Annotated in this window: 47 protein-coding genes, 4 tRNA genes and 2 pseudogenes; 32 read left to right on the forward strand and 21 right to left on the reverse strand. The window is 64.3% G+C overall.

Features of this window, described 5'->3' with window-relative positions:
- Together GTP90_RS04445 and GTP90_RS04450 are read right to left on the reverse strand one after the other, a co-directional pair.
- Nucleotides 1-485: ROK family protein (locus GTP90_RS04445; RefSeq protein WP_161082368.1), on the reverse strand; the 485-nt coding region annotated here is incomplete at its 3' end.
- Nucleotides 472-1,602 carry an SIS domain-containing protein gene (locus GTP90_RS04450; protein WP_161082369.1) on the reverse strand — a complete coding sequence of 377 codons (1,131 nt, stop codon included), beginning with the start codon at nt 1,600-1,602 and terminating at the stop codon, nt 472-474. The genes GTP90_RS04450 and GTP90_RS04445, both read right to left, overlap by 14 nt.
- 270 nt (nt 1,603-1,872) lie before the next feature.
- Here GTP90_RS04450 and GTP90_RS04455 point away from each other — a divergent pair, with 270 nt between their 5' ends.
- The 11 genes from GTP90_RS04455 (at nt 1,873) to GTP90_RS04505 (ending at nt 18,849) form a co-directional block, all read left to right on the forward strand.
- The gene (locus tag GTP90_RS04455) at nt 1,873-5,160 is read left to right on the forward strand and encodes a TIM-barrel domain-containing protein (protein WP_161082370.1); all 3,288 of its coding nucleotides are present in this window, start codon (nt 1,873-1,875) and stop codon (nt 5,158-5,160) included.
- A 90-nt stretch (nt 5,161-5,250) separates the two neighbouring features.
- Nucleotides 5,251-8,235, forward strand: a complete 2,985-nt coding sequence (locus GTP90_RS04460; protein ID WP_254451725.1) for a TonB-dependent receptor plug domain-containing protein — start codon at nt 5,251-5,253, stop codon at nt 8,233-8,235.
- 20 nt (nt 8,236-8,255) lie between these two features.
- Nucleotides 8,256-9,590: a DUF3472 domain-containing protein gene (locus GTP90_RS04465; RefSeq protein WP_254451726.1), complete on the forward strand. Its 1,335-nt coding sequence runs from the start codon at nt 8,256-8,258 to the stop codon at nt 9,588-9,590.
- Between the two features lie 16 nt (nt 9,591-9,606).
- Nucleotides 9,607-10,959 (forward strand): Gfo/Idh/MocA family protein, encoded by a 1,353-nt coding sequence (locus GTP90_RS04470; protein WP_161082372.1) that lies wholly within the window; start codon nt 9,607-9,609, stop codon nt 10,957-10,959.
- A 52-nt stretch (nt 10,960-11,011) separates the two neighbouring features.
- Nucleotides 11,012-11,932: a patatin-like phospholipase family protein gene (locus tag GTP90_RS04475; protein WP_161082373.1), complete on the forward strand. Its 921-nt coding sequence runs from the start codon at nt 11,012-11,014 to the stop codon at nt 11,930-11,932.
- 36 nt (nt 11,933-11,968) lie between these two features.
- Nucleotides 11,969-12,379: a heme-binding protein gene (locus GTP90_RS04480; RefSeq protein WP_161082374.1), complete on the forward strand. Its 411-nt coding sequence runs from the start codon at nt 11,969-11,971 to the stop codon at nt 12,377-12,379.
- Nucleotides 12,380-12,712: 333 nt separating this feature from the next.
- Nucleotides 12,713-13,159: a type II toxin-antitoxin system HicB family antitoxin gene (locus GTP90_RS04485; protein ID WP_161082375.1), complete on the forward strand. Its 447-nt coding sequence runs from the start codon at nt 12,713-12,715 to the stop codon at nt 13,157-13,159.
- Between the two features lie 223 nt (nt 13,160-13,382).
- Nucleotides 13,383-14,546 (forward strand): glutamine-hydrolyzing carbamoyl-phosphate synthase small subunit, encoded by a 1,164-nt coding sequence (gene carA / locus GTP90_RS04490; protein ID WP_117009898.1) that lies wholly within the window; start codon nt 13,383-13,385, stop codon nt 14,544-14,546.
- A gap of 1 nt (nt 14,547) precedes the next feature.
- Complete coding sequence (gene carB, locus GTP90_RS04495) at nt 14,548-17,778, forward strand: carbamoyl-phosphate synthase large subunit (protein WP_161082376.1); 3,231 nt, start codon at nt 14,548-14,550, stop codon at nt 17,776-17,778.
- Between the two features lie 112 nt (nt 17,779-17,890).
- Nucleotides 17,891-18,367 carry a transcription elongation factor GreA gene (gene greA, locus GTP90_RS04500; protein ID WP_161082377.1) on the forward strand — a complete coding sequence of 159 codons (477 nt, stop codon included), beginning with the start codon at nt 17,891-17,893 and terminating at the stop codon, nt 18,365-18,367.
- Nucleotides 18,367-18,849, forward strand: coding sequence for a DUF4149 domain-containing protein (locus GTP90_RS04505; RefSeq protein ID WP_117009901.1), 483 nt, complete (start codon nt 18,367-18,369; stop codon nt 18,847-18,849). The genes greA and GTP90_RS04505 overlap by 1 nt, the downstream gene beginning before the upstream one ends.
- A 63-nt stretch (nt 18,850-18,912) precedes the next feature.
- On the opposite strand, the gene GTP90_RS04510 is transcribed toward GTP90_RS04505, so the two are convergent.
- Nucleotides 18,913-19,383 (reverse strand): YhbY family RNA-binding protein, encoded by a 471-nt coding sequence (locus GTP90_RS04510; RefSeq protein ID WP_117009902.1) that lies wholly within the window; start codon nt 19,381-19,383, stop codon nt 18,913-18,915.
- Between the two features lie 43 nt (nt 19,384-19,426).
- Here GTP90_RS04510 and GTP90_RS04515 point away from each other — a divergent pair, with 43 nt between their 5' ends.
- The 9 genes and pseudogenes from GTP90_RS04515 to GTP90_RS37560 form a co-directional block, all read left to right on the forward strand.
- Nucleotides 19,427-20,128, forward strand: coding sequence for an RlmE family RNA methyltransferase (locus GTP90_RS04515; protein WP_161082378.1), 702 nt, complete (start codon nt 19,427-19,429; stop codon nt 20,126-20,128).
- Nucleotides 20,129-20,330: 202 nt separating this feature from the next.
- Nucleotides 20,331-22,214, forward strand: a complete 1,884-nt coding sequence (ftsH, locus tag GTP90_RS04520; protein ID WP_371875019.1) for an ATP-dependent zinc metalloprotease FtsH — start codon at nt 20,331-20,333, stop codon at nt 22,212-22,214.
- A gap of 72 nt (nt 22,215-22,286) precedes the next feature.
- On the forward strand, nt 22,287-23,138 hold the full coding sequence (folP, locus tag GTP90_RS04525; protein ID WP_161082380.1) for a dihydropteroate synthase: 852 nt from the start codon (nt 22,287-22,289) through the stop codon (nt 23,136-23,138).
- A gap of 12 nt (nt 23,139-23,150) precedes the next feature.
- The gene (glmM, locus tag GTP90_RS04530) at nt 23,151-24,500 is read left to right on the forward strand and encodes a phosphoglucosamine mutase (protein WP_161082381.1); all 1,350 of its coding nucleotides are present in this window, start codon (nt 23,151-23,153) and stop codon (nt 24,498-24,500) included.
- A gap of 71 nt (nt 24,501-24,571) precedes the next feature.
- A tRNA-Pro gene (locus GTP90_RS04535) sits at nt 24,572-24,648 on the forward strand.
- A 107-nt stretch (nt 24,649-24,755) separates the two neighbouring features.
- Nucleotides 24,756-24,830: transfer RNA gene (locus GTP90_RS04540), tRNA-Arg, on the forward strand.
- A 145-nt stretch (nt 24,831-24,975) separates the two neighbouring features.
- Nucleotides 24,976-25,680, forward strand: coding sequence for a hypothetical protein (locus tag GTP90_RS04545; RefSeq protein ID WP_161082382.1), 705 nt, complete (start codon nt 24,976-24,978; stop codon nt 25,678-25,680).
- 99 nt (nt 25,681-25,779) lie between these two features.
- A pseudogene (locus GTP90_RS37555) lies at nt 25,780-26,048 on the forward strand (YeeE/YedE family protein); the annotation flags it as partial.
- A gap of 14 nt (nt 26,049-26,062) precedes the next feature.
- Nucleotides 26,063-26,213: pseudogene (locus GTP90_RS37560) on the forward strand (DUF6691 family protein); the annotation flags it as partial.
- Between the two features lie 133 nt (nt 26,214-26,346).
- Here GTP90_RS37560 and GTP90_RS04550 read toward each other — a convergent pair.
- Both GTP90_RS04550 and GTP90_RS04555 read right to left on the reverse strand, forming a co-directional pair.
- Nucleotides 26,347-28,449, reverse strand: a complete 2,103-nt coding sequence (locus GTP90_RS04550) for a TonB-dependent receptor (RefSeq protein WP_161082383.1) — start codon at nt 28,447-28,449, stop codon at nt 26,347-26,349.
- Between the two features lie 102 nt (nt 28,450-28,551).
- Entirely contained in the window at nt 28,552-30,489 is a 1,938-nt protein-coding gene (locus tag GTP90_RS04555; RefSeq protein WP_161082384.1) for a CocE/NonD family hydrolase, read from the reverse strand.
- Between the two features lie 231 nt (nt 30,490-30,720).
- Here GTP90_RS04555 and GTP90_RS04560 point away from each other — a divergent pair, with 231 nt between their 5' ends.
- Both GTP90_RS04560 and GTP90_RS04565 read left to right on the forward strand, forming a co-directional pair.
- Entirely contained in the window at nt 30,721-31,206 is a 486-nt protein-coding gene (locus GTP90_RS04560; RefSeq protein ID WP_254451727.1) for a septal ring lytic transglycosylase RlpA family protein, read from the forward strand.
- 107 nt (nt 31,207-31,313) lie between these two features.
- On the forward strand, nt 31,314-31,937 hold the full coding sequence (locus GTP90_RS04565; RefSeq protein ID WP_161082385.1) for a flavin reductase family protein: 624 nt from the start codon (nt 31,314-31,316) through the stop codon (nt 31,935-31,937).
- A 4-nt stretch (nt 31,938-31,941) separates the two neighbouring features.
- Here the strand turns inward: GTP90_RS04565 and GTP90_RS04570 are convergent, their stop codons facing one another.
- Nucleotides 31,942-33,030 carry a type II asparaginase gene (locus tag GTP90_RS04570; protein WP_161082386.1) on the reverse strand — a complete coding sequence of 363 codons (1,089 nt, stop codon included), beginning with the start codon at nt 33,028-33,030 and terminating at the stop codon, nt 31,942-31,944.
- 149 nt (nt 33,031-33,179) lie between these two features.
- Here GTP90_RS04570 and GTP90_RS04575 point away from each other — a divergent pair, with 149 nt between their 5' ends.
- Nucleotides 33,180-33,527, forward strand: a complete 348-nt coding sequence (locus tag GTP90_RS04575; protein ID WP_117009916.1) for a hypothetical protein — start codon at nt 33,180-33,182, stop codon at nt 33,525-33,527.
- A gap of 65 nt (nt 33,528-33,592) precedes the next feature.
- Nucleotides 33,593-35,284 carry an FAD-dependent oxidoreductase gene (locus GTP90_RS37375; protein ID WP_161082387.1) on the forward strand — a complete coding sequence of 564 codons (1,692 nt, stop codon included), beginning with the start codon at nt 33,593-33,595 and terminating at the stop codon, nt 35,282-35,284.
- Here GTP90_RS37375 and GTP90_RS04585 read toward each other — a convergent pair whose 3' ends face one another.
- The 5 genes from GTP90_RS04585 to GTP90_RS04605 all read right to left on the reverse strand — a co-directional run bounded on the left by GTP90_RS04585 (nt 35,285) and on the right by GTP90_RS04605 (nt 41,832).
- Nucleotides 35,285-36,406 carry a patatin-like phospholipase family protein gene (locus GTP90_RS04585; RefSeq protein ID WP_254451728.1) on the reverse strand — a complete coding sequence of 374 codons (1,122 nt, stop codon included), beginning with the start codon at nt 36,404-36,406 and terminating at the stop codon, nt 35,285-35,287. It abuts the gene before it with no gap.
- 24 nt (nt 36,407-36,430) lie between these two features.
- Entirely contained in the window at nt 36,431-37,531 is a 1,101-nt protein-coding gene (locus GTP90_RS04590) for an acyltransferase family protein (protein ID WP_161082388.1), read from the reverse strand.
- A gap of 11 nt (nt 37,532-37,542) precedes the next feature.
- Entirely contained in the window at nt 37,543-39,681 is a 2,139-nt protein-coding gene (locus GTP90_RS04595; protein WP_254451729.1) for a TonB-dependent receptor plug domain-containing protein, read from the reverse strand.
- Nucleotides 39,682-39,760: 79 nt separating this feature from the next.
- Nucleotides 39,761-41,440 carry a M23/M56 family metallopeptidase gene (locus tag GTP90_RS04600; protein ID WP_161082390.1) on the reverse strand — a complete coding sequence of 560 codons (1,680 nt, stop codon included), beginning with the start codon at nt 41,438-41,440 and terminating at the stop codon, nt 39,761-39,763.
- A complete protein-coding gene (locus GTP90_RS04605; protein ID WP_117009920.1) occupies nt 41,437-41,832 on the reverse strand; it encodes a BlaI/MecI/CopY family transcriptional regulator in 396 nt (131 codons plus the stop codon). The genes GTP90_RS04600 and GTP90_RS04605 overlap by 4 nt, the downstream gene beginning before the upstream one ends.
- Before the next feature lie 255 nt (nt 41,833-42,087).
- Between GTP90_RS04605 and trhA the strand changes: the two genes are divergently transcribed.
- The 7 genes from trhA to GTP90_RS04635 all read left to right on the forward strand — a co-directional run bounded on the left by trhA (nt 42,088) and on the right by GTP90_RS04635 (nt 46,966).
- Nucleotides 42,088-42,705 carry a PAQR family membrane homeostasis protein TrhA gene (gene trhA / locus GTP90_RS04610; protein ID WP_161082391.1) on the forward strand — a complete coding sequence of 206 codons (618 nt, stop codon included), beginning with the start codon at nt 42,088-42,090 and terminating at the stop codon, nt 42,703-42,705.
- Nucleotides 42,706-42,745: 40 nt separating this feature from the next.
- Nucleotides 42,746-43,627, forward strand: a complete 882-nt coding sequence (locus GTP90_RS04615) for a LysR substrate-binding domain-containing protein (protein WP_161082392.1) — start codon at nt 42,746-42,748, stop codon at nt 43,625-43,627.
- A 169-nt stretch (nt 43,628-43,796) separates the two neighbouring features.
- A complete protein-coding gene (locus GTP90_RS36350) occupies nt 43,797-43,955 on the forward strand; it encodes a hypothetical protein (protein WP_175047973.1) in 159 nt (52 codons plus the stop codon).
- Between the two features lie 105 nt (nt 43,956-44,060).
- On the forward strand, nt 44,061-44,438 hold the full coding sequence (locus GTP90_RS04620) for a LiaF transmembrane domain-containing protein (RefSeq protein WP_161082393.1): 378 nt from the start codon (nt 44,061-44,063) through the stop codon (nt 44,436-44,438).
- A complete protein-coding gene (locus tag GTP90_RS04625; protein WP_161082394.1) occupies nt 44,435-45,142 on the forward strand; it encodes a LiaF transmembrane domain-containing protein in 708 nt (235 codons plus the stop codon). The genes GTP90_RS04620 and GTP90_RS04625 overlap by 4 nt, the downstream gene beginning before the upstream one ends.
- A 3-nt stretch (nt 45,143-45,145) precedes the next feature.
- The gene (locus tag GTP90_RS04630; RefSeq protein WP_161082395.1) at nt 45,146-46,225 is read left to right on the forward strand and encodes a sensor histidine kinase; all 1,080 of its coding nucleotides are present in this window, start codon (nt 45,146-45,148) and stop codon (nt 46,223-46,225) included.
- 3 nt (nt 46,226-46,228) lie between these two features.
- The gene (locus GTP90_RS04635; RefSeq protein ID WP_117009926.1) at nt 46,229-46,966 is read left to right on the forward strand and encodes a LytR/AlgR family response regulator transcription factor; all 738 of its coding nucleotides are present in this window, start codon (nt 46,229-46,231) and stop codon (nt 46,964-46,966) included.
- Here the strand turns inward: GTP90_RS04635 and GTP90_RS04640 are convergent.
- The 8 genes from GTP90_RS04640 to GTP90_RS04675 all read right to left on the reverse strand — a co-directional run bounded on the left by GTP90_RS04640 (nt 46,956) and on the right by GTP90_RS04675 (nt 56,194).
- Entirely contained in the window at nt 46,956-47,156 is a 201-nt protein-coding gene (locus tag GTP90_RS04640; RefSeq protein ID WP_161082396.1) for a hypothetical protein, read from the reverse strand. The two genes, GTP90_RS04635 and GTP90_RS04640, sit on opposite strands and share 11 nt — an antisense overlap.
- Nucleotides 47,157-47,316: 160 nt before the next feature.
- The gene (locus GTP90_RS04645) at nt 47,317-49,653 is read right to left on the reverse strand and encodes an ATP-dependent DNA helicase (RefSeq protein WP_161082397.1); all 2,337 of its coding nucleotides are present in this window, start codon (nt 49,651-49,653) and stop codon (nt 47,317-47,319) included.
- Nucleotides 49,641-51,281, reverse strand: coding sequence for a VRR-NUC domain-containing protein (locus GTP90_RS04650; RefSeq protein ID WP_161082398.1), 1,641 nt, complete (start codon nt 51,279-51,281; stop codon nt 49,641-49,643). The genes GTP90_RS04645 and GTP90_RS04650 overlap by 13 nt, the downstream gene beginning before the upstream one ends.
- Nucleotides 51,282-51,402: 121 nt before the next feature.
- Nucleotides 51,403-51,966 (reverse strand): phasin family protein, encoded by a 564-nt coding sequence (locus GTP90_RS04655; protein ID WP_161082399.1) that lies wholly within the window; start codon nt 51,964-51,966, stop codon nt 51,403-51,405.
- Nucleotides 51,967-52,034: 68 nt separating this feature from the next.
- Complete coding sequence (locus GTP90_RS04660; protein WP_161082400.1) at nt 52,035-52,238, reverse strand: hypothetical protein; 204 nt, start codon at nt 52,236-52,238, stop codon at nt 52,035-52,037.
- 3 nt (nt 52,239-52,241) lie between these two features.
- Nucleotides 52,242-53,363 (reverse strand): GGDEF domain-containing protein, encoded by a 1,122-nt coding sequence (locus GTP90_RS04665; RefSeq protein ID WP_308937296.1) that lies wholly within the window; start codon nt 53,361-53,363, stop codon nt 52,242-52,244.
- Between the two features lie 133 nt (nt 53,364-53,496).
- Nucleotides 53,497-55,695: an ATP-binding protein gene (locus GTP90_RS04670; protein WP_161082401.1), complete on the reverse strand. Its 2,199-nt coding sequence runs from the start codon at nt 55,693-55,695 to the stop codon at nt 53,497-53,499.
- A 79-nt stretch (nt 55,696-55,774) separates the two neighbouring features.
- Entirely contained in the window at nt 55,775-56,194 is a 420-nt protein-coding gene (locus tag GTP90_RS04675; RefSeq protein WP_175047974.1) for a winged helix-turn-helix transcriptional regulator, read from the reverse strand.
- Between the two features lie 128 nt (nt 56,195-56,322).
- On the opposite strand from GTP90_RS04675, the gene GTP90_RS04680 reads away from it, so the two are divergent.
- Nucleotides 56,323-57,171 carry an NAD(P)H-binding protein gene (locus GTP90_RS04680; protein ID WP_161082402.1) on the forward strand — a complete coding sequence of 283 codons (849 nt, stop codon included), beginning with the start codon at nt 56,323-56,325 and terminating at the stop codon, nt 57,169-57,171.
- Nucleotides 57,172-57,227: 56 nt separating this feature from the next.
- Here GTP90_RS04680 and GTP90_RS04685 read toward each other — a convergent pair.
- A tRNA-Leu gene (locus tag GTP90_RS04685) sits at nt 57,228-57,312 on the reverse strand.
- Between the two features lie 172 nt (nt 57,313-57,484).
- Nucleotides 57,485-57,569 (reverse strand) — tRNA-Leu (locus GTP90_RS04690).
- Nucleotides 57,570-57,671: the final 102 nt, after the last annotated feature.

Below are 57,671 nucleotides of genomic sequence, written 5' to 3' on the forward strand. Positions count from 1 at the left end.
GCCACGCCGTTGGCGCCGCGCAGCAGGCGGCCGTCGACGCAGTAGCCGCCGCCGGCGCCGGTGCCGATGATGGCGCCGAACATGGTCGGCTGGCCGTGCGCGGCGCCGCCTTGCGCTTCAGACAGCGCGAAGCACTGGCAATCGTTGCCGACGGCGACCCGCCGCTCCAGCGCATCCTTGAGCGCATGCGCCACGGCGCGGCCGTTCAATGCCGGCACGTTGGAGCTGAGCTGGCGCCCGGTAGCGCTGTCGATCACGCCGGGCAGGCCGATGCCAACCGGCGCGCGCAGGCCGAGCGCCTTGTCGGCGCGGCCCACCAGGCCCTGGATCGCCAGCAGGAACTCGGCGAAATCGGTGCCCGGCGTGGCGATGCGCTCGCGGTGGACTTCCTTCAATTCATGGCCGGCTTCGGCAAACGCCACCAGCTCTATCTTGGTGCCGCCGATGTCGATGCCGTGATAGCCGCGTGGTTCAGAATTCGTCATGACGGTAAATGGTGACGCCCTGTACGACACGATTGACAGTGCCGCCAGCAAAAGGATTATCGGGACGCAGCTGCAGCAACGCCGACTGGTGCAGCGCATACTGCTGCGCCATCAGCAGCCACAAAGGCGCCAGCCATGCGTCCGGCCAGGCCGGCGCATCGATGCCGATGTCGGCGCCCGCGCCCACGGTCAGGCAGCGGCCCGCCACCTGGTCGCGCTGAAGCTCCAGCAGCAGGTCGTGCTCATAGCGGCGCGACAGCGGATCGGAACTGCGGAACAGCACCACCAGCGTCTCGGCGTTGAGCGCGGCCTTCGGGCCGTGGCGGAAACCGAGCGCGCTGTTGGCCATCGCCAGCACACTGCCGGCGGTCAGTTCGAGGATCTTCAGCGCAGCCTCCTTGGCCAGCGCTTCCAGCGGACCGCTGCCCAGGTAGACTACGCGCGACACGCGCTGCGCGGCCAGCTCCGCCACCGGCGCCGACCACGCGGCCAGCGCCTTGTCGCCCAAGTCGGCCAGCGTGTTGAGGCGCTCGGGCTGGAAATCGGGATCGAGCACACACAGCGCCGCCAGCAGCATGCAGGTGAAGCTGGAAGTCATGGCGAAGCCGCGGTCGCAACTTGCTGCCGGCATCATCAGGTTGAAGGCATCGCCATCGGCCTGCGTGGCCAGCGCGCCGTCGGCGTTGCAGGTGATGTTGAGGAAGCGCGCGGTCGGCACCATGTCGCGCACCAGTTGAACCGCCGCCGTACTTTCCGGGCTGTTGCCGCTGCGGGCGAAGGACACCACCAGCGTCGGCGCGCTGCGCTCAAGGTACAGCGCCGGATGCGTCAACAGGCTGGTAGTGGAGATGGCGCGCACCTGGCACGGCCAGGCCGCGTTGATTTCGTCGGCGATGATCTCGCCCACATAAGCCGAGCTGCCGGCGCCGGTCAGGATCACGCGCTGCTGCGGATTGCCCAGGGTGTCGCCGAGGAAGGCGGCGATGCTGTCTTTTTCGGCGGCGAGATGCGCCGCCAGCTCGCGCCAGAGGGCTGGCTGATGGACGATTTCTTCGGCGGTATCGAGGCCGCCGATATCGCGCCAGGCTTGGGGGGCACGCTGGAGTAGGTTGGTCATCGAAAGAATTGGTCTGGTTAAGTCATCGAAAGAATAAGGTCTTATTTTCGAAATGTCAAATTCGAAAGCAAAAAGAAAGTTACGAAACTAAGGTGCTAGCGCTGGTTGTACCACTTTCGCCACGTAAACGAAAGTTTGTTATTCGATCAACTATCAATACGAAAGATTTGCCGCATATTTTTAAAATTTTCTCTTTCTTTTTGTTGACCTGCTTTGCTTTTATTCCTAGAGTAATTGCATCGCAACGGTTTTTCTTTCGAGAAGCAAACTATGAAACATATTTTCGCCACCGCCGCCTTGCTGGCCAGCGCACCCCTGCTGGCCGCTCCGATCGGCAATTTGCGCACCGTCACCGCCGGCGCCGGCCAGCAGTGGGACCTGGTCACCGACACCGGCGCCCACATACAGGTTAGCTTGCCGCGCGCCGACGTGCTGCATATTTGGGCCGGCCCCAAATCCGGCCTGACCGGCGCCGGCGACAAGGCCGCGCCCATCGTCGTCGGCACGCCCGCCGCCACGGTGGAGCACAGCGTCAGCGAGCAGGCCGACCATATCCTGATCCGCACGCCGGCCCTGAGCCTGCGCATCGACCGCAAGCCGCTGCGTTTCAGCTTGTTCCGCGCCGGCGACGCCCAGCCGCTGTGGCGCGAGATCCAGCCGCTGGAACTGGGCGACAAGCAAAGCGTGCAGACGCTGAGCAGCGACAAGGCCGAACGCTTCTTCGGCGGCGGCCAGCAGAACGGCCGCTATGAGTTCAAGGGCAAGCAGTTGCAGGTGTCGTACTCCGGCGGTTGGGAAGAGGGCGACCGTCCCAGCCCCGCACCGTTTTTGATGAGCTCACGCGGCTGGGGCATGCTGCGCAACACCTGGTCCGACGGCAGCTACGACCTGCGCCAGAACGACCAGATCTCGCTGGAGCACAATGAGGCGCGCTTCGACGCCTACTACTTCGTCGGCAAGGACCTGCGCGATGTGCTGGCCCGCTACACCGAATGGACCGGCCGCGCGCGCATGCTGCCACGCTGGGCGCTGGAATACGGCGACGCCGATTGCTACAACGACGGCGACAACGTCAAGAAGCCCGGCACCGTGCCCAAAGGCTGGACCGACGGCCCGACCGGCAAGACGCCGGATGTGATCGAGACCGTCGCGCGCCAGTACCGCGAGCATGACATGCCGGGCGGCTGGATCCTGCCGAACGACGGCTATGGCTGCGGCTATTCGGCGCTGCCGGAGACGGTGCAAGGCCTGGCCAAGTACGGCTTCCGCACAGGCCTGTGGACCGAGAACGGCGTCGAGAAAATGGCGTGGGAGGTCGGCACCGCCGGCACCCGCGTGCAGAAGCTGGACGTGGCCTGGACCGGCAAGGGCTACCAGTTCTCGCTGGACGCGAACAAGTCGGCCTACGACGGCATCCTGAATAACTCCGACGGCCGTCCGTTCATCTGGACCGTGATGGGTTGGGCCGGCACGCAGCGCTACGCGGTCACCTGGACCGGCGACCAGAGCGCCAGCTGGGACTACATCCGCTGGCACGTGCCGACGCTGATCGGCTCCGGCCTGTCCGGCCAGGCCTACGCCACCGGCGATGTCGACGCGATTTTCGGCGGCAGCCCGGAGACCTATACCCGCGACCTGCAATGGAAAAGCTTCACGCCGGTGCTGATGGGGATGTCCGGCTGGGCGGCGGCGGAGCGCAAGCATCCATGGTGGTTCGCCGAACCTTACGTCAGCATCAACCGCCGCTACCTGAAGCTGAAGATGCGCCTGACGCCTTATATGTACACGCTGATGCGCGAGACGGAGCAGAACGGCGCGCCGCTGGTGCGTGGCCTGATGTGGGATAACCCGGACGATCCGGCGGCCTACACCGAAGCCTACAAATACCAGTACCTGCTGGGCCGCGACCTGCTGGTGGCGCCGGTGTACCGCAGCCAGGCGGTCAGCCAGGGCTGGCGCCGCGGCATCCACCTGCCGCAGGGCCGCTGGTTCGACTACTGGGACGGCCGCCAGGCCACGGCAGGCAAGGGCGGACGCGATATCGACCTCGCCGTCACGCTGGACAAGCTGCCGGTGTTCGTGCGCGCCGGCGCCATCCTGCCGATGTATCCGGAGATGCTGTACGACGGCGAGAAGCCGAAGGACGTGTTGACGCTGGACCTGTATCCACAAGGCGCCTCCGAATTCACGCTGTACGAAGACGACGGCAACACCCGCAAGTACCAGGACGGCGCCTTCAGCCAGCAGCTGATCCGCATGAACGCCGCCGACGATGGCGTGACGGTCGACGTGGAACCGGTGGTGGGCAGCTACGCCGGCCAGCCCGTGCGCCGCGCCTACGCCTTGCGTGTTCTGGCCCGCCAGCGTCCGTTCGCCGTCAGCACCGGCAGCGCCGTGCTGCCGCCATTGGCCGACCGCGCCGCTTTCGATGTCGCCGCCGAAGGCTGGTACTTCGACGCCGCCGAGCGACTGGGCACCTTGCACGTCAAGACGGCCAGCCAGGACATCCGCCAGCCGTTGCGCTTCACCGTGCAGGCCAGTGCCGCGCGGACGGTGGCCGACGACGCCTTCCCATCCGCCCCGGTGCTGGGCCGCGCCATCCCGGCCGACGCCATGATGGTGATGAACCGTCCGGCCGAGGAAACCGGCTACCCGCTGGAAAACGCCTTCGACAACAACCCCGCCACCTGGTTCCGCACCACGCGCAGTCCGGCGGTCCAGGGCGGCCCACACGAATGGGTGATCGGCTTCACCGAGCGCCGGTTGGTCGACGGCATCGAGATCGCGCCGCGCAACGACCAGCACTGGCAGCACGGCCAGATCCGCGACTACGAGATCTACATGGGCGATAACAACGGCGACTGGGGCCAGCCGGTCAAACGCGGCCAGCTGAAACTCCAGAAGGAAGCGCAGACGATCAGCTTCCCGCCAGCCGCCGGCCGCCTGCTGCGCTTCCGCGTCATGAGCACGCAGAACCCCGAAGGCGATGGTGCCTCCGCCACCGACCCAATGGTGACGGCCGTCGGCACGCCAGCCGCCCGCGCCTACAACGCCGCAGTGCCAAGCGAAGTCCAGCCGGTCACGCTGTCCGAGTTCCGCGTGATGGCCTACCAGCCGAAGGAAGGCCCGGAAGTACAGCAGTTCCTGTCCGACCTGGCCTTGCCGAAGAACGTCAGCCGCGACCAGCCGGTCCACGGTAAAGAGATGCGCATGAACGGCCTGTGGTTCCGCAAGGGCCTCGGCGTCGGCCCATCCAGCCGCGTGGACCTGCAACTGTCCGGTAACTGGAACCTGCTGCGCGCCGACCTGGGTGTGGACGACAGCTGCCGCAGCGCGGGCGGTTTGCAGTTCCAGGTCTGGAGCGGCGAGCGGCTGCTGTACGACAGTGGCCTGATCGCCGCGCCGGCCGTCGTCAAGCCGGAAATCGATGTGCGCGGACTGAGTCAACTCAGCCTGCGCACCCTGGGCGCGCGCGGCGGCAAGCCGGCCCAGGTCTGTGGCAACTGGGCCAACGCGGTCCTGATAGGCACCGAGGGCAGCACCGTCCGGCCACGCTGACCTCACCTCCGTTTTCACAAGTAAGAGCCCCTCTTCGGACCGGGGAGGGGCGGTTGCAGCCGTAAATAAACCACTAATAACAGGGAGACTATGATGCACATGAAAAAACTGGTGGCCGCGATGATGGCGGTGGGCCTGGCCTCGACTGCGCTGGCAGCCGATGAACTGGACGAGCAGGGACAAAAGAGCGCCAGGGACGAGAAGACGATCCCGCGAGTCGAGGTAACCGGATCGAGCCTGAAACGCATCAATGCCGAAACCGCGTCGCCGGTGCAGGTGGTCGACGCCAAGCAGATCGAAAACATGGGCGCCCGCACGCTGCTGCAGGTGCTCGACAACCTGCCGGCCGCGCGCCCATCGCAGCAGGACTTCCGCTCGATGTTCACCGGCTCCGATGGCGCCTCGCAGGCCAACCTGCGCGGCATGGGCGCACAGGGCACGCTGGTGCTGCTGAATGGCCGCCGCCTGTCGTTCTACGGCGCGCCGGCCGGCTTCCAGACCATGTTCGTCAACATCGACGCCATCCCCGCTGCCGCCATCGAGCGCATGGAGATACTGACCGACGGCGCGTCGGCCGTCTACGGTTCGGACGCGGTGGCGGGTGTCATCAACGTCATCACGAAGAAGAGCTACCAGGGCCTGGAAGCGCGCGCCACCGCCGACACCTCGACCAACGTCAAGGCCTACGGCGAGCGCCAGGCCAACGTCATTTACGGCCTTGGTGACTTGAACACCGACGGCTACAACGTCTACGGCTCGGTCAACGTCTACCAGCGCGACCGCATCGCGCTGGCCGACACCTACCTGAAACGCCCCGACTACTTCTACGTCAACAACCCGACCTTCGTCTCCGGCATGCGCATCGGCACCGGCAGCGAACCGGGCGTGGTGAATCCGGGCACGCTGTTCGTCTTCGACAAATCCAGGAACAACGCCCGCACCCAGCGCGCCGTCAACGGCTGCGGCACCTCGATCACCGAAGCCGCCGGCACCCGCTGCGTATGGAACTCGCTGCCATACCAGCTTGACACCGGTCCGACGTCGGACCGTTTGACCGGCTACCTCAGTGGCCGCATGAAGCTGGGCGGCGACCTGGAAGGCTTCGCCGAAGCGGCCTACACGCACATCAAGCTGCGCGGCGAGAACGGCCCGCGCAGCTTCAACAGCGGCAGCACCAACAACTGGTTCGCGCGTAACACCGGCACCACGCTCAACACCTTCGTCACGCCATATCTCGGCCCTAACAACGTCTACCTGAAGGGCAAGCTCGATGCCGACATGGCGGCCAAGATGGGCGGCGCGGCGGGGCTGAACTACATCATGCTCGACGCGCCGGGCCACTTCGGCCAGACCAACGAGGACGACAACTACCGCGGGCTGGTTGGCCTGCGCGGCAGCATCGGCGGCGACTGGGACTTCGAGACGGCGCTCAGCGTGGCGGGCAGCCACTCGACGCTGTACCAGACGATCAACATCAACACCCAGGGCTTCGCCAAGGCCTTCGGCCCGTTCACCACCGACGCGGCCACCGGCCGCACCTACATCGCCGACAACCCGGCCTACAAGTTCGGCGAAATCAGCGACGCAAACGGCGCACTGCTGCGCGCCGCCTATCCGACCTTCGACATCCAGTCCTGGACCAAGTTGATCACCTGGGACGGCAAGATCGAAGGCACCATCGCCAAGCTGGGCGAGCGCGAAGTACGCGCCGCATTCGGCGTGAACCTGATGCGCGAGAGCTTCTACACGCCGGGCAACCAGGACGCGGCCAACGGCTACATCACGCAGCAGGGCGGTTCGTGGTTCGACGGCCAGCGCAACGTGGCCGCCGTGTTTGGCGAAGTGGTGATACCGGTCACCGACACGCTGGAAGTGAACGCCGCCGCGCGCCTGGACAAATACCCGAACTTCGCCGCCAACCTGGCGCCGAAGATCGGCGTGCTGTGGCGCGCCCGTCCCGAGGTGATGGTGCGTGGCACCTACTCGGAAGGCTTCCGTGCGCCCAACCTGGCCGAATCGGGCAGCGGCGGCGTGTTCGCACAGGTGGGCGGCATCCGCGACACCGTGCGCTGCGACGAGACCAACGCGATGGCCAAGCTGCTGATGAAGTCCGTCACGCCGGCCGAAGCGGAGCTGGGCAAGAACCTGCTCAATTCGAACTGCTCGACCACGGTCGGCGGCCTGACGCCGCCCAACCCGCAACTGCGTCCGGAGAAGGCCAAGATCTCCACCGCCGGCCTGGTGCTGCAGCCGGCCAAGGATGTCAGCATCTCGGTCGATTACTGGTTCGTCTATCGCCGCAACGAGATCGTGCGCCAGGACTTCAATGAACTGTTCACGCAACTGGTGGACAAATACGGCCCGGCGCTGGCCGGCACCACCGCCGCGATCCGCAACCCGATCACCGACGCGGATCGTGGCAACATGGCCGCCGTCGCCGCGATGTGCAACAACCCGGCCAACACCGCGGCCTGCGCAGGCGGCGTGCCGAAGTACTCGGTCGGCAACCTGGGCGGCTTGATCAACTCCTACTCGAACCGTGGCCGCACGCTGCTCGACGGGATCGACGTCGACGCCCGCACCCGCGTATCGCTGGGCGAGTACGGCAAGTTGAACACCGGCGTCTCGGCCACGATCCGCCGGCGCGAGACCTACAACTCCGAGGACGGCACCGGCTTCACCGGCAACGCGGTCGGCTTCTACGACTCGCCGCGCGTGCGCGCCACCTTCAATGCCGACTGGGCGTACCGTAACTTCGTCACCAGCATGTTCGTCAACTACACCGGCAAGACCAAGTGGGCATACGGCCCATGGGACAAGGACAACACGCCGGAAAAATGCACTGCAGCCTCGGTCGCGCTGCCGGAGAACCTGTGCGGCGGCGCGCCGTCGTACTACACGGTCAACCTGGGCCTGAACTGGAAACCGATGAAGAACCTGGATCTGGGCCTGAACATCAAGAACCTGCTGAACAAGCAGCCGACGTACGATCCGAACGGCTGGGAAGGTTATAACCACAGCCAGAACCTGTTCGGCCGCATGTATTCGTTCTCGGCCAACTACAAGTTCTTCTGACCCTTCCCGAGGAGCGCATCATGAAACAACGACCTTTGAGCCAAAGACGATTGTTCCTGTATTCCGCAGCATTGATGTTGAGCGCCTGCGGCGGTGAAAGCACCGGCGGCCAGACAGGGCAAACCGCCGCGCAGGTGACGACGAGCGAGTCGCAGGCCAGTTTGGCCGCCGTCAATGCGAAGACGGTGGCGCTGGCAGGCAATGCCTTCATCACCAGCGCTCCGCCTGGCGCGGAGGAGGAAATCAACGGCAACGGCCTGGCCAACTGGAGCAACCCCGCCACGGTCACCAGCGCCTACTTCCGCATGGCGTCCGCAGGTTCGGTCACGCTGGGCCTGGACGCCCGGCTGGCCGGCAGTACTCGCAGCACGATACGCGTCACCGTCAACGGCAAGCCGTTCCTGGTGAAGCTGTCCGCCAACGGCGGCGGGACCTACCAGGTCGGCTCCGTCCACGTTACTGAGCCGGGTTACGTCAAGGTCGACCTGCAGGGTGTCAGCAAGGACGGCGGCTACTTCGGCGACGTCTCCGCGCTGCGCGTGACCACCAGCGCCGTCATCAACTACGCCAACGACGCGGCCAACTACTACTGGTCGCGGCGCGGGCCGTCGGTCCACTTGGGCTACACCACGCCGGCCAACACCGAGTACTTCTACAACGAGGTGACGGTGCCGGCGGGCCAGGATCCGGAAGGCTCCTACTACATGGCCAACGGTTTCGGCCAGGGCTACTTCGGTATCCAGGTGAAGTCGCCGAGCGAACGCTGGGTGCTGTTCTCGGTGTGGGATCCGGACGGCGGCGGCAAGACCACGCTGGTTAAAAAGGGCGCGGGCGTGGTGGACAACAGCTTCGGCGGCGAGGGCACCGGCGGCCAGTCCCACCTCAGCTACAACTGGATCAGCGGGAACACCTACCGTTTCATCACGCGCGCACGGCCGGACGGCGCCGGCGCCACCGACTACTCGGCGTGGTTCTACGCGCCGGAGCTGGGCGTGTGGCGCTTTATCGCCACCTGGAAGCGTCCCGCCACCACGACCTATCTGACGGGATCCTACTCCTTCCTGGAGAATTTCATCGATACCAAGGGCTACACCGGCCGGCGTGCATCGTTTGGAAACCAGTGGGCCCGCGATGTGTCGGGCGCGTGGTCCGAGGTGACCAAGGCGCGCTTCACCGGCGATGCCACCGTGACCAACGTCCAGCGTATGGATTACGCCGGCGGCCTGGATAACGGTCAGTTCTATTTGCGGAACGGCGGCTTCTTCGCCGGCTATGTTCCCGTGAACCAGAACTTCACCCGTCCCGCCACCGGCCAGCAGCCGGCCGTGGATGTGACCACGCTGCCGCAGCAATAAAATAAAAAGGAGCACCATGAATTCAGCTTTTAATCGACGAGACTTCCTGGCCGCCGGCGCGGCCCTGGCGGGCAGCCTGATGATGCCCAAGGCATTTGGCGCCACCCGCGAGCGGGTACGCATCGGCATGATAGGCACCGGCATGCGCGGCCAGGTGCTGCTGCAGGAGCTGCTGCGCCGCGACGACGTCGAAGTCGTCGCGCTGTGCGACATCGAGCCGCAGATGCTGGGCCGCGCGCTCAAGCAGGTGGAAAAATCCGGCAAGGCCAGGCCGAAGACCTTCGGCGAGGACCGCGATCCGCAAGCCTACAAGCGCATGCTGGACGCCGGCGCGCTGGACGGCGTGATCATCGCCACGCCATGGGAATGGCACGCGCCGATGGCCATCGCCGCCATGCAGGCCAAGGTGCCCGTCGGCTGCGAGGTGGTGGCCGGCATCACGCTGCAGGAGCACTGGGATGTGCTGAACACGCAGCTCAAGACCAACACGCCGTATATGCTGCTGGAGAACGTGTGCTTTCGCCGCGACGTGATGGCGGTGCTGCAGATGGTGCGTTCCGGCCTGTTCGGCGAGCTGGTACACCTGCAGGGCGGCTACCAGCACGACCTGCGCGCGGTGAAGTTCAACAGCGGCGATCCGGCCAAGCCGTATGGCGGCGGTGTGGAGTTCGGCGCCGGCGGCTGGTCGGAGGCCAAGTGGCGCACGGCGCATTCGGTGCAGCGCAACGGCGAGCTGTATCCCAGCCACGGCATCGGCCCGTGCGCGATGTACACCAACATCAACCGCGGCAACCGCTTCACGCGCATCAACAGCTTCGCCACCAAGGCGCGCGGTCTGCACGACTACATCGTCAAGCAGCCCGGCGGCGCGGCCAGCCCCAGCGCGAAGGTGCAGTTCAAGCTGGGCGACGTGGTCACCACTACGCTGGCCTGCGAGAACGGCGAGACCATCGTGCTGCAGCACGACACTTCGCTACCGCGCCCGTATTCATTGGGCTTCCGCGTGCAGGGCACGGACGGGCTGTGGATGGACGTGAACAATTCCATCCACATCGAGGGCAAGAGCAAGCCGCATCAGTGGGAGGACTTCCAGGCCTACCAGGACAAGTACGACCATCCGCTGTGGCGCAAGCACGCCAAGGACGCGGAGGGCGCCGGCCATGGCGGCATGGACTTCTTCGTCATCCAGTCATTCATCGAGGCGCTGAAGGCGAGGGCGCCGATGCCGATCGATATCTACGACGCGGTGACGTGGAGTGCCATCTCGCCGCTGTCGGAGCAGTCGATCGCGCAGAACTTCCAGACGCTGGACTTCCCGGACTTCACGGCCGGGGCCTGGAAGACGCGCAAGCCGATCTTCGCACTGTAAGGTAGGTTACAATCTGCTGCGCCTAAACCTAGCAAAGCAGATTGAAACCTACATGCCATCACGCCGCCTTTCCCTTGTCGCTTTAACCATCCTTGCCGCAGCCGCCATCGTCGGCTGCAAGACCAATCCTTCGATTGAAACCCCTTCGGCGCCGCTGGCGGTGCCGGAGCCCCTGCCGCCCAAGAAGATCAAGATCGGCCTGGCGCTGGGTGGCGGCGCGGCGCGCGGCTTCGCCCACATCGGCGTGATCAAGGCGCTCGAGGCGCAAGGTATTTATCCGGACATCGTGGTCGGCACCAGTGCCGGCAGCGTGGTTGGCGCGCTGTACGCGGCCGGTAACACCGGCTTCCAGTTGCAGAAGGTGGCGATGGACATGGACGAAGCTGCGATCTCCGACTGGGCCGTGCCGTTGTTCGGCAAGAGCTCCGGCGTGCTGAAAGGCGAGGCGCTGCAGACCTACGTCAACAAGGCGGTCAACAACCAGCCTATCGAAAAGCTCAAGATCCCGTTCGGCGCGGTGGCGTCTGATTTGAAGACCGGCCAGCCGATCCTCTTCCAGCGCGGGAATACCGGCATGGCGGTGCGGGCGTCGTCGTCGGTGCCGGGGGTGTTCCAGCCGGTGGTGATCAACGGCCGCTCCTACGTGGACGGCGGCCTGGTGGCGCCGGTGCCGGTGCGCTTCGCGCGCGACATGGGCGCGGACTTCGTCATCGCCGTGAACATCTCGACCCAGGCCGACGTGCAGGCCACCGTCAGCTCGCTGGATGTGATCATGCAGACCTTCAGCATCATGGGCCAGCGCATCAACCAGTACGAATTGAAGGATGCGGACGTGGTGATCTCGCCAAGCCTGGGCAAGATGGCGGGCAACGACTTCGCCGGCCGCAACCAGGCGATCCTGGCGGGCGAGCAGGCCGCCGCCCAGGTGATGGGGCAGATCAAACAGAAACTGGAAGCGAAGCGCAAGCCATAGCAGTACAATATCCGGTCCAATAATAAGGAAGAACACATGCAAACCAAACCATACCTGTCGCTCGCCGACATCAAGAAGATCGCCGCCGGCGCCGAAGCCGAGGCAGTGGCCAACAACTGGCCGGTCGTGATCGCCATCGTGGACGACGGCGGCCATCTGCTGTGGCTGCAACGCCAGGACGGCGCCGCGCCGCTGTCGTCGCACATCGCCCCTGCCAAGGCGCGCGTGTCGGCGCTGGGCCGCCGCGAATCGAAGATCTACGAAGACATGATCAACAACGGCCGCACCGCCTTCCTGAGCGCCCCGGCGCCGATGGCCGATGGCCTGCTGGAAGGTGGCGTGCCCATCATCGTTGACGGCCATGTCGTCGGCGCCGTCGGCGTCTCGGGCGTCAAGTCGGCCGAGGATGTACAGGTAGCCAAGGCCGGCATCGCCGCGCTGAACTAAGCAACACCGTCGCACAAGAATGCCGTCTGGCTCAAAACCAGGCGGCATTTTCTATTGGAGAGTCGAGGCAGCATGCAGACCGCATGCCTATAATGTGATGTCACTGCGCTGCCATGACGCCTGAGCTGGAGGGGTTGGCCCGTGCATTGGGCCGACAAAAGGTTAAGCGAGGGAAGGAGCCGGTCTTTGCTCGGCATGCTGATCCTCGGCTGCCTCCGCCGTTGAGTATTCCGCATCACTCGTCGGGGCTGAAAATCGGCACCACCCAAAGCATCGTCGAGGCATTGCTCAAAGACGTTGTTGCGTGGGAGGTCATTTTACGGGAGAGCAAAGATGACTAAAATGGATGACAAAATTCGGGTGATTCTCGCTCGTCCATATGTGCGGCGGTTGTTGCCCGATCCTGAGTGTGGATACACCGTGACCGTTCATGAATTTCCTGGTTGTATAGCAGAAGGAGATACCGCCGAGGAAGCCCTGTCGAATTTTGATAGAGCCGCCGAGTCCTGGTTGGCGGTTTGTCTCTCAGGGGGCTACCCAATTATCGAGCCTTTGGAGGCTGCAGAACATCCTGGAAGGATAGCGCTGAGCATACCTCGTGGATTGCATTGCGACGTTGCCGAGTTGGCACAATTGGACGAGTGTACCGTTGAGCAATTGCTTGCGGTCGCAATTTCCGAATACGTCGGACGCAGAATGGGATTGACTCAGGGCGAGGCGGCGAAGTTGCACGGATTGACGGATCTTCCCAAGATGGACGCCACTGTTGCAAGTAAATAAAGCGGCGCCGCCAGTGGACATTTTGCCGGTATTTCGCCGGCGGTCCATTGCCAAGTAGGGGAGATTTGGTTATAATTCAAAGGTTTAGCCAATCTCACCTCTACCGTAGCGACTACCACTCACTCCATCATCAATTGACCTTCCACCCCGGCCTGCGACGGCGGGGGATACACGACGGTCGTCTGACGTGGCGCAGCTACGGTAACTTTATCAGGAGTTGCCCTTGCCGCCATTTTTTTCTGGCCCTGCCGTTCCAGCCATACTGGCCCTCGCTGACGGAACTATTTTCAAAGGTTTTTCGATCGGCGCCGCCGGTCATACAACCGGCGAGGTAGTCTTTAATACGTCCATGACCGGTTATCAGGAAATCCTGACCGATCCTTCCTATAGCCGCCAGATCGTCACCCTGACGTATCCGCATATCGGCAATACCGGCGTCAATCCGGAAGACGTCGAATCCACCAAAGTCCACGCAGCCGGTTTAATCATCCGTGACCTGCCGCTGATGGCCTCCAATTTCCGCTCCACCCAGTCGCTGTCCGATTACCTGAAGGCCGAGAACATCGTCGCCATCGCCGGTATCGACACCCGCAAGCTGACCCGTATCCTGCGCGAGAAGGGCGCCCAATCCGGCGCCATCCTGGTGGGCACCCAAGGCAATGAGCCGTCCGCGTCGCAAGCGCTGGACCTGGCTCGCTCCTTCCCGGGCATCACCGGCATGGACCTGGCCAAGGTCGTCACCGTCAAGTCGCAGTACGAGTACACCGAAACCGAATGGACGCTGGGCGAAGGCTACGGCAAACTGACGGACCCTAAATTCCACGTGGTCGCCTACGACTTCGGCGTCAAGCGCAACATCCTGCGCATGCTGACCGCGCGCGGCTGCAAGGTCACCGTGGTGCCGGCGCAGACTTCCGCCGCCGACGTGCTGGCGCTGAACCCGGACGGCGTGTTCCTGTCGAACGGCCCAGGCGATCCTGAGCCGTGCGACTACGCGATCGCCGCCGCCAAGGTCTTCATGGAGAAGAAGCTGCCGCTGTTCGGCATCTGCCTTGGCCACCAGATCATGGGTCTGGCCTCCGGCGCGAAAACGCTGAAGATGAAGTTCGGCCACCACGGCGCCAACCACCCGGTACAAGACCTGGACAGCAAACAAGTGCTGATCACGTCCCAGAACCACGGCTTCGCTGTGGACCCGGACACCCTGCCGGCCAACTGCCGCGTAACCCACAAATCGCTGTTCGACGGTTCGCTGCAGGGCTTCGCCCGCACCGACACGCCGGCCTTCTGCTTCCAGGGCCACCCTGAAGCGTCGCCCGGCCCGACTGACGTCGCTTACCTGTTTGACCGCTTCATCGGCATGATGGAAGCAACGGAGAAAAAATAAGATGCCTAAACGTACAGACATTAAAAGTATTCTGATTATTGGCGCTGGCCCGATCATCATCGGCCAGGCTTGCGAGTTCGATTATTCCGGCGCACAGGCCTGCAAGGCCCTGCGCGAAGAGGGCTACAAAGTCATCCTGGTCAACAGCAATCCAGCGACCATCATGACCGACCCTGAAATGGCCGACGTCACCTACGTCGAGCCGATCACCTGGCAAGTCGTCGAGAAGATCATCGCCAAGGAAAAGCCGGACGCGATCCTGCCGACCATGGGCGGCCAGACCGCGCTGAACTGCGCGCTGGACCTGCATCGCCACGGTGTGCTCGACAAGTACAAGGTCGAACTGATCGGCGCCACGCCGGAAGCCATCGACAAGGCCGAAGACCGCTCCAAGTTCAAGGACGCGATGACCAAGATCGGCCTCGGTTCGGCCAAGTCGGGCGTCTCGCACACCATGGAAGAATCGTGGGCCGTGCAGCGCACGCTGGGCTTCCCGGTCATCATCCGTCCGTCGTTCACGATGGGCGGCACCGGCGGCGGCATCGCCTACAACGAAGAAGAATTCGAGACCATCTGCAAACGCGGCCTGGAAGCTTCGCCAACCTCCGAACTGCTGATCGAAGAATCGCTGATCGGCTGGAAAGAGTACGAGATGGAAGTGGTGCGCGACAAGGCGGACAACTGCATCATCATCTGCTCGATCGAAAACCTCGATCCGATGGGCGTGCACACCGGCGACTCGATCACCGTCGCTCCTGCGCAAACGCTGACCGACAAGGAATACCAGATCATGCGCAACGCCTCGCTGGCGGTGCTGCGTGAAATCGGCGTCGACACCGGCGGCTCCAACGTGCAGTTCTCGATCAACCCGGCCGACGGCCGCATGATCGTCATCGAAATGAATCCGCGCGTATCGCGTTCGTCGGCACTGGCGTCGAAGGCCACCGGCTTCCCGATCGCCAAGGTCGCGGCCAAGCTGGCCGTGGGCTTCACGCTGGACGAGCTGCGCAACGAGATCACCGGCGGCGCGACCCCGGCCTCGTTCGAACCGTCGATCGACTACGTCGTCACCAAGATCCCGCGCTTCACGTTCGAGAAGTTCCCGACCGCCGACCACCACCTGACCACGCAAATGAAATCGGTCGGCGAAGTGATGGCGATCGGCCGCACCTTCCAGGAATCGTTCCAGAAAGCGCTGCGCGGCCTGGAAGTGGGCGTCGATGGCCTGAACGAGAAGACCAAGGACCGCGAGAAGATCGAAGAGGAACTGGGCGAGCCAGGTCCTGAGCGCATCTGGTACGTGGGCGACGCGTTCGCGCAAGGCTTCACGCTGGAAGAAGTGCACCAGCTGACCAAGATCGACCCATGGTTCCTGATCCAGATTAAGGAGATCGTGGACCTGGAACTGTGGATGGACACGCAGAAGCTGGAGCAGATCGACCGCAACACGCTTTACAAGCTGAAGCAAAAAGGCTTCTCGGACCGCCGCCTGGCCTTCCTGCTGCAGACCGATGCCAAGACCGTGCGCGCCAAGCGCCATGAGCTCAACATCCGTCCCGTGTACAAGCGCGTGGACACCTGCGCCGCGGAGTTCTCGACCAACACCGCCTACATGTACTCGACCTACGATGAAGAGTGCGAGTCCAACCCGACCGACAAGAAGAAGATCATGGTGCTGGGCGGTGGCCCTAACCGTATCGGCCAGGGTATCGAATTCGACTACTGCTGCGTGCACGCGGCGCTGGCGATGCGCGAAGATGGCTACGAGACCATCATGGTCAACTGCAATCCCGAAACCGTGTCGACCGACTACGATACGTCGGACCGCCTGTACTTCGAATCGCTGACGCTGGAAGACGTGCTGGAAATCGTCGAACTGGAAAAACCGGTCGGCGTGATCGTGCAGTACGGCGGCCAGACCCCGTTGAAACTGGCGCTGGACCTGGAAGCGAACGGCGTGCCTATCGTCGGCACCTCGCCGGACATGATCGACGCCGCCGAAGACCGCGAGCGTTTCCAGCAGCTGCTGCACAAGCTGAACCTGCGCCAGCCGCCTAACCGCACCGCGCGCACCGAAGCCGACGCCCTGGCGCTGGCACAGGAAATCGGCTACCCGCTGGTGGTGCGTCCTTCCTACGTGCTGGGTGGCCGCGCGATGGAAATCGTCCACGAGCAGCGCGACCTGGAACGCTACATGCGCGAAGCGGTCAAGGTATCGCACGATTCGCCGGTGCTGCTGGACCGCTTCCTGAACGACGCCATCGAGTGCGACGTCGATTGCATCTCCGACGGCGAAACCACCTTCATCGGCGGCGTGATGGAACACATCGAACAAGCCGGCGTGCACTCGGGCGACTCGGCCTGCTCGCTGCCGCCTTACTCGCTGGCGCAGGAGACCATCGATGAACTGAAGCGCCAGACCGCGCTGATGGCCAAGGGCCTGAACGTGGTCGGCCTGATGAACGTGCAATTCGCGATCCAGAAGCAGGAACGCGACGGCGAACTGCGCGACGTGGTGTATGTGCTGGAAGTGAACCCGCGCGCCTCGCGCACCGTGCCGTTCGTGTCCAAGGCCACCGGCCTGCAGCTGGCGAAGATCGCCGCGCGCTGCATGGTCGGCCAGACCCTGGCGCAGCAAGGCATCACGCACGAAGTCGTGCCGCCTTACTTCAGCGTCAAGGAAGCCGTGTTCCCGTTCGTGAAATTCCCGGGCGTCGACACCATCCTCGGACCTGAGATGAAATCGACCGGTGAAGTCATGGGCGTCGGCAAGACCTTCGGCGAGGCCTTCGTCAAGTCGCAGCTGGGCGCGGGCATCAAGCTGCCGAAGTCGGGCAAGGTGTTCCTGTCGGTGAAATCGTCGGACAAGCCACGCGCCGTGAAAGTGGCGCGCGACCTGGTGGACATCGGCTTCACGCTGGTGGCGACCAAGGGCACGGCCGCCGTTATCGCGGCGGCAGGCATCCCGGTCACGCCGGTGAACAAGGTGGTCGAAGGCCGTCCGCACGTGGTCGACATGATCAAGAACCACGAGATCGTCCTGGTGATCAACACGGTGGAAGAGAAGCGCAGCGCCATCACCGACTCGCGTGCCATCCGCACCTCGTCGCTGGCCTCGCGCGTGACCACGTACACCACCATCGCCGGCGCGGAAGCGGCGGTCGAAGGCATCCGTCATTTGGACGAGTTGCAAGTGTACGATTTACAAGGGCTGCATAAAACCTTACACTAAGGTTCTTTCGTCGCCCCGGTGACGAAAACAGTACCTTTTAACCACAGAGCTCGCGCTGCAGGTTGGCGTGGCCTCTGTGGTTTTCCATTGTAACAACAGAGTAAATATAAACATGACTTCAGTTCCACTTACCAAGTTCGGCGCAGAGCTCCTGAAAGAAGAGCTGCACCAGTTGAAGACCAAAGAACGCCGTATCGTGATCGACGCGATTGCTGAAGCGCGTTCGCATGGCGACCTGTCGGAAAACGCCGAGTACGATGCCGCCAAGGAACGCCAGGCGTTCGTCGAAGGCCGCATCGCCGAACTGGAAGGTAAGCTGAGCGCAGCACAGATCATCGATCCGACCCAGCTGGACGCCGATGGCCGCGTGGTGTTCGCCTCGACCGTGGACCTGGAAGACCTGGAATCGGGCGCGAAAGTGACCTACCAGATCGTCGGCCTGGACGAAGCGGACCTGAAACTGAGCAAGGTCTCGGTGACCTCGCCGATCGCCCGCGCGCTGATCGGCAAGTCGGCCGGCGACGTGGTGGAAGTGCAGGCGCCATCCGGCCCGCGCGAATACGAAATCCTGGAAGTGCGATACATCTGATGCTGCTTGCGCGTACACGTTTGCTGGTCGCGACGCTGTGGGCGGGCAGTTTGTGGGCGGTCGGCTATCTGGCCGCGCCGACGCTGTTCGCCACGCTGAGCGACCGTGTGCTGGCCGGCACCATTGCCGCCAGCCTGTTCAAGAACCAGGCCTGGCTGTCGATCGGCTGCGCGCTGGTGATGCTGGTGCTGCTGTGGGTGAGCAAGGGCGCGGAGACGGGCGGCATCTTTGCCGGTTCGGCCGCCAACTCGGCCGCCAAGACGCGCCGCATGCTGTTGCTGATCGTTTCGACAATGCTGGCGTGCACGCTGGTGTCGCACTTCGGCCTGCAACCAATGATGGCCGCCTTGCGTGCCGCGGCGGGGCCGGGCGGGGTGATGGATGGCGCCGCTCAGAACGAGTTCGGCGTGTTGCACGGCATTTCCAGCAGCATCTACCTGGTGCAGAGCCTGCTGGCCGCGTGGCTGGTGGTGAAACAGTAATACAGTAATAATAGTAATAACAGTTTCGTCCTTTCCCAGGCGGGAAAGGACGATGCAGCTGGCTTATTTCGAGCCCAGTGCGCTCTTCTTGGTCGACTTCTGCAGTGGCTTGGCGCGTTTGATATTGCCGCCTTGGGTCACGCGTTCATTCCCCTTGAGCAGTACCTTGGTCACCGACGGACGCTTGGTGCCGCTTGGGCTAGGCTTGACGATGGTCACTTCGCGCAGGCCCTTGCCGGAAGTCGAACGGGCTTTTTCCGTTTCAACCTTCGGGCGGTACAGTACCAGCAGCTTGCCGATGTGTTGCACCGGGGCCGCATCCAGCTTCTCGCAGATGGTGTCGTACATTTCGGCGCGGGCTTCGCGGTCGTCGCCGAACACGCGGACCTTGATCAGGCCGTGCGAGTCCAGGCCCAGCGAAATTTCCTTGAGGACGTTGGCTGTCAGGCCAGCCTCGCCGATCAGGACGATGGGCTTGAGACCATGCGCTTCGGCGCGCAGAGCGCTGCGCTCAACAGGTGTAAGTTTTTGCATAATATATTTTTAGTGGTTCCCTTAAAGGCAGTATTCTACGCGAATGAAGAAGAAGAAATTAAACAAAAACTGGTTGCACGACCACATTAACGACCCTTACGTGAAATTGGCGCAAAAAGAGGGCTACCGCGCCCGCGCCGCTTTCAAGCTCAAGGAGATCGATGAGGACGAGCACCTGATCAAGCCCGGACAGGTCATCGTCGACCTCGGCTGCACCCCCGGCAGCTGGGGGCAGTACACGCGCCGCAAGCTGGCCGGCAAGGAGGGCGGGGGCATCAACGGCACGCTGATCGGGCTGGACTTGCTGCCGATGGAGCCGATCGCCGACTTCCACTTCATCCAGGGCGATTTCCGCGAGCCCGAGGTGCTGCAGTTGTTGGAAGATCATGTCAAAGGTCAAAAAGTCGACCTGGTGCTGTCGGACATGGCGCCCAACCTGTCCGGCATTCCGGATTCGGACGCCGCGCGCATGGAACATCTGATCGATTTGGCAATTGAATTTTCCCAGGCCCACTTGAAACCGACCGGCGCGCTGCTGGTGAAATGTTTTAAAGACATGGGTTTTAACGATATCGTGCTTAAATTCCGCCGCGAATTCAAAACCGTGATCCAGAAAAAACCGAAAGCCAGCCGCGACAAATCCTCCGAGATTTTCCTGCTGGGGCGCGGCCTGAAAAATCCGACCGAGGGCATGAGCTCTTCGCAACCGCTGGAATTGGACGATTTCCCCCCTGTGCGCCCTTGATATTTGACGCATGGGCCGCACATCGGCACGGTGACGATCAGTTTTGACTTGATCGCACCGCTATTTTGGTCAAATAATGTGTTTTACGGCTGGAATTTTGGCCGCACGCGCAGGCAGGCTTCTGGCACCGCCTGCTTATTGCGAGTAAAATCGGGTTTCTAGCTATCGGTTAAAAGATGCGCCCTGCATCCAAGGAGTTTTCGTGAATAACATGTTTTCCAAATCAGCCATCTGGGTGGTAGTGGTCTTGCTGCTGCTGATGCTGTACAAGCAGTTTGACAGCCACGGCGTCACCGCCGGCGCCAAACCCATCGCTTATTCCGATTTGCTGGATGAGGTCAAGGCCAAGCGCATCAAGGATGTGGTGATTGAAGGCGCCAACATCACGGCTACCCGTAGCGACGACACCAAGGTGCGCGCCACCGCCACCGGCCTCGATCGCGGCCTGGTCGGCGACCTGCGCGACAACGGCGTGCACTTCGACGTGCGTCCGCCTGAAGAGCCATCGTTCCTGCAGCAAGTGTTCGTTTCCTGGTTCCCGATGCTGTTGCTGATCGGCGTGTGGATCTTCTTCATGCGTCAGATGCAGGGCGGCGGCAAGGGCGGGGCGTTCTCCTTCGGCAAGTCGAAGGCGCGCATGATGGACGAAACCAATAACACCGTCACCTTTGCCGACGTCGCCGGTTGCGACGAAGCGAAGGAAGAAGTCAACGAAATCGTCGACTTCCTCAAGGACCCGAGCAAGTTCCAGAAACTGGGCGGCCGCATTCCGCGCGGCGTACTGATGGTCGGTCCTCCTGGCACGGGTAAAACCCTGCTGGCGCGCGCCATCGCCGGCGAAGCCAAGGTGCCGTTCTTCTCGATCTCCGGTTCGGACTTCGTCGAGATGTTTGTCGGCGTCGGCGCCAGCCGCGTGCGCGACATGTTCGAGAACGCCAAGAAGCATTCGCCTTGCATCATCTTCATCGACGAGATCGACGCGGTCGGCCGTCATCGCGGCGCCGGCATGGGCGGCGGTAACGACGAGCGCGAACAGACGCTGAACCAGCTGCTGGTGGAAATGGACGGCTTCGAAGCATCGTCCGGCGTGATCGTGGTGGCCGCCACCAACCGTGCCGACGTGCTGGACAAGGCGCTGCTGCGTCCGGGCCGTTTCGACCGTCAAGTATCGGTCGGCCTGCCGGACATCCGCGGCCGCGAACAGATCCTGAACGTGCACATGCGCAAAGTCCCTATCGGCACCGACGTCAAGGCCGACATCCTGGCCCGCGGCACGCCTGGCTTCTCGGGCGCCGACCTGGCCAACCTGGTCAACGAGGCAGCCCTGTTCGCCGCGCGCCGCAGCAAGCGCCTGGTCGACATGATCGACTTCGAAGATGCCAAGGACAAGATCTTCATGGGTCCGGAACGCAAGTCGATGATCATCCGCGAGGAAGAGCGCCGCAACACCGCGTATCACGAATCCGGCCACGCCGTGGTCGCCAAGCTGCTGCCAAAGGCCGATCCGGTCCACAAAGTGACCATCATGCCGCGCGGCTGGGCCCTGGGCCTGACCTGGCAGCTGCCTGAGCACGACAACATCTCGGGCTACAAGGACAAGATGCTGGAAGAGATTTCCATCCTGTTCGGCGGCCGCATCGCCGAGGAAATCTTCGTCGGCCAGATGTCGACCGGCGCCTCGAACGACTTCTCGCGCGCCACCAAGCTGGCCCGCTCGATGGTGACCCGCTTCGGCATGTCCGACAGCATGGGCGTGATGGTCTACGAAGACAGCCAGAACGACGGCTTCTTCGGCGGCGCCTCGAAGACGATTTCCGAAGCGACCCAGCAAATGGTCGACGCCGAGATCCGCAGCATCCTCGACACGCAATACAAGCTGGCGCGCAAGCTGCTGGAAGAGAACCGCGACAAGGTCGAAGTGATGACCAAGGCGCTGCTGGAATGGGAAACCATCGATGCCGACCAGATCAACGACATCATGTCCGGCCTGGAGCCACGCGCACCAAAAGCCGGCGTGACGATCCGCAAGCATCCGCCCAGCGACGGCGGCTCGGGCGTATCGCCCAGCGTGACTGCACCAGCCTGATACGTGGCTGAGCGCTGAGAGGGAGGGTGGGGAGCGATCCTCGCCCTTTTTTTATTTTTCTTCCGGTTTCACATGCGATCCACTTTACAGTTCGGCCGTTTCAACTTCCCGTGGCGGGGCGAGCGCGTCCGCGCCCGCGTGATGGGCATCCTCAACGTCACCCCCGATTCGTTCTCCGATGGCGGCCAGCACCAGTCGCTGGAGTTCGCCATCTCCCATGCCGAGCAGATGATACTGGACGGGGTCGACATCATCGACGTCGGCGGCGAGTCCAGCCGTCCCGGCGCGCCGCCGCTGCCGCTGGAGCAGGAGTTGCAGCGCGTGATGCCGGTGCTGTACGCGCTGCGCGACATCGGCCCGGCCATCTCGGTCGATACCTACAAGCCAGAGGTGATGCGCGAAGCCATCATCGCCGGTGTCGACATGATCAACGATATCAACGGCTTCCGCGCGCCCGGCGCCATTGCTGCGGTGCGCGATAGCGACTGCGGCTTGTGTATCATGCACATGCAAAATGACCCCCGGCACATGCAATTGGCGCCCAGCTACACCGATGTGGTGGCCGAAGTCACCGCCTTCCTGCGTGAGCGCATCGAAGCGCTGACGGCGGCAGGTATTGATCCGCGTCGACTATGCATCGATCCGGGTTTTGGCTTTGGCAAGACTGTGGAGCATAATTACGCCTTATTGAAAGCCACTGCGCAGCTGATCGCGGAACTGGACGTGCCGCTGCTGGCCGGCCTGTCGCGCAAATCGATGGTCGGCGCGGTGACTGGCAAGCCGGTCGAGCAACGCATGGCCGGCAGCGTCGGCGGCGCGCTGGCGGCGGTGGCGCAGGGCGCGCTGATCGTGCGCGTGCACGATGTGGCGGAAACGGTGGATGCGTTAAAAGTATGGCAGGCAGGAACTAACCTACAACGATAAAGAGAACACACAATGTCACGTAAATATTTTGGAACTGATGGCATCCGCGGCCTGGTGGGCGTGTCGCCGATCACGCCGGACTTCGTCATGCGCCTCGGCTACGCGGCCGGCAAGGTGCTGGCCGGTGGCCGCAGCGGCTCTGTGCGTCCGACCGTTTTGATCGGCAAGGACACCCGTATCTCCGGCTACATGCTGGAAGCGGCGCTGGAGGCCGGCTTCTCGGCCGCCGGCGTGGACGTCATGCTGGCCGGCCCGATGCCGACCCCGGCCATTGCCTACCTGACGCGCGCGCTGCGCCTGTCGGCCGGCGTGGTGATTTCGGCGTCGCACAACCCGTTCCAGGACAACGGCATCAAATTCTTCTCCGACCAGGGCACCAAGCTGCCGGACGCGGTCGAGCTGGAAATCGAAGCCGCGCTGGACATGCCGATGGATTGCGTATCGTCGGAAAAACTGGGCCGCGCCAAGCGCCTGGATGACGCCCACGGCCGCTACATCGAATTCTGCAAGAGCACCTTCCCGAACGAGCTGGACCTGCGCGGCCTGAAGCTGGTGGTCGACTGCGCGCACGGCGCCGCCTACAACATCGCCCCGCACGTGTTCCACGAGCTGGGCGCCGAGGTGATCGCTATCGGTAACAAGCCGGACGGCTTCAACATCAACCTGGGCCACGGCGCCACCGCGCCGGAAGCCATGGCTGCCGCCGTGCGCGCCCACGGGGCCGACCTGGGCATCGCGCTGGACGGCGACGCCGACCGCCTGATCATGTGCGACGCCAACGGCCGCCTGTACAACGGCGACGAGCTGCTGTACCTGATGGTCATGGACCGCCTGGCGACCGGCCCGGTGGCCGGCGCGGTCGGCACCTTGATGACCAATATGGCGGTCGAGGTGGCGCTGAAGGAGAAGGGTATCGGCTTCGCCCGCGCCAAGGTGGGCGACCGCTACGTGCTGGAAGTAATGAAGGACAAGGGCTGGCTGCTGGGCGGCGAGGGCTCGGGTCACCTGCTGTGCCTGGACAAGCACACCACCGGCGACGGCATCATCTCGGCGCTGCAAGTGCTGTCGGCGCTCAAGCGGGCCGGCAAATCGCTGGAGCAGTGCGCCGGCGAGCTGGTGATCTTCCCGCAGACGCTGGTCAACGTGCGCGTCTCGCCAGGCTTCGACTGGACCAAGAACGCGGCCATGGTCGCGGAGAAGGAACTGGTCGAGCGCGAGCTGGGCGACAGCGGCCGCGTGCTGATCCGCGCCTCGGGCACGGAACCTTTGATCCGCGTGATGGTCGAAGCACGTAACGCCAGCGACGCGGAGTCGATGGCGCGTCGTATCGCCGACAAAGTGGAAGTCCAGCTGGCTGCGTAAGATTTCAGCAGTGTAATAATTAGCTGGCCTTGCATTGACGTAGAAGGAGGCAAGCGTTAGAATACTGTCTTCGGAGTGTGGCGCAGCCCGGTAGCGCACCTGGTTTGGGACCAGGGGGTCCAAGGTTCGAATCCTTGTACTCCGACCAAAAACTTTAAAACGGGTTGTCGAAAGACGACCCGTTTTTCATTTGTGCGGCGGATCAAAGCCGTCACAAAACTGCCGCTAGTGGTTAGAATACTGACTACATGAAAACCGCCTGTCGTTCAACGGATAGGACCTCGCTCTTCTAAAGCGATCATGGGGGTTCGATTCCCTCCGGGCGGACCATTCATTCCTCCAGGCCATCACGGCCGCGCGTTGTTATTTCCCCGTTACGCATATGTCTCTTGAGAGACCGTCGATACGCCGAAGGGCAATTGCCGGGGGCGAACTATTGGTACACTGCTGAATCAGAATATTTCGAGAGAAGAAAATGACCTCCGGCACACCTCCCAACAACGCAACTACCGAAGAAACTTGTTCATGGCTCAGCGCACAGACCGGCACACCGTGGAATCTGGCGCGTTTGCTGGAAGCAGGTATAACGCCTTATGTATGGCTGGACTATTCGGAAGACCATGCAGGTTTATTTGCGGAGGGAATTGCCCGGTATCCCGCGCCGATATTCTATATCGAAGACACCAAACGCCTGGCCGCCGGCAGCGGCGATGTATTAATCCGCATGACGCGTGATTCTGACCGGATATCTTTCAAGCTTAAACCACCAGGTATCACCGCGCCATTGGATGCACTGCGCTTCTTTCAACGAGATATAGCCGGTTTATTGGAAAATTTCCTGAACCCAAAAGAAGAGGTGGTCGCTTCGCCGCCCAAGGAGATTCTGAAAGGAATAACCAAGGATGAAGTGCTGCGTATATTCGGCGGCATGGCGAAACTGGACCTGGAGAAATCGCTGGCCGGCGGTATCGGCATATTTGGCGACGATGGGGCCAGAGTCAGAAAGAATTCCCGAGCCGGGAAAAATACCCATCTGTGGAATCCGGTCACATTGGCGCTAGGATTGAACGACGTATATCGCGTGCCAATGTCCCATCTGAAGAAAGCATTCGCCATCCAGCCAGACCTGCGGCCGTGGAAAGCGGCATGGCTGGAGTCGCTCGCCCTGCTGGGTGAGTGAAATTATGCTAATTATTGGCTTGTTCGCGCCGCTTTCTGGCGTGCATCCATAGAAGCCTCGAATGATCATCGATAGTCTGGGCGTCACAACGGGTCCGCGTTGCTGGGCGGCGTCCTGATTGGCGCTGCGGCGGGGCTGGCTGATTTTGTTGAATGGACGCCTAGCCGGCATTAGTGGAATGAGCGGCGGCCTGCTCCGCCCCAATGCACGGCGATATACTATGGCGCATTACTTTTGTTCTTGGCCTGATATTATCGCCCTTGGCGTATGGCATATTCCACGCATGGCCGGAAACCTAAATCGATGCAGATTATGACGTATTGGTCGGTGCCGGTTTGTTGGTTGGTATTGGCACGCGTTACGGATCCTCATTGTTTCGGGAATGGCCAACCCAGCCCAAGTGCTGGGCTTTCTGGATTTGGGGTGAATGGGATCCTTCCTTGATATTCTTTATGGACGGTGCGATTGCTGTAGGATTCTTTGCTTTCTCCTATATTGGCCGCCGCAAAACCATTTTACTGGGCGCTGGAATTGGATAAGTTACAGCTGCGACAAAATTGCGCAATGGATTATTTTTCTTTTGAAACAGCAGCTTAGGGCCGCCCGGTCCGGCTTGTTAACAAGCTTATCCACAGAATTTGTTAACAACCCGGACGTTCGCGCCGCTTAGAACCGGTAGCGCGCCGTCAAGCGCACCGAGCGTGGGGCGCCGGGCAGGTTCAGGTTCTTGCTGCTGCCGTGGCCGGCCACGATGTAGGCCTTGTCCAGCAGATTCATTACGTTGAGCGTCAGGTCGATGCCACGGTCGCGATAATAGGCCATGGCGTCCGCCGTCACAAAACCCGGCAGGACCACGGTATTGCCCGGATTGGCAAAGCGGTCGCTCACATAGTTCAGGCCGCCGCCGACGCCAAAGTGGCCGGCCAGCGCCTTGCTGAACCACAGATTGGCGCTGTGCTTGGGCGTCAGCGTCGGCCGTTTGCCTTGCACCGGCTGGCCGTCGTCCTTGGCGATCGATGCCAGCATGGACGCGTCCAGGTAGGAATAGCCCGACCAGGCCTGCCATCCTCCGCCCAGGTCGCCGCTGAAGGTCAGCTCCAGGCCGCTGGTGCGCTGGGTGCCCAGGGGAATGAGCTTGTTGGTCACCGGATCGGACGATTTCATATTGGTGCGCGTCAACTGGAACAACGAGACGCCCGCCGAGGCGCGGCCGTCAAACAGGTCGTACTTGGCGCCGATTTCCTTGTTTTTGGTGATTTCCGGCGCGATGTCGGCATTGTTGACCGCCAGGGCGAAGCCTTCGCCCGACGGTTGGAACGAACGGCTGAACGAAGCGTAGTAGGACTGGGCGGTATCCGGCTGGTACACCAGGCCGGCGCGCGGGCTCCAGTTGCGGTCGGTACGGGCCACGCTGGCCACGCCGACGCGGCGTTCGACCGTTTCCTGCTCAAATTTATCGTAGCGGACGCCGGCCAGGGCCTTCCATTGCGGCGACATCGTCACCAGATCCTGCACGTAGGCGCTGCTGACCTTGAAAATTCCCAAATTGTTCGCCGTAGGCGCACCACCGGCGGTAAATGGTACAACCGGCGCGACTGGATTGAACAATGACACGGTCGCCACATTCGCTTGAGAGCGCACCAACTGGTCCTTGTTCTGCTTGCCGAACTCCACGCCGTACAGCACCTGATGCTGCATGCCGGCCAGTTCGGCGCGCTGTGTCAGCTCGGTCTGGTTGGTGTAGCCGTCTTCATCGCGCGCCACGTTGCCGCGCGTTAGCGTCGCCGTTTTGGCTGTTTCGTTGACCGAGCCGACCAGCGTATTGTTGCGGTCCAGCGAATAATCGTAGCGGCGGAAGGCGTTGCGGATCGAAAACTGCTGGTTGATGCGGTGATCCAGCGTGAAGCCGAAGGCGTGCACCCGCGATTCGCTGTAGTCGAAGTCCCTGGCATTGGCGGCGCCGTAGTAGGTGCCCGGAGCCACGTCCACGGCCCGGCCCTGATAAGACGGGATGCCGAAGTCGGTCAGGCGCTTGTCGTGCAGGTATTCGGCCTGCAACAGCAACAGCGTATCCGGGCTGAGCTTGAATTGCAGCGACGGCGCCAGCGCCTCGCGCTTCAGGAACTGCTGGTTGCGGTAGCTGCCTGCATCCTCGACCGCCCCGGTGACGCGGAAGGCGACGCCGCGTTCGCCCAGATTGCGCGCCAGGTCGAATTCACCGCGCTTCTGGCCCCAGCTGCCGGCCTGCACGCTCACTTCGCTGCGGTCCATGCCCGGCTTTTTGGTGATGCGATTGATCATGCCGCCGGACGAACCGCGGCCATACAGCACGGAAGCGGGCCCCTTGACCACCTCGACCTGCTCGATATTCGACAAGTCACGGAAATACAGCGCATCGTCGCGCATCCCGTCGACAAACTGGTCGCTGATGGCGCTAAAGCCGCGTATCGTCACCTGGTCGCGTTGGCCGTCGCCGGTCGACAGGCCGATACCCGGCACGGTCTTAAGCACATCCTGGAGCGAATTTGCGCCCTGGTCGTGCAGCAATTCCAGCGGCACAACGTTGACGGTTTGCGGTATATCGCGCAGCGGCGCCTCGATCTTGGTGGCGGTGCTGGCGGCGCTGGGGCGATAGCCGGTGTCGGCCGCGCCGGTGACGGTGACGGTGCTCATCGTTTGTTCCGGCGCCGCGCCGGTGTCCGCCAGCGCGGCGTTGGAAAGGGTGAGGCTGGCCAGCATCAACGCCAGCGGTTTCTTGTTCAGTGCCATGATGTCCTTGAAGTAGTGTGTGGCTGGCTACTTCGTCGGAAAGACACTTTCGCTGGCTAGATGAGAATAATTATCATCTAAATTATGCCCCCAAAGCAAAGATTAATGCAAGCCGGGCAGCACTTGCACATCAATTCCGGAGTACATCGCCGGCGCGTGATACACCCGTTGCGTGGCCTTCTGGAAGTCCTCCGGCCTGGCTTTCGGAATGTCCACGAACGTTTGCGGATTCAAGTCCACCAGCGGGAACCACGAGCTCTGGATCTGCACCATGATGCGGTGGCCGCGCCGGAAGGTGTGGTTGATGTCGCTCATGGCGTAGTTGACCGCCTCCACCTTGCCCGGCGTGAACGGTTCCGGCTTTTCGAAGCTGTTACGGAATTTGCCGCGCAGCGGATCGCCGCGCACCAGCTGCTGGTAGCCGGCCATGGTCAGGGTCGGCTTCGGCACGTCGGGGCCGCGCTCCTCGTCCTCGCCCGCGCCGGGATAGGCGGCCGGATAGACGTCGATCAGCTTGACCACCCAGTCGGCATCGGTGCCGGTGGTGGATACGAACAGCCGGGGCTTGACCGGACCGGCCAGCGTGACATCCTCTTCCAGCACCTCGCTGCGATAGGTCAATACGTCCGGCCGCGACGAGGCGAAGCGCTGGTCGCCGACCATGTATTCCTTCGGCGCGCCCTGCGCCGGGTAGGCCGTGAACGGCACCGGCTTGCGCGGATCGGCCACGTATTCGTCGTAGGCCTCGCCCGCCGCCGGCTGCTTCCAGCCCAGCGTGCCGTTCGGGCCGAGGAACAGCGTTCTTGGCTGCGCCTGCTTTGGCGGCCAGGCGGCATAGTTGCGCCAGACATTGCTGCCGGTCTCGAACGCGTAGACTTCCGACACGTTTTTGTTCGGCACGCCTTTCAGGTGCTGTTCGAAGAAGGGATAGAGCATGGTTTTCCGGAACTGCTCACCGGTCTTGGCGTCGAACTTGATGTAACCGAGGCTTTTGCCGTCGGCGCGGCCCCAGGCGCCGTGCGACCATGGGCCCATCACCAGGCCGTTGTAGATGCCGGGGTTGTTGCGCTTGATCGTGCTGTAGGTGGTCAGCGGGCCCTGCAGGTCCTCGGCGTCGTACCAGCCGCCCACGGTCAGCACGGCGGCCTTGATGTTCTTCAGGTGCGGCGCGATGTTGCGGCTTTTCCAGAAGGTGTCGTAGGTCGAGTGTTCGATGGTCGGCAACAGCAGCGCGCGCTGCTTGGGCGTCATCGTGCCGGTGATGTTGGACAGCGTCAGGTGCGAGAGGAAAAACTCATAGCCGTCGGCCGTGCCGTAGTCGAAATGGTCCCAGGTCTTCGGCAGCGGTGTCGGATTTTCCGCTTCCACGAAGGCCGAGTAGAAATCGAAGTTGGCCGCCAGCATGAAGGCGCCGCCGTGGTAGGAGTCGTCGTTCATGAACAGGTCGGTGACCGGCGCCTGCGGCGAGGCCGCCTTGATCGCCGGATGCGAATCGATGATGCTGGCCGAGGTGTAGAAACCGGGATACGAGGTGCCCAGGATGCCGACCTTGCCGTTGTTGTTGGCGACATTCTTCAGCAGCCACTCGACGGTGTCGTGCATGTCTTCGCTCTCGTTGCCCTGGCCTTTGGCGCGCGCGGGATTGACGTGCGGCGTCATTTCGATCCATTTGCCTTCGGACATGTAGCGGCCGCGCACGTCCTGCTTGACGAAGATGTAGCCGCTGTCCTCGAACTCCTGGGAAGGGCCGATGTGCTCCGGGTAAAAGTCCACGCCATAGTGCAGTTCGCCGCCGGATTGCACCCCCGCGCTGTACGGGGTGCGCTGGATCAGGAACGGATAGCTCTTGCCTGCATCCTTGGGCACGTAGACGGCGGTGAACAGGCGCACGCCATCGCGCATCGGGATGCGGAATTCGTACTTGGTGTAGTGTTCGCGCAGGCTGTATTTCGGTTCGGCGCCGGGGGCGGCCGCGCTGGCGTGGAGGGAGAGGCCGCCCAGCATCAGGGCGAGGAAGAGGGCGCTAAGACGTGGTTTCATGAGTTCCTTGTCAATAAGAAGTCAAACCCGCCTAGTGTAATGCCAGTGGATAACTTTGGTTGCGACAAATTTGCGCAGCAGGTATTTTTCTTTTAAAAACAGCGACTTGTCATCGGCGCTTGATCCTTGTTAACAGCCTTATCCACAGAATTTGTTAACAACCCAGCGAGTGCTCGTTGAATGGGAGCTACCGCGCGTGGCGCGCCACGCGAACCGCCTAAAATGGGGCTGATGAAGATGCTGCGCACATTGTTGTTGGGGCCGGCGTTGTGGCTGCTGCTGGCCGTTCCTGTCCAGGCGGAACGGGCCGAAAAGCGGGCAACGGCGGGAACAGTGCGGCAAGTGGCGCCATCGGACCGTCATCGCGACCGTTCCGGCCAGACCCGCAAGGGCAAGGCCTCGTACTACAGCCGCCGCTTCCACGGCAAGAAAATGGCGAACGGCGAGGCCATGAAGCCCGACAGCAACGCCGCCGCCAGCAAGACGCTGCCGGTGGGCACGGTTGCCAAGGTGACCAACCTGGACAACAACCGGAGCGACGTCGTGGTGGTCAAGGATCGCGGTCCGTATGTGCCGGGCCGCATCATCGACGTCACGCCCAGGACGGCCGACAAGCTGGGCATGAAGGAAGAGGGCGTTGCGCCGGTGGCCGTCACGCCGCTCAAGTTGCCGCCCCAAAATGAGGCCGCATCGGCCCCGTCCGGCAAGTCGCACTGAGCCGGCGTAGCAGTCACGGCAAAAGGAGGGCACGGTAGGCTGTAAACGCCAGTCCAGGGCTTGTGCGAAAATGCCGCACCGGCGCAAACGCGTCATTTGGAGCCAGCATGGAAGACCGCTATTTCTACCAGCCCGCGCTGGGCCACGGCCTGCCGCACGATCCCTTCAACGCCATCGTCGGACCGCGCCCGATCGGCTGGATATCCTCGCGCAGCGCGGAAGGCGCGCTGAACCTGGCGCCCTACAGTTTTTTCAACGCCTTCAACTACACGCCGCCGCTGATCGGTTTTTCCAGCCAGGGCCGCAAGGATACGCTGCGCAACATCGAGCAAACCGGCGAGTTCGTATGGAACCTGGCCACGCGGCCGCTGGCCGAGGCGATGAACGCCACCTGCGCGCCGGCGCCGGCGGACGTGGACGAGTTCGCGCTGGCCGGCTTGACGCCAGCGCCGTCGACCATCGTCGGCGTGCCGCGCGTGGCCGAGAGTCCGGTCGCGTTCGAATGCAAATGCAGCCAGATCATCCGCCTGCAGGACGCGTCCGGCGCGCCGACCGATGGCTGGCTCATCATGGGGGAAGTGGTGGGGGTGCACATCGCGCGTGAGCTGCTGCGCGACGGCGTATATGATACGGCAGGGTCGCGGACGATCTTGCGTGGCGGCGGCCCTGCCGATTACTTCGAGATCAACCGGGACAGCCTGTTCCGCATGCGGCGGCCAGACTATCCGTGATGGATCAGTAGGTGTAGAACATGCGCTGGATTTCCTTGCTGTCGCTGGTCTTGGTCAGCGCCAGCATCAGCAGGATGCGCGCCTTCTGTGCATTGAGCGTATCGGCCACCACGAAGTCCAGCTCGTCGTCGTTGGCTTCGCCGTTGCGGGCCACGATGCCCTGGCCGACGCGCGCGGCGCGCACGATCAGCACGCCTTGCTTGCGGGCCGCGGTCAGCGATGGCACGACCTTGGTGGCCAGGCTGCCGTCGCCGACGCCGGCGTGGATGATGCCCTTGGCGCCGGCGGCCACCAGTGCGTTCAGTGCGACCGGACCGACGTTGGCGTAGCCGTACACGATGTCCACCTGTGGCAGCGCGTCGAGCTTGCTGATGTCGAACTCGGTGTCAACCGTGTGCTTGCGGGTGGAGGCATGGTAGAAGTATGGCTTGTTGCCCTGGATGTAGCCCAGCATGCCCAGTTCGGTGGTCTTGAAGCTGTCCGGGGTCGAGGTGTTGGTCTTGGTGACATCGCGGGCGCCATGGATCTGGTCGTTCATCGCGACCAGCACGCCCTTGCCGACGGCTTCCTGGCTGGCGGCCAGCAGCACGGCGTTGTACAGGTTGATCGGACCGTCGGCCGACAGCGCGGTGCCCGGACGCATGGCGCCGACCAGCACCACCGGCTTCTTGCTCTTGACGACCAGGTCCAGGAAGTAGGCGGTCTCTTCCAGGGTGTCGGTGCCGTGGGTGATGACGATGCCGTCCACGTCAGGCTGGGCCAGCAGCGTGTTGACGCGCTTGGCCAGGGTCAGCCAATGCTCGTTGCTCATGTTTTCGCTGGCGATCTGGAACACTTGCTCACCCTTGACCTGAGCCACCTTGGCCAGTTCCGGCACGGCCTGGATCAGGCGGTCGACACCCACCGTGGCGGCGGTGTAGCCGACCGTGGTGGTGCTGGTGGCGCCGCTGCCGGCGATGGTGCCGCCGGTGGCCAGGATGGTCACGTGGGCGAGCGGCGCGGCGGCTTTTTCTGCTGCCCCGGCATAGGCGCTGAGCAACATTGCACAAGCGAACACTGCCTTGAGAAACCGTGCGGGGATTGGGTGCGTCATGCGATCTCCTGACCGAGCTAGTTATAAAGCTTGAGATAGTAACAAATAGCCCGCATGTCAACAACGCGGACCGTTGCCGCGTTATGGGTGGCGTGAGATCATGTTTACATAGATAATTGCTGCAAGAAAATTATAAAAGAGAAAATATTATGACTTTTGCTAACACCACGCGCAGGGTCGCGGTGCTGGCGCTGATGGCCGTGTTGGCCGCCTGCGGCAAGAGCGCGGCGGAAAAGCGGCAGGAAGAAGCCGCGACGCTGACCAGTTTGGGCGAGAAATATGTGAAGGAAAAGGTCCGCGAACCGGCCTCGGCGATGTTCCGCAACCAGGTGGTCGGCAAGGGCGGCGCCACCTGCGGCGAGTTCAACGCCAAGGACGCGTTCGGCGCCTACATCGGCTACCAGCGCTACATCTCGGTGGCGCGCGACCTGACCTTGCTGGCGCAGGATGTCTCGCCCTCCGAGTTCGAACAAAACTGGAACCAGCTCTGCAGATAGTCCGCCTGCCGCCGGGCGCGTTTGGCGCTATCATGGGCGGACACTGACTGAGGAAAAGCATGGGCATGGAACCAAAAACCGCAGGGGGCCAGGGCGCGCTGCCGGAAGCCGCATCGACCGACATCGGCAACCGCCGCCACCAGATCCTGCCGGCGCTGAACGAGGCGCAATTCGAACTGCTGGGCCGCTACGGCGAACGCCGCCACTTCAAGGCCGGCGACATCCTGTTCCGGCAGGGCGACCGCCACATCTCCATGTACGTCATCATCTCCGGCGCGATCGAGATCGAGCGCGCCTCGGCGCTGGGCGGGGCGGTGCTCCACGGCACCCACGGCGCCGGCATGTTCACCGGCGAGATCGGCACCTTGGCCGGCCGCGCTGCCGTCGCCACCGGGCGCGTGGTGGCCGACGGCGAATTCATCGTCATCAGCGAGGAGTCCTTGCGCACGCTGGTGATCTCGGAAGCCGCGCTGAGCGAAACCATCATGCGCGCGTATATCCTGCGGCGCGTGGCCTACATGCAGGACCAGACCGGCGGCGTGGTGATGTTCGGCGCGCGCCACTCGCAGGCGACGCTGGTGCTGCGCCACTTCCTGACCCGCAACGGCCAGCCCACCGCCTACTTCGACACCGAACTGCACGCCGAAACGGCGCAGATGATGGAGCGCTTCGGCGTCACCGAGGCCGACATCCCGGTCATCGTCACGCCGTCGGGGGAGGTGCTGCGCCATCCCACGCTGCGCCAGGTCGCCGACAGCATCGGCCTCAGTTCCGACAACATCGACGGCCGCACCTTTGACCTGGTGGTGGTCGGCGCAGGGCCGGCCGGACTGGCGGCCGCCGTGTATGCGGCCTCGGAGGGCCTGAGCGTGGCGGTGCTGGACTCGAAGGCGCCCGGCGGCCAGGCCGGCTCCAGCTCCAAGATCGAAAACTATTTCGGCTTCCCGACCGGCGTCTCCGGCCAGGCGCTGGCGGGGCGCGGCTTGTCGCAGGCGCGCAAGTTCGGCGCCGAGGTGGCGGTGCCGGTGCGCGTGAGCGCGGTCGACTGCGAGGGACCGGATTTCGAGATCGCCATCGATAGTGGCGAACGTTTGCGCGCGCGCTCCATCGTCATCGCCACCGGTGCGCGCTACCGCAAGCCGGACTTGCCGGAACTGGAGCGCTTCGAAGGCTGCGGCGTTTATTACAGCGCCTCGTTCATGGAAGCGACCTTCTGCGCCAACGAGGAAGTGGTGATCGTCGGCGGCGGCAATTCGGCGGGACAGGCGGCGGTGTTCCTGGCCGGGCATGCGAAGCACGTCCACATCGTGGTGCGCGCCGACGGCCTGGCCGCCAGCATGTCGCGCTACCTGATCCAGCGCATCGAGGCCGCGCCCAACATCACGCTGCACACGCGCAAACAGATCGTCGCGCTGCAGGGTGAAGACAAGCTTGAACGCATCAGCTGGCAGACCGCCGGCGGCGAAGTGAAGACCGCGCCGGCGCGCCACCTGTTCCTGTTCCTGGGCGCGGAGCCGAACACCGCGTGGCTGGGCGATTGCGTGGAGCTGGATGACAAGCACTTCGTGCTGACCGGCCCTCAGGTCCCTATGGAGGATTGGCCGCTGGAGCGCGGCCCGCACTTCCTGGAAACCAGCCGCCCGCGCATCTTCGCCGTGGGCGATGTGCGCAGCGGTTCGGTCAAGCGCGTGGCTGCGGCGGTGGGCGAAGGTTCGGCGGCGGTGCAGTCGCTGCACCAGGTGCTGGCGAGCGACTGATCACACGCTGCGCAGCGGCTTGCTGTAGCGGGTGGATCGCCGGATCGCCGGATGCTTGCCCGGCGGGTGCGCCAGTGCCTCCATGGCGCGGTCGTAGCCGTACTGCCACTGGTCGTTCATGTGCTGGACGAAGGTGTCGTACGTCGGCGGCATCGCCAGCTCGATGCGGTTGCGGCGCCAGTCCAGCTTTTGCTGCAGCTGCTGCTTGGCCAGCACCACCGACACGTCCGACGAATCGATGCGCATATCGGCCAGATGGGTGTTGGCGTAGCGCAGCCGCGCATTGCCGTCGATGCCCAGCACCGAGCGCCAGGCGGGAATCGCAAACACCTGGTCGAAGGCTTCCTTGAACTCCATGATGACTTCCGCGCCGAGGCGGCGCGCGATCTCCACCGGGAACAGATCGAGCACGCCGCCGATGTATTCCTGGCCGCGATACTGCTGGCAGCGGAAGTAGATCATGTCGGCGATGGAGATGCGCGCGGCGTCGGTGAGCGGCACGCTGCCGTCGACCAGCAGGTCGTGCGCGACCGCGTGCTGGCCCCAGCGGGTATCGCTCAGCGGTGACTGCATCCCTCGCAGCAGCGCGGCGGCCTGCTCGCCGCAGAACACCGTCTCCGCAAACAGCTTGCGGCCCGCGCGCGGCTGGCCCACTTCCGATTCGTCGAACAGCAGCTTGCCGCCGATGATGGCGACGTCCACGTCCGGCGTGCCGGTGGCGGGCGGGAACGGCAGTTGCGACGGGATCTCGAACAGGTAGTCGCCGAACAGGTCGGGGATCACGGGCGCCTTGGCGGTCGACAGCTTGCGTTTGGCGGCGCGCATCAAGCTGCCCATCAGGTCCGCGCGCTGGGTCGATTTCAGGCTGCACCAGAACTGGTACATCTCCCGTGACGACAGCCAGGCATGCTGGGCGTCGGGGTCGGGCAGGTTGTGGATGATGGTGGCCGCGATCGCGCCGCCGCAGCTGGCCAGCAGCACGTCGGGCGCGCGGCCGGCCTGCCGCAGCGCGGCGTACATGCCGATGTACATGCCGAAGCGGAAGCCGCCCCCGCCCAGCACCATGCAGCGTTTATACGGTTTATACGATTGTTGCCAAGGTTGAATTTGTGCTTGCGTCATAAACCGAACCATACCACAACGGGCCTACATGCTCTTGATCCGTGTCCTGCGCAGGGCGGCGTTGGCTGGCTCGGAGACGTAGCGGGCGACGAGGGCGGCGGCCAGCGCCGTCAGGCACAGGAACAGCAGCAGCCATGGCAGCCGGGCGCCGTAGCTCAGGTGCGCCTTGTCCACCACGTTGCGCATGCCCGCCAGCACGATGATGTGGAACAGGTAGATCTCGTAGCTGTGCCGGCCGAACCAGCGCAGCACCGATTTGCGCGGCGCGCGCTCCGTCGCGGAAGGCGCCGAACTGCCCAGCAGGAAAACACCGCTCGCCAACGATACCAGCGTGAAGCCGAACACCTCATGCCCTTCGATGCCGCGCAGGTACAGCGCCGCCAGCGCGATGCCGGCCGCGATGCGCAACATGCGTCCCTGCCGCGCGTCCGGCACTTCGCGCCGCGCCAGCATCGCCGTCAGGCAGCCGATGGCGATGGCGTCGAAGCAGGCCAGGTAGCCGTACATGAAATAGATCTCGTTGTCGGTATGCTGGCTGCGGTAGAGCGGCCCCGCCGCGATGGCGGCGCAGCACAGCAGCACGATCATCCAGCTGCGGCGCAGCAGCAGGCATGACACGGGCAGCAGCAGATAGAACATCTCCTCGACCGACAGCGACCAGTACACATTGAGGCAGTAGTTGAAGTAGCCGGCGGTTTGCATCAGCTGGTTGTGCCAGAACGTCAGCACCGATCCGGCGGCGATGAAGAAATAGCTGGCCGGCCGGTCCACGTCGCCATCGGAGTTGGAGAAGAAGGGCACGTCGAAAGTCCCCAGCACCACGATGATCGCCAAGGCCAGCAGCAGGGCGGGCATGATGCGCGCGAAACGGTATAAATAGAATGTACGGATATCGATCTGCGACAGCTGGCCCCAGCGCCGCAGCGACATCGATGTAATCAGATAACCGGATACGGTGAAGAACATCGTCACGCCGAAGTTCCCCTGGAGCGCCGCGCGCAGCAGCCAGCCGGACAGGATGTCGCCCAGCGGGCTGTTTTTCAGCCCGTAAGCCAGCGTAAAGTGCAGCACCAGCACGCACATGATGGCCGCGCCGCGCAACGAGTCGATATGGCGGTTTCTCATCGATTGTTCGTTCACAGTTGATGTTCCAGCAGGATGCGCAACGTGGCGCTGGTCGGCGTTTGCGAGATGCGGTAGCGGCGCCCCTGGTCGTTGACGTATTCGTGCGCCTCGAAGGACTGCTGGTGCAGCAGATTACTGGCCGAGAAGCGCAACTGCGTCTTCGCGTCCATCTTCCACAACGCGTACAGATCCAGCTCGCGCTTCGGGCTGGTGCTCATCCGCACCAGCGCCGATTGCCGCACCGGGCCTCCGGCCTGGTAGTTCAGGTTCCCGCCCAGGGTCCATGCCGCGCCGGGCAGGCGATAGTCCGCACCCAGGTTGGCCGTAAACGGCACCTGGTTTTCGAGCCGGTTGTCCGGCCCCGGCACACTGTCCACCCGCGACCAGTTGCGCGACATGTTGGCGCGCAGGTCCAGCTTGGACGACAAAGGCAGTTTGGCTTCCAGCTCGATCCCGCGCACGTTGGCGTTGCCGTTGTTGAACGGCGCTTCCACCCATTCGCCGTCTTGCTGGAACAGGCGGAACATGGTCACGTCGCGGATGCGGCGCACATAGGTGCTGGCGCTGACCAGCGCTCCCGCGCCGAGATAGTGCTCATAGGCCGCGTCCATGCCCCAGGCCAGTTCCGGCCGCAGGTTCGGGTTGCCCTGTTCATCGGGATTGGTTTCGTTATTGTTGTTGTCGTTGGTGTAGCGGCGCGGGACCAGCTGCGACAAGGGCGGCGCCTTGTAGGTGCGGCTGACGGCAAGCCGCAGCACGTCCTTGTTCGGCAACTGATAGCGCGATTGCAGCGAAGGACTCCATACCTGCGAGCGCAGGTCCAGCGCATCCGGCGCGTTGGCGGCGTTCGCGCGGCTGGAGGTGGACAGGCTTTCGTGGCGCAGGCCCAGATACAGCGAATAGCGCTCGGTGACCTGCCATTCGTCCTGCGCGAACAGGGCCAGGCGGTTGACGTTGGCGCGGTAGTCGGCGTTATTGCTGCCGGTCTGCACGCCGCTGCCGTCGAACAGCGTCTCGTTGCGATCCTCGTTGCGCACCGCGTGGCTGGCGTCCCAGCCCAGCGCGATCGCATGGTGCTCGCCCACCGGGTGGCGGTAGGTGCCGCTGGCCGTCACGCTGGTTTCCGACGGCCCGGAGTCGACGTGGTGGCGGCCGGCGGGCCTGCCATCGACATCCATGCCGTCAAAGTCGAAAGTGCCGGTACGCCGGTTGTGGCTTAGTCCCAGCTTGGTTTCCAGTTTGGCGCCGCTCTCCAGCAGATGTGTCCAATTCAGGTCGCTGCGCAGCGTGACGAAGTTGGCGGCGAAATGGTTCTGGTTGCGCGGGTACTCGCTGTGGGGGCCGAGCTGCGCGGTCTCGTCTTCATTGTGCGTCTTGTCGAAGTGACGCAGATTGGCGAAGCCTTGCCAGGTCAGCGTATCGCCGCCGGCGAAGGTCCAGTTCAGGCGCGGCGTGAGGGTGAGGGCGTCGATGCGGCCGGATTCCGCCTTCGCCGTGCGGCGCTGCTCCACGAGGGCGCCGCTTGCGTTGCTCAGTTCTTCCAGATCGTTGAACGATGCCGCGGTGCGGTTGCGCGTCAGCGTCGCGGCGAGGCTGTAGGAGTAGCCGCCATCCTGGTCCGACAGCGTCGCCGACAACGCCGGCGTGTCGACGCCCGCCTGCCGCGCGAGACTGGCGCTCACCGAGCGCTGGCCGCGCCGTATGGTTTTCTTGAGGATGATGTTGATCGCGCCGGCCACCGCCTGGTTGCTGAACTCCGCCGTCGCGCTGCGCATGATCTCGATCCGCTCGATGGCTTCCGGCTCGATGGCGTCGAGCGAAAAGCCCGCCGGTACTGGTTCGCCATTCAGCATGATCTGCGTGTAGCCGTTCCCCAGGCCGCGCATGCTGATCGTGCCACCGCGTCCCGGCACGCCGGTGATGCTGATGCCGGGCAGGCGTTTGAGCACGTCGGCCAGGGTCTGGTCGCCCTGGCGCATGATGTCTTCGTGGTTGACGACGATGCTGGTGGTGGTCTCGCGCTGGCGCTGGTCGGCGCGCAGTCCGCTGACCTTGATCTGCGGCGGTTCCGGCGCTTCGTTGTCGGCGGCGTGGGCGCTTGCGGCCAGCAGCAACAGGCTGCCGGCGATGTGATGTAGCTGCATATTCATCCTTGTCTTCAAAAACGCGGGCGATAGTTCCCCCGCCCGCAGTGTGGTGGCTGCGGTTTGGGGAACGTTTGGGGGGAGCTTAGTAGCCCAGCTGCTGGCGGCGCACGAGCAGGGCGTGCCTGGTGCTGACGGCGTCCAGGTTGGCCAGCCTGGTGGCGGGGTCGATTAACGTTTCGTCCTGCCGCACCTCGAAATGCAGGTGCGGGCCGGTGGCGAAGCCGGTTTCGCCGACGGTGCCGATCTGCTGGCCGGCCTTCACGATGGCGCCGGGCTTGACGCTCATGCTGGTCAGGTGCGCGTACAGCGTGCGCTGTGCGCCGTGTTGGAGTATGACTGTCTTGCCGTAACGGCTGGCGTTCTCGGTCAGCTGTCCGGCGCTGACCACGACGCCGTCCGCCACCGCATGCACTGGCGTCCCGCTTGGTGCCGCTATGTCGATGCCTTTATGCGGCGTGACCAGCATATCGCGCCGCACGCCGAACAGCCCTGTGACGCGCATCTTGTCCAGCGGATTGCGCCAGGCTTTATCGACGGGCGACGCGGCTGCCGCGTTGCCGTCCGCAGGGCGCGCAACCGGCATCGCGGTATTGGCGGCAGGTGCGGACAGCAGCGGCGCGGGTGCCAGCTGGCGGTCCACGTTAAAGGCCAGTGCAGGCTGCAGCAGGGCGCCGCCGGCCAGCACGGTGGCCATTAACGCGGCGACGCTCCACGCGGCGGCCTTGCTGGGCACCGGCAGCGCCGCCTGTTGCATCTGGCGGATGCGGGCCGTGGCAGTGGCGCCGTCGATGCCGCCGAAGGCCACGCCGCCGGTCGGCATCGCCGCCGTTTGCGCTTTCCATTGCAGCAGCAGGGCGGCGGCGTATTGCTTGCGCTGTTGTTGCGGGCGTCCGGCCAGCACGCGCTGGTCGCAGGTCAGCTCCAGCGCCCATTCCATTTTGCCGTTCATCCAGCGCAGCGCCGGATTGAACCAGAATACCGTTTGCAGCAAGGCCGCCACGCCCAGGCACAGCGGGTCGCGTGCGCGCCAGTGGTGCAGTTCGTGGGCGATCACCATGTGCTGCTGTTCGGTGCTGAAGCCGCGCAGGTGGCGCGGCAGCAGCAGCACCGGGCGCCGTACGCCGACCAGCATCGGCGAAATGGCGGCGTCGGTCTCCATCACGGCCAGGCGGTGGCTGGCGATTTCGGTTAGCTGCGCGGTGTCGAAGGCCCAGTGCGCCCGCAGCTCCCGCGGCGACAGGCGCTGCGACGCGGCCAGCAAGCCACGCCAGACGCGCCGCGCGCGCAGCCAGCGCGCCAGCATCCCCGCCAGGCCGGCCGCATACACCAGCGTCCAGGCGACAGGCAGGACCAGGGCGAGGGGAGGCAGGTCGGAGTCGCCGGCATCATTGAATTGCGCCTGCGATGCCGCCGGTGCGACGGCGACTGCTGCGGCGACCGAGGCGGCTGGTGCGACGGCCTCGGAGGTATGCTCCGGCGCCGCGCCGGCCAGCGACGGCAGCGCGTCGCGGATAGCCGACGACTCGGCCGCGCTCAGCGTCACGGTCGGCGCCAAACTGTGCTGCGTGCTGTGTGGCATAAGGGCCAGCAGCGCGGCGCCGGCCGTCACGCCTTGCGCCGCCAGCCACAGCGCGCGGCGCGGCAGCAGCGCGGGCCAGCGGCGCAGCGCGACGGCCAGCAGCGCCCACACCAGCGTCCCGGCCAGCACGCAGCTGACGCTGGCCAGCATCCATTTGAACAGCACCAGGTAGGCGATCATCATGGCTTGCCGGCCTCGTCGGACGGCCAGTCCTGCAGCAGCTGCTCCAGTTGCGCCAGCTCGGCCTGGTCGACCAGTTTGCTGCCGGTGAACATGGTGACCGGCAGCGGCGCCGCCATCTCCATCACGCGGCTGCCGAAATCATGGGCGAAGGCCGCCAGCGTGCCGACCTTTTCCAGCCGCGCGCTGTAGACGTTGACGCCATGCGCGGTGTGCTGGGCCAGCATCTGCTTGTCCAGCATGCGCTCCAGCGTCTTGCGGGTGGACGAGAATGACCAGTCCAGTTCGTCGGCGACCGCGTCGTGCAGCTCGCGGGCGCTCAGCGGCTGCTGTTTCCACAGCGCTTTCAGCAAGGTCAGCTCGGTGACCGACGGGATGGGAATCGGGATGCTCATGGTTTAGCCTTTCTGCGACAGATGGGATGATTATGCGACAGATGTCACATGGCCGTCAATTGTTGTCTAAAAATTTGTAACATTGCTTTGCATTAATTCCTTATATGTTACGATTAAGTTTTTGCTAATTGCCAAATTGTGTACAGTCGCGCGGAACAGGCGGCAAGGTGAAACCCGCAGCACCGTTATGAAATGCGCTATACAATGCTCGAGGCCGCAGCTTTCCGCTGCTGCCTCACTGTATTGGAAACACATATGTATTACGGAGAGCGCTTCAACAGCATCACTCACACCGTGGGCGCCGCGCTCGCGGCAATCGGCGGCACGCTGCTGATTGTGCAGGCGGCGCGCAGCGGCGACGCGTGGAAAGTGGTCAGCTTCAGCATCTATGCCGCCACGCTCCTGGGTTTGTACCTGACGTCGACGCTGTACCACAGCCTGCGCGGCCGCGCCAAGGACGTGCTGCGGCAGATGGACTATTGCGCCATCTACCTGCTCATCGCCGGCAGCTACACGCCGTTCACGCTGGTCAGCCTGCGTGGACCGTGGGGCTGGTCCTTGTTCGGCGTGGTCTGGGGACTGGCACTAATCGGCATTTTGCAGGAAATCTGGTTCGCCAAGGGCGCGCGCGTCCTGTCGCTGCTGATCTACGTGGCGATGGGGTGGGTCGGCGTGATCGGCGCCAGCCCGCTGATCGACGCGCTGGGCTGGTCCGGATTCGCCTGGCTTGCGGCCGGTGGCGTGGTGTACACGGTGGGCATCGCCTTCTTTGTCACCGACCACAAATGGAGCTACGGCCACGGCGTCTGGCACTTGTTCGTGCTGGGCGGCAGCGCCTGCCATTTTGGCGCGGTATTGCTGTATGTAGCGTGAAGCACCTGTACAACTGTAGGATTTCGAGAGTAGAGCACCAGTGGATATTAATTCCGACGACCTGAAAACCTTTATCACCGTGATCGACAGCGGCACCCTCAGTGCCGCCTCGGTCCACCTCGGCCAGACCACGTCAGGCGTCAGCCGCGCGCTGTCGCGGCTGGAGGACAAGCTGGCCACTTCGCTGTTGACCCGCACCACGCGCCGCATGGAACTGACCGAAGAGGGACACCTGTTCCTCGAACGCGCGCGCGCCATCCTCGGCGCAATGGAAGAAGCCGAGGAAACCATCCGCATCCGCCGCCAGAAGCCTGCGGGCCGCCTGTGCGTGGACGCGGCTTCGCCGTTCATGCTCCACTGCGTGGTGCCGCACATGGCCGAGTTCCGCGCGCTGTACCCGGAGATCAAGCTGGAGTTGAGCAGCAACGACCAGATCACCGACCTGATCGAGCACCGCACCGACATCGCCATCCGCATCGGCACGCTGACCGATTCGACGCTGCATGCGCGCGCGCTCACATCGAGCCCGCTGCACGTGCTGGCTAGCCCGGAATACCTGCGCCGCCACGGCACGCCGGACACGCCGCAGGAACTGGCGCGCCACTCGCTGATCGGCTTCGCGCAGTACGAGCAGGGCAACAACTGGCCGCTGCGCCACGCGGCCGGCAACAGCCTGCCGATCACGCCGTCGATCGCGGCCTCCAGCGGCGAGACGCTGCGCCAGCTGGCGCTGACCGGCCAGGGCATCGTCTGCCTGGCGGACTTCATGACCCGCGCCGACATCGAGGCGGGGCGCCTGGTGCGCATCCTCGAAGACGCCAACACCGGCTACTGCCAGCAGATCCACGCGGTCTACTACCGCAACACCCAGCTGGCCCAGCGCATCAGCTGCTTCCTCGAGTTCCTGCAGCAGAAACTCTGAAGCGGCACAGTGTGCGGCGCCGTACAGATACCTATCCGGTGCGGCGCTACACTGGCCTTGCGTGCTTGGAGCAGCTCCCGGACCAACCCGGTGAGCGCGCCGGCAGCAGGTGAGCCGATAGCCTCGAATATCGGCACCAACAACGCGTCGGCACCGCAGGGAGGCCATCATGTCGCAGACTACTCATCCATCGAAGTTCCTGGTGCGCGCCTACCTTGAGCGCCGTTCGCATGCAGTCCAGCCGCCGCCGACCCCGGACGAGATCCGGCGCCAGCTCGGCTGGGGCATGATGGGGTTCGAACAAAAGGTCGGTAACGGCCGCAGCTGATTTTTTTCGCCGTTCACCGGCCCTTTTCCGCCGTTCGCCGAATAGCGGTTTCCCCGCCCGCGGTTCCCCGGTATCGTTACATCCATACCGACTTTGGGGACTGACATGAGTATTCATACCGCTTACCGCTGGCGCCAGCAAATGGTCTGGGGCATGGCGCTGGTCATCGCCGGCACCGTGCTGCTGCTGGACCGCGCCGACATCATCGATCTGGACTTCAACCCCGCGAACTTCTGGCGCTGGTGGCCATGGCTGCTGGTGATCTCCGGCGTGACCAAGATCATTCCGCCGACCACACCGCGCTACTTCCTCAACGGCCTGTGGGAGATCTTCCTGGCCGGCTGGTGGTACGTTTCGTTCAACCACATCTGGGGCCTGGGCTTCGGCGAAACCTGGCCGGCCCTGGTGGTCGCCTGCGGCATCGGCCTGGTGCTGCGTCCTTTGCTGGAAAATATCTCCGCCTCGATCAAGGAGCAGAAATGAGCTCGAAACGTCAACGCGATCCCGCCTCGCAACTGGTCGTCGGCGTGGCCGTCGTCATCATCGGCATGGTGTTCCTGCTCGATAACCTGGGCTGGCTGGACCTGGACTTCACGCTGCACCTGTGGCCCACCGCGCTGATCTTCTTCGGCATCCTGAAGGTGGTGCAGACCCGCACCACGTCCGGCGCCGTGGTCGGCGGCGCGCTGATACTGGTCGGCAGCCTGATCCTGCTGAAGGAGACCGGCTTCATCGACATCGCCTGGCGCTCGCTGTGGCCCTTGATATTGATCGCCGCCGGCCTGTCGGTGATGTTCAAGTCCACCACCGGCCGCTCCTTCTTCGAGCCGCGCGCCGACATGCTCGACAAGACCAGCGACGATTCGGTCGTCAACGTCACGGCCATCATGGGTGGCTTCAAGCGACGCATCACGTCGCCGGACTTCCGCGGCGGCGAGATCACCGCGGTCATGGGAGGCTGCGACCTGGACCTGCGTCAAAGCTCGATCAACGGCGAGGCGGTGCTGAACGTGTTCTCGATGTTCGGCGGGATCACCATCAAGGTGCCGATCGACTGGACCGTGGTCCTGGAAGGCACGCCGATCATGGGCGGCTTCGAGGAGAAGACCGTGCCGCCGCCCACGCCGGCCAAGCGCCTGATCGTGCGCGGCTACGCCATCATGGGCGGCCTGGAAGTGCGTAACTAGAGCATGCAGGAGATTTCCTCCAGCCGGCGCGGCATCGTCATCTACCTGCTGGTGTGGCTGTTCCTCGGGATCGCGCTGGGCGGCGTGATCTCGCTGGCCGGCGACGCGCCGCTGGCCAACGCCATGGCGTTCGCGATTCCACTGAACCTGCTGTATGCGTTCGCCGCCGGCTATTCGGCCTACTACGTGTGCCGCGCCTATCCGCTCGGCGGCAAGCGGCCCGCCGCCACCGCGCTGGTGCTGACGGTGGCGGCGGCGGTGTCGGGCTTCCTGTGGCTGGCGGTGGGGCGCGCCTGGAACGGCGCCTGCCAGATGCTGGGCGTGTCGTGGGCCGGCATCGCTTTCAGCCCGCAGCTGTCGGCGCTGATCGTCGGCCTGGGCATCCTGCTGTACGGTTTCGCGGCGGCGGTGCACTACCTGGTGATCGAGTTCGTGCGCGCCAAGAGCGCCGAGCAGCGCGAGCTGGAATCGCTGCTGATGGCGCAGGAGGCCGAGCTGCGCATGCTGCGCACGCAGATCGATCCGCACTTCCTGTTCAACAGCCTCAATTCGATCAGCGCGCTGACCTCGCAGGACCCGAAGGCGGCGCGCCGCATGACGCTGGAACTGGCCAGCTTCTTCCGCCAGAGCCTAGGCATGGAGGCGCACAAGAAGGTCACGCTGGACGAGGAGATGCGCTTGATACGCCACTTCCTGGCGATCGAGCAGGTGCGCTTCGGCGCGCGGCTGCAGGTGGAGGAGCAGGTCGAGGCGGAAGCCGCCGCCTGCCTGGTGCCGCCGATGATCATCCAGCCCTTGGTGGAGAACGCCGTCAAGCACGGCATCTGCAATATGCCGGACGGCGGCACGATACGGGTGACGGCGCGCCGCGCCGGCTCGATGCTGCACATCCGCGTCGACAATCCGGTGGACCCGGACATGTCGTCCAACCGCAGCGAAGGCCACGGCATCGGCCTGACCAATGTGCGCCAGCGTTTGGCCGGCGCCTACAAGCACGAAGCCAGCATCCACTGGGGACGTCACGAAGACAGCTTTGGCGTGGACATCGCGATGCCCGCGCAAACAGGCGAAGAGGGAGAGTAGAGCATGCGTATCATCATCGTCGACGATGAAATGCTGGCGCGCGGCGTCGTGCGCGAGTACCTGGCCGAGCACCCGGACGTGGAGGTGGTGGCCGAATGCGCCAACGGCTTCGAGGCCGTCAAGGCGATCACCGAGCTGGCGCCGGACCTGGTGTTCCTGGATATCCAGATGCCCAAGCTGGACGGCTTCGAGGTGGCTGAACTGGCGGGCCGCAAGACGCGCTACATCTTCGCCACCGCCTACGACCAGTACGCGATCAAGGCCTTCGAGTTCCACGCGCTCGACTACCTGCTGAAGCCCTTCAGCCAGCAGCGCTTCGACCAGGCGCTGGCCCATGCGCGCGCCAACCTGGGCAAGGGCGACGGCGACGCCGCCGTCGAGAACATGGTGCGCGAGGCGGCCGCCCGCAACAAGCCGCTGGGCCGCGTGCTGATACGCGACGGCGCCAAGGTCCACGTCATCAACAGCGACAAGATCGAGGTGATCGAAGCGCAGGACGACTATGTGCAGATCCGCTCGGAGGGCAAGTCCTACCTGAAGAACCAGCGCATGGCGGAGCTGGAGGCGCAACTGGACCCCGGGCAGTTCCTGCGCATCCACCGCTCGTGGATCGTCAACATCGCCTGCGTCGATCGCATCGAACAGGCCACCAAGGACAGCTACGTCGCCATCCTCAAGGACGGCGGCAAGGTTCCGGTCAGCCGCAGCGGCTACCAGAAGATCCGCGCGGTCATCCAGTAGTCACCTGGCGCGCCGCTTGCGGGTCGGAGGCGCGCCGCCTGCCGGTGCTGGACAGCACCCGCAGGATGGTCGATTGCGGCACGTCGAGCGCGCTGAGGTAGGCCCACGCATGGGCGGCACCGACGGTGGCGTCGATGAGGATGGCGTGTTGGATCGCGATGGCCAGGCGCGTATTTTCCCGTAGTCTCATGTCATCATTTCTGAAAACCTAAGGCTCACGGAGTCTGGGTGAGTCGACAATCACCTGCCATACGCGCAGAGGCGGGGCGCGTGGAACACCAGTCAACCCAATATAGCAGACATGTTTGCGACTGTTGATTGCATATGGCTATGGACGGACAAGCGCCGATTCACTGCGCCGGCGCGGCGCTGCGTTCGATGCGCCACCAGGCCGGCATCAGCTGTTGTATTTCCGGGCGGCCGAAGCGGTCGTCGATCAGGTAGACCGTGCCGCGGTCCGACTGCGTGCGGATCACGCGGCCGGCCGCCTGCACCACCTTCTGCATGCCGGGGTAGGTGTAGGTGTAGTCGTAGCCGGCGCCGAAGATGGCGTCCATGCGTTGGCGGATCTGCTCGTTGACCGGATTGATCTGCGGCAGGCCGAGCGTGGCGACGAAGGCGCCGATCAGGCGCGCGCCGGGCAGGTCCACGCCCTCGCCGAAGGAGCCGCCCAGCACCGCGAAACCGATGCCCGCGCTGTCGAGCGTGAAGCGGGCCAGGAACTGCGCGCGTTCCGTCTCGTCCATGCGGCGCGACTGGCGCCACACCGGCACCTCGGGGTAATGTTCGGCGAACTGGTTGGCGGCCTTTTCCATGTAGTCGAAACTGCTGAAGAAGGCCAGGTAGTTGCCGGGCTGGCGGCGGTACTGCTCGCCCATCAGCTCGGCGATCGGGCGCAGCGATTGCTGGCGGTGCTGGTAGCGCGTGGAGATGTGCGCGGCCACCTGCACCGACAGCTGCTCGGCCACGAACGGCGATTCGACATCGACCCAGGCGGTGGTGTCGGGCATGCCGAGCATGTCGCCGAAGTAGTTCCATGGGCTGAGCGTGGCCGAGAACAGCGCGGTGGTGTGGGTGCTTTCGAAGCGCGGCTTGAGGAAGGGCGCCGGCACGATGTTGCGGATGCAGAGCACGGAGTTGGAATGGCTGGCGCGCGCGCCTTCGGATTTTTCGATGTCGAACAGCGCGTGGTCGCCGAAGCTCTCGGCCAGCCGCGTGAACAGCAGCGCGTTGAAATAGAACTCCTGCAGGTCGGCGTCGACGTACGACGGGCGCTCGGCCATGTAGTCGCCGATGGCGGTGGCCGCCGTCTGCAGCGCGCCCATGAATTTTTCCGGCAGCGTGGCGTGCGACTGGTACTCGGCCGTCTGGTCCTTCTCCAGCTGGTTCCATTGGCGGTGCACGCGGTCCAGCGGCTTCTTCAGTTCCTCCGGCACCACCTTGCGCAGCAGGCGCAGCGACGCATGCTCCATGTCGGCCGAGTACATCTTGCGCGCGCGCGAGACCATGTTGTGCGCCTCGTCCACCAGCACGTTGACCTTCCAGTCGTTGAGCAGCGTCAGGCTGTGCAGCATGGCGCTGAGGTCGAAGTAGTAGTTGTAGTCGCCGATGACGATGTCGCACCAGCGCGCCATCTCGCTGCTCAGGTAGTAGGGGCAGACGTCGTGCGCCAGCGCGACCGCGCGCAATGTGTCGCGGTCCAGCGCGAGCAGGGTCGCGCCGACGCCGGACGCGGGCGGCAGCATGATGTCCAGCGCGGCCTGGCGCGCGGCCGGCAGGCGGTCATAGAAGCCCTTGGCCAGCGGGCAGGAATCGCCGTGGCAGGCCTTGTCCGGGTTGACGCAGGCGGTGCTCTTGGACGCCATCTCCAGCGTGCGCAGCGGCAGCAGCGGCGCGCCCGCGCGGATCACTTCGACCGCGTCCAGCGCCATCTGCCGGCCCGAGGTCTTCGCGGCCAGGAAGAACACTTTGTCGACGCCATGCTCGGCGCTGGCCTTCAGCATGGGGAACAGGCTGCCGACGGTCTTGCCGATGCCGGTGGGCGCTTGCGCCAGCAGGCACAAGCCGCGCTTGCTGGCCTTGTACATGGCCTCGGCCAGCTGGCGCTGGCCCGGGCGGAAGTCGCCATGCGGGAAGCGCATCGCCTTCAGCTGCGCGTCGCGTTCGGCGCGGTGCGACAGTTCCTGTTGCGCCCATTGCAGGAACAGCGTGCACTGCTGTTCAAACCAGGCTTGCAGGCTGGCGGCGGTATGCGTCTCTTGCAGCACGGTTTCCTTCTGGCTGCCGATGTCGAAGTAGACCAGCGCCAGGTTGACCTTGTCCAGTCCCTGGTCCTGGCACAACAGGTGGCCGTAGACCTTGACCTGCGCCCAGTGCAGCTGGCGCTGGTTGTCGGGCATCTTCTTCAGGTCGCCGCGATAGGTCTTGATTTCCTCGATGCGGTTGGCGCGCGCATCGTAGCCGTCGGCGCGGCCGCGCACGCGCAGCGGGCCGAAATCGCCGGACAGCGCGAGCTCGGTCTGGTAATCGTCGCCGCGCCGCGACGTCACGACGGCGTGGCCGGCGATGCCTTCCTGCGCGGTGGGCGAGGGTGTGAAGCGCAGGTCGAGGTCGCCGGTCTTGGCGGTGAACTCGCACAGCGCGCGCACGGCGATGGTGTACCGGGGCTGCGCGCTCATGCCGCCCATTGCAGGTAGCAGACCGAGATCGGCATGTCGTGCGTGGCGCAGTAGTCGATCCAGCGCAGCTGGTTGTCCTGCAGGCGGTCGCCGGGGCCTTTCACCTCGATCATGTTGTAGCGGCGCTCGGCCGGCCAGAACTGGATCAGGTCCGGGAAGCCGCTGCGGTTGGCCTTGATGTCGGCCAGGATGCGTTCGAAGGCGCGCTTCAGGTGCAGCGCCGGGATGCAGTCCAGCGCCAGGTCGAGCAGCGCCGGGTCCAGCGCCTCCCAGTACAGGAAGGGCGACTGGATGCCGGCCTTGGCGGCGAAGTTGGCGCGTATCGTGGCGCGGTACTGGTCGCCGTCCAGCTGGGACAGCGCGGCGGCGAACTGCTGCGCGCGGCGGCGCTGGAAATCGGCGCTGTGCAGGTCGGCCGGGCCGCGATGGTAGGGATGGAAGAAGGCGCCGGGGATGGGGCTGAACACGGCGTCCCAGCACAGCAGGCCGAACAGCGAATTGATCAGTGCGTTCTCGACGTAGTAGACCGGGGCGTCGTCGCGCGTAAGATGGTCGCGCACGACGAACTCGACGTAGTTCGGCTCCGGTGGTGGAGGCAGGCTCAGGTCGATGCGCTGCGGTTGCGCGGGCGTTTGCGGCGGCGGCTTGGCGTGGCCCAGCTTGCGCGCCAGGCGTGGCGCCATGCGCAGCAGCTGCTGGCGCTCCGCTTCGCTTTCGGGCGCCAGCAATGCCGTTTGCAGCAGCTCGAAGGCGGCGCGCGGTTGTTCGTCTTTCTCCAGCACGCGCACGGCGCGCGCGCGGGCGCCGGGGTAGTCGCAGCCGGCGTACAGCTGGTGCGCGGCCGGCCAGTCGCCGAGCTTCTCGAGATGCTGGGCGATCTGGAAGGTGAGCTTGTCGCGGCGGCTGCGCAGCCATTCGTTATCGTCGGGGCAGGGCGGCAGGTCGCGGATCACGTCGGCCGGCGCCTCGCCATCGACGAAGCGCTCGTAGCAGCGGCGCAGCGCGAGGAAGTCGTCGATGTCGCGCCGGCTGCGGAAGCCGCGCGCGGCCGGCGAGAAGTCCACTTTTTCGTATTGGTAGATGCCCAGGTCGGACAGTACGAACTCGGTCCAGTCCTGGTGGTAGTTGCCGAAGAAGATGAGGCGCAGGCGGTCGCACAGTTCCTGCGTGAGGTTGCGGTAGCAGTGGTCGCCCGAGTCCTGGTACCAGTTGGAGTAGCGGTGCTCGCCCTCGTACTGCGCGCGCAGCGCCTCCAGTTGATCGGCCTTGCGCAGTTGACGCAGGTGGGGCGGCAATTGGAAGATCTTGCCGATCTCGGGCTTTTGCAGCAGCTCGAATAACTGTTCCAGGTCAAGTGCCGGGTCTTCCTCGATCAGGCCCAGGGCTGCCAGCGGACGGGCCGCCTCGTGCGTGCTGCCGATTTCCGCGTACACCAGTTTGCTGGCGCGGAACACCGTCCCCTTGCGCATCACCATGCGCACGAACAGCGCGCGCGACGCTTGCGGCAGCGTGGGGAAGGCGGTGATGAAGGCGCGCTCCTCGGCGTTGAGCAAATCGTCGTAGCGCGCGCCTATCCACGTCAGTACCTGATGGAAGTTGTCCAGGTAATAAAAGGGATTTTCCAGAACTTTGATCATTGCCGGGGATAGCTGCGCGATTAACTGTGTTTATGTACAGTATATCGCATTTGGCGGCGCACGCCCAGCAAAATAAAAAGCCAGGCGCGCGGGCCTGGCTGGCGGGAGGAGACTGGACAGCTTATTTTTTCGCGGCCTTGGCCGGTTTGACGGTGTTTTTCTCGACCAGTTCGCTGGCCTTGGCGATCTGCGCTTCGACTGCCTGCACGGCCTGCTTGGTGGCCGTGGTGACTTGTTCGTAACCGTTGAAGGCGTTGTCGATCGCGGTCTTGACGATCTGCACGGCGTTTTCCGAGCCGGGACGCACGTTCTTGGTGACGTCGTAGATCAGCGCGCTGAGCGTGCTTTTGGCTTCGGTCATGTGGGCGTCGGCGGCGCGGGTGAATTCTTCGCGGATCTCGGCGATGATCGTGCCCAGCTGCTGGTTGTAGGCGGCGGCCCCGGCCATGCCGGGCTGGACCTTGGCGGCGGCCAGCGACATCGCGGCTTTCGGGTCGGTGGCCTGGCTGATTTCCTTGCCGGCGGCGAGGCCGTCTTCCAGCTGGGTCTTGGCGGTGGCCATGTTCAGGGCGACGACTTGCTCGACGCCTTGGACGGCTTTGCTGGTCAGGGTGTTGAAGGTCTCGAGCTGAAATTCAAACAGTGCTTTGGTGGCGTTGGCAAATTGTTCGGGATTCGTAAACATACAGTCTCCTCAAGATGATGAAATGTAGCCAGTACTGCCCTGGGGTTCCCCCTGTGAGTGCTGGTCCATTATTTAGCAAGAACCAACTTTTCGCAACGGCTATCTTTATAGGGGCCAGAGTCCTTGACCCAGCCCGGCCCCAGCGGCGTCTGCGAGCAGCTGAGGTAGTTGTCGATCTTGCTGCGCCATTTGTACCAGGGCGCCGGGCCTGCGTTGAGGCTGGTGCAGCAGAGGGCCAGCAGAATGGCCACGCTTCGTTTGATGTGGATCATGTCTTAAGTCAGTTGTCGGGTGCAGACGCGGTTGCGGCCGCCATTCTTGGCAGCGTACAGCAATTCGTCGGCGGCGGCGATCATGTTGAGGTGGGCGTCGTGCGCCGAGGTGGCGAAATCGATGCTGGCCACGCCGAAGCTGGCCGTGATGGCGATCTGCCGTCCTTCGTGCTCGACCGGCGTGTCGGCCAGCGCGTGCCGCAGCCGCTCGGCCAGCAGCGCGCCGCCGGCCAGGTCGGTCTCCGGCAGGATCAGCAGGAATTCCTCGCCGCCGTAGCGCACCACGCTGTCGACGCCGTCGCGCGTCATCGATTGCAATAGCGCGCCGAAGCGCTGCAGCACGGCGTCGCCGCCGTTGTGGCCGTAGGTGTCGTTGACCACCTTGAAGTGGTCCAGGTCGCTCATGATGACCGTCAGGCACAGCCGGTAGCGCTGGGCGCGGGCGATTTCCGTTTCCAGCAGTTGCTCGTGCAGGTGGCGCCGGTTGTAGCAGCCGGTCAGCGGGTCGCGCACGGACAGGTTCTTCAGCACCATCTGGGCCTTGTACTCGTCGCGCAGCAGCTGCTGGTAGCGGCGCGCCGCCACGTAGCCGAACAGGTTGGTCAGCGTCAGCAGCGCGGCCATGGTGCCCAGCTCGACCCGCCGCAGGTCGCCCAGCTGGATGGCCAGCATGATGAAGCCCAGCGTGGCCGGTGCGGCGATCGCGGCCGCGTACAGCAGGCGGTTCGGAATGTAGATGTAGATCACGGTGACCACGATGGACATCGAGATCGCATGCAGCGCAAACTCGGCGGGGCGCAGCGCGGCGATCAGCAGGAAGCCGGCCGCGCCGGCTATTTCCACCACGCTGGCCACGCCGCGCGTGACGGGAATCGAGCCGGGCCGGCGCCGCAGCACGATCAGGCTGCCCAAGGCCACGCCGGCCACGGCCAGGCGCGCGCCGATCAGCATCGCCGTGCGCACGCTGTAGCCCAGCCATGCTATGTCGGAGGCGGCGAAGCACAGGTAAAACAGGGAGCAGAAGACAAAGGTCACGCGCAGCTGCGCCTGCGTCATGGCCAGGTGGTGGCGCAGGAACGCCCGCTCGGCCGCGGCGTCGCGAAATTCGCAGCGCAGGCTTGCCATGTCCATCTTCTCTGTCTGGGCAGGATGTGGGTGCACTGATGGTCTCCCCGCTGACTGCCGGCTGGTTGCCGGTCTTGCCGCAACCTATTATACGACCGCAATAATTGCGAGAAAGAAAATTATTGGGGCCGCCTCAGCACGGCGCGACGCGCGGCAGCCGCAGGGTGACCGTGGTGCCGGCCTCCGGCGTGCTGATGGTCTCGATGCGTCCGCCCAGCACGCCGGTGACGATGTTGTGCGTGATGTACAGGCCCAGGCCGGAACCGCCGGCGCCGAGCCGGGTGGTGAAGAAGGGATCGTAGATGCGCGCCAGGTTGGCGGCCGGGATGCCGACGCCGTTGTCGCCGACCGAGACGGCGATCTCGCCGTTGCCGATGTCCTGGGCGCGGATCGTGATGGTGCCCTGCGTGCGGCCCTCGAAAGCGTGCGCGATGCAATTGTCGATCAGGTTTTCCAGCGCCTGGCCCAGCGGGCCGGGATAGCTGTCGAGCTCGAGCCAGTGTTCGATCTCCTCCACCAGTTCCAGTCCGTGCTGCTTGACCTCGGCCTGCCTGGCCTGCAGCAGCTGCGCCACCAGGTCGCCCAGCACGAAGCGGCTGCGCTGCGAGCTGGTGTTGTCGACCGCGGTGCGGCGGAAGCTGTCCACCAGCGCGGCCGCGCGTTTCAGGTTGCGCAGCACGACGTCGTCGGCGTCGGCGGCCTGTTGCAGATATTCGGCCAGCACCGAGCGCCGCAGGCCGCCGTCCAGGTCGCGCCGCAGCGCCTCCGTGCGTTCGCTCATGCTGCCGGCCATGGTCAGGCAGTTGCCGATCGGCGTGTTGAGCTCGTGGGCCACGCCGGCCACCAGCGCGCCCAGCGCGGCCAGCTTGTCGCGCCGCACCAGCTCTTCCTGCGTCATGCTGAGGTTCTCCAGCGCGGTCGACAGTTCCTCGTTGGCGTGCTCGGCATCCTCCTTGGCGCGCTGCAGTTCGGCGGTGCGGGCCTGCACCAGCTCTTCCAGGTGCTCGCGGTGGCGCAGCAGTTCGGCCTCGCGCCGGGTGCTGGCGATGGCGATGCCGGCCAGGTGGGTGGCGGCCTTGATCAGCTGGCGGTCCTCGTTGGTCGGGCTGCGCGGTTCGCGGTAGTACATGGCGAAGCTGCCCAGCACGGTGCCGGGATCGAGCAGGATCGGCATGGCCCAGCAGGCGCGCAGGCCGTATTGCACGGCCGTCTCCTTGTAGGGCGCCCACAGCGGATCGTTGAGGATGTCGCTGACCACCACGGTCTCCTTGCGGTGCACGGCGGTCCCGCAGGAGCCGGCGACCGGGCCCGACGGCAGGCCGTCGACGGTTGCCAGGTACGCGGCCGGCAGGCTGGGGGCGGCGGCCACCTGCAGCGTGACGCCGTCCGGCGCCACCAGCATCACCGAGCACAGCACCGGGGGCGCCTGGGCTTCGATCAGGCGCGCCAGCTGCTCCAGCGTGTCCTTCAGCGGCGCGCCGCGCGCGATCATTTCCAGCACCAGGTTCTTGCCGTCGCGGAGTTCCTCGGCCCGCTTGCGGCTGCTGACGTCGACGATGCGTACATGCATCACCCGGTGCTCGGGCGTGTTCAGCGGCACCATGCGCAGTTCGCACGCCACCTGGCGGCCGGAACTGTGCAGCACCGTCAGCTCGAACACCTGCACGCCACCCGCCATCACCCGGTCGACATAGCCGGCAAACGCCTCGGACGAGGCGCGGCCGTCCGGCTGGCGCGGCGGACACAGCTCCGGCAGCCTGGCCTGCAGCAGCTCGGTTTCGGTCATGCCGAACAGCAGGCGGGTGGCGCGGTTGACGTCCAGCACGCGGTTGCTGCCGCGTTGCATCAGCAGGATGGCGTCCGGCGAGCCGGCCAGCATGTGGTGGTAGTTCACCTCCAGCGTCGCCATGCTCGGCAGCCCGTCTGGCGCCGGCGCGGGCGTGATCGCCTTCAGTTGCAGCAGGATTTTCTCAGCCAGGTCCTCGGTGGGGAAGGACAGCGGCAGGTAGGCGCTGACGCCGGCCTCGCGGGCGCGCTCGCGCTCCTCGGGCGAGGGTGTGGAGGACAACAGGAACAGCGGCAGCTTGCCGCCGCAGGCGTCGCGCAGGCGCCCGCACAACTCCAGCCGCGCGCTGCCGGCCAGCGCCACGTCCAGCAGCGCCAGGGCGACCTTGCCGCCGGTGGCCAGCGCCAGGGCCTCGTCGCCGCGCCGCACCTGCTCGACCGCCAGGCCGTGCGGGGCCAGCATGGTCCTGAGCGTGGCGAGATCGTAGCTCGTGTTGGTGGCGATCAACACGACGTTGGGCTGGTCGGGAGGTAACGGCTGCATCATGGGTGGGGTATCCGCTCCGCAGTACTTGATGCAGCCAGTGTCACAGGATGGGCGGTCCCGGTCAAGCCTTTCAGGAAGACTAGGCCGCGGCCAGGGCGGCGGCCTGCTGCGCCTGCTGGATCAGCGGGAAATTGTCCTCGATCCAATCGACCAGCACCTCCAGCCGCTCGGCCGCCTGGCGCCCCAGCGGCGTCAGGCTGTACTCCACGTGCGGCGGCACCACCTGCTGCGCCACCCGCAGCACCAGGCCGTCCGTGGCCAGCGCGTCCAGCGTCTGCGCCAGCATCTTCTCGCTGACGCCGCCGATTTCCCGGCGCAGCTGGCTGAAGCGGTGGGTGCCGTCCAGCAGCACCACCAGCACCAGCACGCCCCAGCGGCTGGTGATGTGGCCCAGCACGGCGCGCGACGGGCATTCCGCCGCCAGCACGTGGGCGCGTGGATCGCCTTGGTTGCTGGCCAGCACCTTGCGCAGTGAGCGGCTTGATTTGACTTGGTTCATCTGGGCTTCCTCCGGTTGGATGGGGTACTTACCATTTTGTGCGTACTTACAATTAGTAAGTGTAGACCCTATCATAGCACCAACCGCGCGGAAACCTCCCCGTGGCAGCCTGTTCAAAGGAGAAAAACATGATTATCGTTACTGGTGCAAGTGGCCAACTGGGCCGTCTGGTGATCGCCCGCCTGCTGAAAACCGTTCCGGCCGCGCAGATCGTCGCCGCCGTGCGCGATGTCGCCAAGGTGGCCGACCTGGCCGCGCAGGGCGTGCAGGTGCGGCGCGCCGACTATGCCGATCCGGCCTCGCTGGACGCCGCCTTCCAGGGCGCGGCCAAGGTGCTGCTGATTTCCTCGAGCGAGCTCGGACAGCGCGGCCCGCAGCACCGCAACGTTGTCGACGCCGCCGTGCGCGCCAAGGCCGGCCTGCTGGCCTACACCAGCGTGCTGCACGCGGACACGTCGCCGCTGGCGCTGGCCGCCGAGCACCGCGAGACCGAGGCGGCCGTGCGTGCCTCCGGCCTGCCGTACACCTTGCTGCGCAATGGCTGGTATGTCGAGAACTACACGGGCGGCTTGGGCGCGGCGCTGGCGCATGGCGCGCTGGCCGGCGGCGCCGGGGAAGGGCGCATCTCCGCGGCGGCCCGCGCCGATTACGCCGACGCGGCGGCGGCCGTGCTGGCCAGCGCCGGACCGGTGCAGCAGGTGTACGAGCTGGCGGGCGACCAGGCGTTCACGCTGGGCGAGCTGGCGGCGGAAGTGTCGCGCCAGTCGGGCAAGCAGATCCCTTTCCACAACCTGCCGCAGCAGGATTACCGTGAAATGCTGGTGAGCGTGGGCCTGCCGGCGCCGCTGGCCGACCTGATCGCCGATTCGGATGCGCAAGCCGCCAAGGGCGCGCTGTACGACGGCAGCGGCACGCTGGGCAAGCTGATCGGCCATCCCACCATCTCGCTGGCGGACGCCGTCAAAGCGGCGCTGTAATGAAAAAAGCCTCCATCTGCTATTCAGCTCGATGGAGGCTTTTCTGCGGAATTCTATGGTGCCCACGGAGGGACTCGAACCCCCACACCTTGCGGCACATGGACCTGAACCATGCGCGTCTACCAATTCCGCCACGTGGGCACTGTTACTGCTTTACTGCCGCGTGTTCTGCAACAGAGGCCCGAATCTTAAAGGAGGGCGGCTACCTCGTCAATAGAGATCTCGTGCTTTTATGAAATAATTTCCGGTGGCGCCAATGAAAAAAGCCCCCATCTGCTTTTCAGCTCGATGGAGGCTTTTTTGCGGAATTCTGTGGTGCCCACGGAGGGACTCGAACCCCCACACCTTGCGGCACATGGACCTGAACCATGCGCGTCTACCAATTCCGCCACGTGGGCACTGTACTGCTTGCTACTCTCTGCCGCGTGTTCTGCAACAGAGGCAGCATCATGCCGCATGGCGGCGGCGCCGTCAAGGGCGGGGCGTAAAATAAGGGCCCC

The sequence above is a fragment of the Duganella vulcania genome, from assembly GCF_009857655.1.
Classification (GTDB): domain Bacteria; phylum Pseudomonadota; class Gammaproteobacteria; order Burkholderiales; family Burkholderiaceae_D; genus Rugamonas; species Rugamonas vulcania.

Coding starts and splice junctions, on each gene's coding strand:
- GTP90_RS04660 (WP_161082400.1), bottom strand. CDS start 52,238: ATGATCCACATCAAACGAAGCGTGGCCATTCTGCTGGCCCTCTGCTGC.
- GTP90_RS04475 (WP_161082373.1), top strand. CDS start 11,012: ATGCCATCACGCCGCCTTTCCCTTGTCGCTTTAACCATCCTTGCCGCA.
- greA (WP_161082377.1), top strand. CDS start 17,891: ATGACTTCAGTTCCACTTACCAAGTTCGGCGCAGAGCTCCTGAAAGAA.
- GTP90_RS04595 (WP_254451729.1), bottom strand. CDS start 39,681: ATGAATATGCAGCTACATCACATCGCCGGCAGCCTGTTGCTGCTGGCC.
- GTP90_RS04565 (WP_161082385.1), top strand. CDS start 31,314: ATGGAAGACCGCTATTTCTACCAGCCCGCGCTGGGCCACGGCCTGCCG.
- GTP90_RS04585 (WP_254451728.1), bottom strand. CDS start 36,406: ATGACGCAAGCACAAATTCAACCTTGGCAACAATCGTATAAACCGTAT.
- GTP90_RS04570 (WP_161082386.1), bottom strand. CDS start 33,030: ATGACGCACCCAATCCCCGCACGGTTTCTCAAGGCAGTGTTCGCTTGT.
- GTP90_RS04485 (WP_161082375.1), top strand. CDS start 12,713: ATGACTAAAATGGATGACAAAATTCGGGTGATTCTCGCTCGTCCATAT.
- GTP90_RS04455 (WP_161082370.1), top strand. CDS start 1,873: ATGAAACATATTTTCGCCACCGCCGCCTTGCTGGCCAGCGCACCCCTG.
- GTP90_RS04665 (WP_308937296.1), bottom strand. CDS start 53,363: ATGGCAAGCCTGCGCTGCGAATTTCGCGACGCCGCGGCCGAGCGGGCG.
- folP (WP_161082380.1), top strand. CDS start 22,287: ATGCGATCCACTTTACAGTTCGGCCGTTTCAACTTCCCGTGGCGGGGC.
- GTP90_RS04655 (WP_161082399.1), bottom strand. CDS start 51,966: ATGTTTACGAATCCCGAACAATTTGCCAACGCCACCAAAGCACTGTTT.
- trhA (WP_161082391.1), top strand. CDS start 42,088: ATGTATTACGGAGAGCGCTTCAACAGCATCACTCACACCGTGGGCGCC.
- GTP90_RS04505 (WP_117009901.1), top strand. CDS start 18,367: ATGCTGCTTGCGCGTACACGTTTGCTGGTCGCGACGCTGTGGGCGGGC.
- GTP90_RS04560 (WP_254451727.1), top strand. CDS start 30,721: ATGAAGATGCTGCGCACATTGTTGTTGGGGCCGGCGTTGTGGCTGCTG.
- GTP90_RS04460 (WP_254451725.1), top strand. CDS start 5,251: ATGATGCACATGAAAAAACTGGTGGCCGCGATGATGGCGGTGGGCCTG.
- GTP90_RS04480 (WP_161082374.1), top strand. CDS start 11,969: ATGCAAACCAAACCATACCTGTCGCTCGCCGACATCAAGAAGATCGCC.
- GTP90_RS04550 (WP_161082383.1), bottom strand. CDS start 28,449: ATGGCACTGAACAAGAAACCGCTGGCGTTGATGCTGGCCAGCCTCACC.
- GTP90_RS04590 (WP_161082388.1), bottom strand. CDS start 37,531: ATGAGAAACCGCCATATCGACTCGTTGCGCGGCGCGGCCATCATGTGC.
- GTP90_RS04675 (WP_175047974.1), bottom strand. CDS start 56,194: ATGAACCAAGTCAAATCAAGCCGCTCACTGCGCAAGGTGCTGGCCAGC.
- GTP90_RS04645 (WP_161082397.1), bottom strand. CDS start 49,653: ATGGGCGGCATGAGCGCGCAGCCCCGGTACACCATCGCCGTGCGCGCG.
- GTP90_RS04515 (WP_161082378.1), top strand. CDS start 19,427: ATGAAGAAGAAGAAATTAAACAAAAACTGGTTGCACGACCACATTAAC.
- GTP90_RS37375 (WP_161082387.1), top strand. CDS start 33,593: ATGGAACCAAAAACCGCAGGGGGCCAGGGCGCGCTGCCGGAAGCCGCA.
- GTP90_RS04650 (WP_161082398.1), bottom strand. CDS start 51,281: ATGATCAAAGTTCTGGAAAATCCCTTTTATTACCTGGACAACTTCCAT.
- GTP90_RS04600 (WP_161082390.1), bottom strand. CDS start 41,440: ATGATGATCGCCTACCTGGTGCTGTTCAAATGGATGCTGGCCAGCGTC.
- GTP90_RS04680 (WP_161082402.1), top strand. CDS start 56,323: ATGATTATCGTTACTGGTGCAAGTGGCCAACTGGGCCGTCTGGTGATC.
- GTP90_RS04545 (WP_161082382.1), top strand. CDS start 24,976: ATGACCTCCGGCACACCTCCCAACAACGCAACTACCGAAGAAACTTGT.
- GTP90_RS04555 (WP_161082384.1), bottom strand. CDS start 30,489: ATGAAACCACGTCTTAGCGCCCTCTTCCTCGCCCTGATGCTGGGCGGC.
- GTP90_RS04635 (WP_117009926.1), top strand. CDS start 46,229: ATGCGTATCATCATCGTCGACGATGAAATGCTGGCGCGCGGCGTCGTG.
- GTP90_RS04575 (WP_117009916.1), top strand. CDS start 33,180: ATGACTTTTGCTAACACCACGCGCAGGGTCGCGGTGCTGGCGCTGATG.
- carB (WP_161082376.1), top strand. CDS start 14,548: ATGCCTAAACGTACAGACATTAAAAGTATTCTGATTATTGGCGCTGGC.
- GTP90_RS04510 (WP_117009902.1), bottom strand. CDS start 19,383: ATGCAAAAACTTACACCTGTTGAGCGCAGCGCTCTGCGCGCCGAAGCG.
- GTP90_RS04640 (WP_161082396.1), bottom strand. CDS start 47,156: ATGAGACTACGGGAAAATACGCGCCTGGCCATCGCGATCCAACACGCC.
- GTP90_RS04470 (WP_161082372.1), top strand. CDS start 9,607: ATGAATTCAGCTTTTAATCGACGAGACTTCCTGGCCGCCGGCGCGGCC.
- GTP90_RS04620 (WP_161082393.1), top strand. CDS start 44,061: ATGAGTATTCATACCGCTTACCGCTGGCGCCAGCAAATGGTCTGGGGC.
- GTP90_RS04605 (WP_117009920.1), bottom strand. CDS start 41,832: ATGAGCATCCCGATTCCCATCCCGTCGGTCACCGAGCTGACCTTGCTG.
- GTP90_RS36350 (WP_175047973.1), top strand. CDS start 43,797: ATGTCGCAGACTACTCATCCATCGAAGTTCCTGGTGCGCGCCTACCTT.
- GTP90_RS04465 (WP_254451726.1), top strand. CDS start 8,256: ATGAAACAACGACCTTTGAGCCAAAGACGATTGTTCCTGTATTCCGCA.
- GTP90_RS04450 (WP_161082369.1), bottom strand. CDS start 1,602: ATGACCAACCTACTCCAGCGTGCCCCCCAAGCCTGGCGCGATATCGGC.
- GTP90_RS04625 (WP_161082394.1), top strand. CDS start 44,435: ATGAGCTCGAAACGTCAACGCGATCCCGCCTCGCAACTGGTCGTCGGC.
- GTP90_RS04630 (WP_161082395.1), top strand. CDS start 45,146: ATGCAGGAGATTTCCTCCAGCCGGCGCGGCATCGTCATCTACCTGCTG.
- glmM (WP_161082381.1), top strand. CDS start 23,151: ATGTCACGTAAATATTTTGGAACTGATGGCATCCGCGGCCTGGTGGGC.
- GTP90_RS04670 (WP_161082401.1), bottom strand. CDS start 55,695: ATGATGCAGCCGTTACCTCCCGACCAGCCCAACGTCGTGTTGATCGCC.